At 69.1% G+C, this 53765-nt stretch carries 67 protein-coding genes (2 of these 67 only partly in view); 31 read left to right on the top strand and 36 right to left on the bottom strand.

All coding sequences use genetic code 11. The annotated features are described in order from the left end of the window. Positions 1-75 carry the beginning of a translational GTPase TypA gene (typA, locus tag ACN27E_RS24590; RefSeq protein WP_422745501.1) on the bottom strand. 1827 nt of this gene lie to the left of the window's left edge, so 75 of the gene's 1902 nt are visible here — the first part of the coding sequence; it begins with the start codon at positions 73-75; its stop codon lies off the left edge, out of view. Positions 76-200: 125 nt separating this feature from the next. On the opposite strand from typA, the gene ACN27E_RS24585 reads away from it, so the two are divergent. Beyond that, a complete protein-coding gene (locus tag ACN27E_RS24585) occupies positions 201-368 on the top strand; it encodes a hypothetical protein (RefSeq protein WP_422745499.1) in 168 nt (55 codons plus the stop codon). A gap of 87 nt (positions 369-455) precedes the next feature. Next, positions 456-728, top strand: coding sequence for a hypothetical protein (locus ACN27E_RS24580; protein WP_422745498.1), 273 nt, complete (start codon positions 456-458; stop codon positions 726-728). Here the strand turns inward: ACN27E_RS24580 and ACN27E_RS24575 are convergent. Further along, positions 725-1117, bottom strand: coding sequence for a (deoxy)nucleoside triphosphate pyrophosphohydrolase (locus ACN27E_RS24575; RefSeq protein ID WP_422745497.1), 393 nt, complete (start codon positions 1115-1117; stop codon positions 725-727). The two genes, ACN27E_RS24580 and ACN27E_RS24575, sit on opposite strands and share 4 nt — an antisense overlap. 27 nt (positions 1118-1144) lie before the next feature. Here ACN27E_RS24575 and ACN27E_RS24570 point away from each other — a divergent pair, with 27 nt between their 5' ends. Next, positions 1145-1429, top strand: a complete 285-nt coding sequence (locus ACN27E_RS24570; protein WP_422745496.1) for a 4a-hydroxytetrahydrobiopterin dehydratase — start codon at positions 1145-1147, stop codon at positions 1427-1429. Here ACN27E_RS24570 and ACN27E_RS24565 read toward each other — a convergent pair. After that, positions 1374-2567, bottom strand: a complete 1194-nt coding sequence (locus ACN27E_RS24565; RefSeq protein WP_422750095.1) for a mannosyltransferase — start codon at positions 2565-2567, stop codon at positions 1374-1376. The genes ACN27E_RS24570 and ACN27E_RS24565 overlap by 56 nt on opposite strands. Before the next feature lie 169 nt (positions 2568-2736). Between ACN27E_RS24565 and ACN27E_RS24560 the strand changes: the two genes are divergently transcribed. Beyond that, positions 2737-3231: a hypothetical protein gene (locus tag ACN27E_RS24560; RefSeq protein ID WP_422745494.1), complete on the top strand. Its 495-nt coding sequence runs from the start codon at positions 2737-2739 to the stop codon at positions 3229-3231. 31 nt (positions 3232-3262) lie between these two features. Next, positions 3263-4231 (top strand): hypothetical protein, encoded by a 969-nt coding sequence (locus ACN27E_RS24555; RefSeq protein ID WP_422745492.1) that lies wholly within the window; start codon positions 3263-3265, stop codon positions 4229-4231. Between the two features lie 80 nt (positions 4232-4311). On the opposite strand, the gene ACN27E_RS24550 is transcribed toward ACN27E_RS24555, so the two are convergent. Both ACN27E_RS24550 and ACN27E_RS24545 read right to left on the bottom strand, forming a co-directional pair. Beyond that, positions 4312-4458 carry a DUF1059 domain-containing protein gene (locus ACN27E_RS24550; protein WP_193047648.1) on the bottom strand — a complete coding sequence of 49 codons (147 nt, stop codon included), beginning with the start codon at positions 4456-4458 and terminating at the stop codon, positions 4312-4314. 48 nt (positions 4459-4506) lie between these two features. Then, positions 4507-5085 (bottom strand): HhH-GPD-type base excision DNA repair protein, encoded by a 579-nt coding sequence (locus tag ACN27E_RS24545; RefSeq protein ID WP_422745490.1) that lies wholly within the window; start codon positions 5083-5085, stop codon positions 4507-4509. Between the two features lie 40 nt (positions 5086-5125). On the opposite strand from ACN27E_RS24545, the gene ACN27E_RS24540 reads away from it, so the two are divergent. From ACN27E_RS24540 to ACN27E_RS24510, 7 genes are all read left to right on the top strand, one after another. Beyond that, positions 5126-6313: a sensor histidine kinase gene (locus tag ACN27E_RS24540; protein ID WP_422745488.1), complete on the top strand. Its 1188-nt coding sequence runs from the start codon at positions 5126-5128 to the stop codon at positions 6311-6313. Positions 6314-6340: 27 nt separating this feature from the next. Next, the gene (locus ACN27E_RS24535; RefSeq protein WP_422750093.1) at positions 6341-7126 is read left to right on the top strand and encodes a LytR/AlgR family response regulator transcription factor; all 786 of its coding nucleotides are present in this window, start codon (positions 6341-6343) and stop codon (positions 7124-7126) included. Next, positions 7119-7493 (top strand): hypothetical protein, encoded by a 375-nt coding sequence (locus ACN27E_RS24530; RefSeq protein WP_422745487.1) that lies wholly within the window; start codon positions 7119-7121, stop codon positions 7491-7493. The genes ACN27E_RS24535 and ACN27E_RS24530 overlap by 8 nt, the downstream gene beginning before the upstream one ends. Then, the gene (locus tag ACN27E_RS24525) at positions 7490-9229 is read left to right on the top strand and encodes a cation acetate symporter (RefSeq protein WP_422745485.1); all 1740 of its coding nucleotides are present in this window, start codon (positions 7490-7492) and stop codon (positions 9227-9229) included. The genes ACN27E_RS24530 and ACN27E_RS24525 overlap by 4 nt, the downstream gene beginning before the upstream one ends. Positions 9230-9475: 246 nt before the next feature. Beyond that, positions 9476-9805, top strand: a complete 330-nt coding sequence (locus tag ACN27E_RS24520; RefSeq protein ID WP_422750091.1) for a DUF485 domain-containing protein — start codon at positions 9476-9478, stop codon at positions 9803-9805. Next, positions 9802-11442 (top strand): solute symporter family protein, encoded by a 1641-nt coding sequence (locus ACN27E_RS24515; RefSeq protein ID WP_422745483.1) that lies wholly within the window; start codon positions 9802-9804, stop codon positions 11440-11442. The genes ACN27E_RS24520 and ACN27E_RS24515 overlap by 4 nt, the downstream gene beginning before the upstream one ends. 111 nt (positions 11443-11553) lie before the next feature. Next, a complete protein-coding gene (locus ACN27E_RS24510) occupies positions 11554-12738 on the top strand; it encodes an MFS transporter (RefSeq protein WP_422745481.1) in 1185 nt (394 codons plus the stop codon). Here the strand turns inward: ACN27E_RS24510 and ACN27E_RS24505 are convergent. Further along, a complete protein-coding gene (locus ACN27E_RS24505; protein WP_422750090.1) occupies positions 12719-13942 on the bottom strand; it encodes a sulfotransferase family protein in 1224 nt (407 codons plus the stop codon). The genes ACN27E_RS24510 and ACN27E_RS24505 overlap by 20 nt on opposite strands. A 52-nt stretch (positions 13943-13994) precedes the next feature. Here ACN27E_RS24505 and ACN27E_RS24500 point away from each other — a divergent pair, with 52 nt between their 5' ends. The 4 genes from ACN27E_RS24500 to ACN27E_RS24485 are packed head-to-tail and all read left to right on the top strand — an operon-like array spanning position 13995 to position 17847. After that, a complete protein-coding gene (locus ACN27E_RS24500) occupies positions 13995-14582 on the top strand; it encodes a TetR/AcrR family transcriptional regulator (protein ID WP_422745480.1) in 588 nt (195 codons plus the stop codon). Then, positions 14579-15682 (top strand): DUF1214 domain-containing protein, encoded by a 1104-nt coding sequence (locus ACN27E_RS24495; RefSeq protein WP_422745479.1) that lies wholly within the window; start codon positions 14579-14581, stop codon positions 15680-15682. Before ACN27E_RS24500 ends, ACN27E_RS24495 begins: the two co-directional genes overlap by 4 nt. 49 nt (positions 15683-15731) lie before the next feature. Then, the gene (locus tag ACN27E_RS24490; RefSeq protein WP_422745477.1) at positions 15732-17033 is read left to right on the top strand and encodes an acyltransferase family protein; all 1302 of its coding nucleotides are present in this window, start codon (positions 15732-15734) and stop codon (positions 17031-17033) included. A gap of 52 nt (positions 17034-17085) precedes the next feature. Next, positions 17086-17847 carry a MerR family transcriptional regulator gene (locus ACN27E_RS24485; RefSeq protein WP_422750088.1) on the top strand — a complete coding sequence of 254 codons (762 nt, stop codon included), beginning with the start codon at positions 17086-17088 and terminating at the stop codon, positions 17845-17847. Positions 17848-17861: 14 nt separating this feature from the next. Here ACN27E_RS24485 and ACN27E_RS24480 read toward each other — a convergent pair whose 3' ends face one another. Both ACN27E_RS24480 and ACN27E_RS24475 read right to left on the bottom strand, forming a co-directional pair. Continuing rightward, a complete protein-coding gene (locus ACN27E_RS24480; RefSeq protein WP_422745475.1) occupies positions 17862-18029 on the bottom strand; it encodes a DUF5302 domain-containing protein in 168 nt (55 codons plus the stop codon). 41 nt (positions 18030-18070) lie between these two features. Continuing rightward, on the bottom strand, positions 18071-18514 hold the full coding sequence (locus tag ACN27E_RS24475; protein ID WP_422745473.1) for a PPOX class F420-dependent oxidoreductase: 444 nt from the start codon (positions 18512-18514) through the stop codon (positions 18071-18073). Positions 18515-18557: 43 nt separating this feature from the next. On the opposite strand from ACN27E_RS24475, the gene ACN27E_RS24470 reads away from it, so the two are divergent. The 3 genes from ACN27E_RS24470 to ACN27E_RS24460 are packed head-to-tail and all read left to right on the top strand — an operon-like array spanning position 18558 to position 20787. Continuing rightward, positions 18558-19382 carry a class I SAM-dependent methyltransferase gene (locus tag ACN27E_RS24470; protein WP_422745471.1) on the top strand — a complete coding sequence of 275 codons (825 nt, stop codon included), beginning with the start codon at positions 18558-18560 and terminating at the stop codon, positions 19380-19382. After that, complete coding sequence (locus ACN27E_RS24465) at positions 19379-19918, top strand: DUF1697 domain-containing protein (protein ID WP_422745470.1); 540 nt, start codon at positions 19379-19381, stop codon at positions 19916-19918. Before ACN27E_RS24470 ends, ACN27E_RS24465 begins: the two co-directional genes overlap by 4 nt. Next, positions 19915-20787 (top strand): class I SAM-dependent methyltransferase, encoded by an 873-nt coding sequence (locus tag ACN27E_RS24460; RefSeq protein WP_422745468.1) that lies wholly within the window; start codon positions 19915-19917, stop codon positions 20785-20787. Before ACN27E_RS24465 ends, ACN27E_RS24460 begins: the two co-directional genes overlap by 4 nt. Here ACN27E_RS24460 and ACN27E_RS24455 read toward each other — a convergent pair. Then, positions 20763-21128 carry a GntR family transcriptional regulator gene (locus ACN27E_RS24455; protein WP_422745467.1) on the bottom strand — a complete coding sequence of 122 codons (366 nt, stop codon included), beginning with the start codon at positions 21126-21128 and terminating at the stop codon, positions 20763-20765. The two genes, ACN27E_RS24460 and ACN27E_RS24455, sit on opposite strands and share 25 nt — an antisense overlap. Positions 21129-21174: 46 nt before the next feature. Here ACN27E_RS24455 and ACN27E_RS24450 point away from each other — a divergent pair, with 46 nt between their 5' ends. Then, positions 21175-21888: an NAD-dependent deacylase gene (locus tag ACN27E_RS24450; RefSeq protein WP_422745465.1), complete on the top strand. Its 714-nt coding sequence runs from the start codon at positions 21175-21177 to the stop codon at positions 21886-21888. On the opposite strand, the gene ACN27E_RS24445 is transcribed toward ACN27E_RS24450, so the two are convergent. Beyond that, positions 21885-22469: a class I SAM-dependent methyltransferase gene (locus ACN27E_RS24445; protein WP_422750086.1), complete on the bottom strand. Its 585-nt coding sequence runs from the start codon at positions 22467-22469 to the stop codon at positions 21885-21887. The two genes, ACN27E_RS24450 and ACN27E_RS24445, sit on opposite strands and share 4 nt — an antisense overlap. Positions 22470-22543: 74 nt before the next feature. Here ACN27E_RS24445 and ACN27E_RS24440 point away from each other — a divergent pair, with 74 nt between their 5' ends. Together ACN27E_RS24440 and ACN27E_RS24435 are read left to right on the top strand one after the other, a co-directional pair. Beyond that, positions 22544-23071 (top strand): DoxX family protein, encoded by a 528-nt coding sequence (locus ACN27E_RS24440; protein WP_422745463.1) that lies wholly within the window; start codon positions 22544-22546, stop codon positions 23069-23071. Between the two features lie 83 nt (positions 23072-23154). Next, positions 23155-23286 carry a hypothetical protein gene (locus tag ACN27E_RS24435; RefSeq protein WP_422750196.1) on the top strand — a complete coding sequence of 44 codons (132 nt, stop codon included), beginning with the start codon at positions 23155-23157 and terminating at the stop codon, positions 23284-23286. 57 nt (positions 23287-23343) lie between these two features. On the opposite strand, the gene ACN27E_RS24430 is transcribed toward ACN27E_RS24435, so the two are convergent. Genes ACN27E_RS24430 through ACN27E_RS24420 form a run of 3 tightly spaced genes read right to left on the bottom strand, consistent with a single transcriptional unit; the run spans position 23344 to position 26257 of the window. Then, the gene (locus ACN27E_RS24430; protein WP_422745462.1) at positions 23344-24339 is read right to left on the bottom strand and encodes an NAD(P)H-dependent flavin oxidoreductase; all 996 of its coding nucleotides are present in this window, start codon (positions 24337-24339) and stop codon (positions 23344-23346) included. Positions 24340-24344: 5 nt separating this feature from the next. Further along, positions 24345-25109 carry a 3-hydroxyacyl-CoA dehydrogenase gene (locus tag ACN27E_RS24425; RefSeq protein ID WP_422745460.1) on the bottom strand — a complete coding sequence of 255 codons (765 nt, stop codon included), beginning with the start codon at positions 25107-25109 and terminating at the stop codon, positions 24345-24347. A gap of 56 nt (positions 25110-25165) precedes the next feature. Further along, positions 25166-26257: a CaiB/BaiF CoA transferase family protein gene (locus ACN27E_RS24420; RefSeq protein ID WP_422745459.1), complete on the bottom strand. Its 1092-nt coding sequence runs from the start codon at positions 26255-26257 to the stop codon at positions 25166-25168. 98 nt (positions 26258-26355) lie between these two features. Between ACN27E_RS24420 and ACN27E_RS24415 the strand changes: the two genes are divergently transcribed. Together ACN27E_RS24415 and tet(V) are read left to right on the top strand one after the other, a co-directional pair. Further along, positions 26356-27147: an enoyl-CoA hydratase gene (locus tag ACN27E_RS24415; protein WP_422745457.1), complete on the top strand. Its 792-nt coding sequence runs from the start codon at positions 26356-26358 to the stop codon at positions 27145-27147. A gap of 49 nt (positions 27148-27196) precedes the next feature. Next, positions 27197-28474 (top strand): tetracycline efflux MFS transporter Tet(V), encoded by a 1278-nt coding sequence (gene tet(V) / locus ACN27E_RS24410; protein ID WP_422745456.1) that lies wholly within the window; start codon positions 27197-27199, stop codon positions 28472-28474. Here the strand turns inward: tet(V) and ACN27E_RS24405 are convergent. The 9 genes from ACN27E_RS24405 to ACN27E_RS24365 all read right to left on the bottom strand — a co-directional run bounded on the left by ACN27E_RS24405 (position 28471) and on the right by ACN27E_RS24365 (position 35061). Further along, positions 28471-28941, bottom strand: a complete 471-nt coding sequence (locus ACN27E_RS24405) for a winged helix-turn-helix transcriptional regulator (RefSeq protein ID WP_422745454.1) — start codon at positions 28939-28941, stop codon at positions 28471-28473. The genes tet(V) and ACN27E_RS24405 overlap by 4 nt on opposite strands. Positions 28942-28968: 27 nt before the next feature. Next, positions 28969-29376 (bottom strand): nuclear transport factor 2 family protein, encoded by a 408-nt coding sequence (locus ACN27E_RS24400; protein WP_422745452.1) that lies wholly within the window; start codon positions 29374-29376, stop codon positions 28969-28971. Continuing rightward, positions 29373-30047 (bottom strand): SDR family oxidoreductase, encoded by a 675-nt coding sequence (locus ACN27E_RS24395; protein WP_422745451.1) that lies wholly within the window; start codon positions 30045-30047, stop codon positions 29373-29375. Before ACN27E_RS24395 ends, ACN27E_RS24400 begins: the two co-directional genes overlap by 4 nt. 22 nt (positions 30048-30069) lie before the next feature. Next, positions 30070-30918, bottom strand: coding sequence for an MBL fold metallo-hydrolase (locus ACN27E_RS24390; RefSeq protein ID WP_422745450.1), 849 nt, complete (start codon positions 30916-30918; stop codon positions 30070-30072). After that, on the bottom strand, positions 30915-31481 hold the full coding sequence (locus tag ACN27E_RS24385) for a hypothetical protein (protein ID WP_422745448.1): 567 nt from the start codon (positions 31479-31481) through the stop codon (positions 30915-30917). Before ACN27E_RS24385 ends, ACN27E_RS24390 begins: the two co-directional genes overlap by 4 nt. An 86-nt stretch (positions 31482-31567) precedes the next feature. Continuing rightward, entirely contained in the window at positions 31568-32470 is a 903-nt protein-coding gene (locus ACN27E_RS24380) for an alpha/beta hydrolase (protein ID WP_422745446.1), read from the bottom strand. A gap of 91 nt (positions 32471-32561) precedes the next feature. Next, positions 32562-33326, bottom strand: a complete 765-nt coding sequence (locus ACN27E_RS24375) for a lysostaphin resistance A-like protein (protein ID WP_422745445.1) — start codon at positions 33324-33326, stop codon at positions 32562-32564. Next, positions 33323-34471 (bottom strand): NAD(P)H-binding protein, encoded by a 1149-nt coding sequence (locus tag ACN27E_RS24370; protein ID WP_422745444.1) that lies wholly within the window; start codon positions 34469-34471, stop codon positions 33323-33325. The genes ACN27E_RS24375 and ACN27E_RS24370 overlap by 4 nt, the downstream gene beginning before the upstream one ends. 77 nt (positions 34472-34548) lie before the next feature. Further along, positions 34549-35061 carry a gamma carbonic anhydrase family protein gene (locus ACN27E_RS24365; RefSeq protein WP_422745442.1) on the bottom strand — a complete coding sequence of 171 codons (513 nt, stop codon included), beginning with the start codon at positions 35059-35061 and terminating at the stop codon, positions 34549-34551. A gap of 210 nt (positions 35062-35271) precedes the next feature. Between ACN27E_RS24365 and ACN27E_RS24360 the strand changes: the two genes are divergently transcribed. Next, entirely contained in the window at positions 35272-36009 is a 738-nt protein-coding gene (locus tag ACN27E_RS24360) for a fasciclin domain-containing protein (RefSeq protein ID WP_422745440.1), read from the top strand. Between the two features lie 95 nt (positions 36010-36104). On the opposite strand, the gene ACN27E_RS24355 is transcribed toward ACN27E_RS24360, so the two are convergent. From ACN27E_RS24355 to ACN27E_RS24345, 3 genes are read right to left on the bottom strand one after another with little or no spacing between them, the layout of a single operon-like run. Next, the gene (locus ACN27E_RS24355) at positions 36105-37247 is read right to left on the bottom strand and encodes an acyl-CoA dehydrogenase family protein (protein ID WP_422745438.1); all 1143 of its coding nucleotides are present in this window, start codon (positions 37245-37247) and stop codon (positions 36105-36107) included. A gap of 22 nt (positions 37248-37269) precedes the next feature. Then, positions 37270-38064: a crotonase/enoyl-CoA hydratase family protein gene (locus ACN27E_RS24350; protein ID WP_422745436.1), complete on the bottom strand. Its 795-nt coding sequence runs from the start codon at positions 38062-38064 to the stop codon at positions 37270-37272. Further along, positions 38061-39206, bottom strand: a complete 1146-nt coding sequence (locus ACN27E_RS24345) for a thiolase family protein (RefSeq protein WP_422745434.1) — start codon at positions 39204-39206, stop codon at positions 38061-38063. The genes ACN27E_RS24350 and ACN27E_RS24345 overlap by 4 nt, the downstream gene beginning before the upstream one ends. Before the next feature lie 171 nt (positions 39207-39377). On the opposite strand from ACN27E_RS24345, the gene ACN27E_RS24340 reads away from it, so the two are divergent. Beyond that, positions 39378-40163, top strand: coding sequence for a FadR/GntR family transcriptional regulator (locus ACN27E_RS24340; RefSeq protein WP_422745432.1), 786 nt, complete (start codon positions 39378-39380; stop codon positions 40161-40163). Here the strand turns inward: ACN27E_RS24340 and ACN27E_RS24335 are convergent. The 8 genes from ACN27E_RS24335 to ACN27E_RS24300 form a co-directional block, all read right to left on the bottom strand. Continuing rightward, positions 40153-41907, bottom strand: coding sequence for a DUF3556 domain-containing protein (locus ACN27E_RS24335; protein ID WP_422745430.1), 1755 nt, complete (start codon positions 41905-41907; stop codon positions 40153-40155). The two genes, ACN27E_RS24340 and ACN27E_RS24335, sit on opposite strands and share 11 nt — an antisense overlap. 48 nt (positions 41908-41955) lie before the next feature. Then, on the bottom strand, positions 41956-42471 hold the full coding sequence (locus ACN27E_RS24330; RefSeq protein ID WP_422745429.1) for a DoxX family protein: 516 nt from the start codon (positions 42469-42471) through the stop codon (positions 41956-41958). A 22-nt stretch (positions 42472-42493) separates the two neighbouring features. Next, positions 42494-43714, bottom strand: coding sequence for a WS/DGAT domain-containing protein (locus ACN27E_RS24325; protein WP_422745427.1), 1221 nt, complete (start codon positions 43712-43714; stop codon positions 42494-42496). A 53-nt stretch (positions 43715-43767) separates the two neighbouring features. After that, on the bottom strand, positions 43768-44682 hold the full coding sequence (locus tag ACN27E_RS24320) for an alpha/beta fold hydrolase (RefSeq protein ID WP_422745426.1): 915 nt from the start codon (positions 44680-44682) through the stop codon (positions 43768-43770). Continuing rightward, entirely contained in the window at positions 44679-45227 is a 549-nt protein-coding gene (locus ACN27E_RS24315; protein ID WP_422745424.1) for a hypothetical protein, read from the bottom strand. The genes ACN27E_RS24320 and ACN27E_RS24315 overlap by 4 nt, the downstream gene beginning before the upstream one ends. Then, positions 45224-45826, bottom strand: coding sequence for an Mce protein (locus tag ACN27E_RS24310; protein WP_422745422.1), 603 nt, complete (start codon positions 45824-45826; stop codon positions 45224-45226). The genes ACN27E_RS24315 and ACN27E_RS24310 overlap by 4 nt, the downstream gene beginning before the upstream one ends. A 90-nt stretch (positions 45827-45916) precedes the next feature. Next, positions 45917-46390 carry a VOC family protein gene (locus tag ACN27E_RS24305; RefSeq protein ID WP_422750084.1) on the bottom strand — a complete coding sequence of 158 codons (474 nt, stop codon included), beginning with the start codon at positions 46388-46390 and terminating at the stop codon, positions 45917-45919. Positions 46391-46450: 60 nt separating this feature from the next. Continuing rightward, on the bottom strand, positions 46451-47065 hold the full coding sequence (locus ACN27E_RS24300) for a TetR/AcrR family transcriptional regulator (RefSeq protein ID WP_422745421.1): 615 nt from the start codon (positions 47063-47065) through the stop codon (positions 46451-46453). Positions 47066-47157: 92 nt separating this feature from the next. On the opposite strand from ACN27E_RS24300, the gene ACN27E_RS24295 reads away from it, so the two are divergent. The 3 genes from ACN27E_RS24295 to ACN27E_RS24285 all read left to right on the top strand — a co-directional run bounded on the left by ACN27E_RS24295 (position 47158) and on the right by ACN27E_RS24285 (position 51492). Beyond that, the gene (locus ACN27E_RS24295) at positions 47158-48033 is read left to right on the top strand and encodes an alpha/beta fold hydrolase (RefSeq protein WP_422745419.1); all 876 of its coding nucleotides are present in this window, start codon (positions 47158-47160) and stop codon (positions 48031-48033) included. After that, a complete protein-coding gene (locus ACN27E_RS24290; protein ID WP_422745418.1) occupies positions 48030-50984 on the top strand; it encodes an aminotransferase in 2955 nt (984 codons plus the stop codon). Before ACN27E_RS24295 ends, ACN27E_RS24290 begins: the two co-directional genes overlap by 4 nt. Positions 50985-51060: 76 nt before the next feature. Beyond that, positions 51061-51492, top strand: a complete 432-nt coding sequence (locus tag ACN27E_RS24285; protein WP_422745416.1) for a hypothetical protein — start codon at positions 51061-51063, stop codon at positions 51490-51492. Here ACN27E_RS24285 and ACN27E_RS24280 read toward each other — a convergent pair. Both ACN27E_RS24280 and ACN27E_RS24275 read right to left on the bottom strand, forming a co-directional pair. Continuing rightward, positions 51475-51801, bottom strand: coding sequence for a hypothetical protein (locus tag ACN27E_RS24280; protein WP_422745414.1), 327 nt, complete (start codon positions 51799-51801; stop codon positions 51475-51477). The genes ACN27E_RS24285 and ACN27E_RS24280 overlap by 18 nt on opposite strands. 2 nt (positions 51802-51803) lie before the next feature. Continuing rightward, on the bottom strand, positions 51804-52460 hold the full coding sequence (locus tag ACN27E_RS24275) for a DJ-1/PfpI family protein (RefSeq protein ID WP_422745412.1): 657 nt from the start codon (positions 52458-52460) through the stop codon (positions 51804-51806). Between the two features lie 115 nt (positions 52461-52575). Between ACN27E_RS24275 and ACN27E_RS24270 the strand changes: the two genes are divergently transcribed. Further along, a complete protein-coding gene (locus ACN27E_RS24270; RefSeq protein ID WP_422745411.1) occupies positions 52576-53361 on the top strand; it encodes an adenylate/guanylate cyclase domain-containing protein in 786 nt (261 codons plus the stop codon). Here the strand turns inward: ACN27E_RS24270 and ACN27E_RS24265 are convergent. Continuing rightward, complete coding sequence (locus ACN27E_RS24265; RefSeq protein WP_422745409.1) at positions 53358-53531, bottom strand: hypothetical protein; 174 nt, start codon at positions 53529-53531, stop codon at positions 53358-53360. The genes ACN27E_RS24270 and ACN27E_RS24265 overlap by 4 nt on opposite strands. A 41-nt stretch (positions 53532-53572) precedes the next feature. Here ACN27E_RS24265 and ACN27E_RS24260 point away from each other — a divergent pair, with 41 nt between their 5' ends. Further along, on the top strand, positions 53573-53765 hold the 5' end (the start) of the coding sequence (locus tag ACN27E_RS24260) for a guanylate cyclase (RefSeq protein ID WP_422750083.1). 485 nt of this gene lie beyond the right edge of the window; only the first 193 of its 678 coding nucleotides appear in the window; it begins with the start codon at positions 53573-53575; the stop codon falls past the right edge of the window.

Genomic DNA, 53765 nt, shown 5'->3' with positions numbered 1-53765 from the left:
GTCGACCAGGGTCGTCTTGCCGTGATCGACGTGGGCCACGATGGCCACGTTGCGAAAGTCAGTCTGAGAATCCACGTAACCAAGTGTGGCAGTGGGGTTGACCGATCGCGAAATGCAGCAATCCAGGTCACATCCGGGCTCGGCCGCCGGCATGGCACAGTGGGACAGCCCGCCCCACGACCCCGGAACCTCGCTGCCACGTGAAAACCACCGACTACGCCAAGATCAAGGCGAAGAAGAAGTGCTGCCGCAGCAAGCCTCGCTGCAAGCGCTGTCCCCTCGTGCTGCACAAGGTGCAGAAGGCCGAACACCTGGGCATCCGCGGTAAGGAACTGGACAAGATCTTCAAGCAAGCGCGCAAGAGCTGAACGGCGCGAACTCCCGACACGCACACTGTGCGGGCGTACCGTTGGTGTTATCCGTCGGATCTTCTCGGTGTGGGAGGTGACGGGATCATGACGGTCTACCAGGCGCTCACCATCGCCCTGATCATCGTGCTGGCCTCGGCCGCGACGGCTGCGATCTATCTCGGACTGATGAATTGGATCGGGGCCGCCTATGTCGTGCGGTGCTCGACCTGTCATCACCTGACGGTGGCCTCGTCCAACCAGGCTCAGCCGTCCTGTCCGCACTGCCGCCATCCCGCGCTGATGCACCCGCTCTACTCGGCGCATCATCCGCGCGGCGCGGGCGGGGTACGCGTGGTCGGCGACCGGCTGAAGTATTAGCGCTGTCGCAATGCCCGCTGCAGGGCGGGTATCCACGCGCGATCGGCCGGGACCCACGGCAGGGCGGCGAGTTCGGCCGCGGAGACCCATCTGAGGTCGCGGTGGTCGATCGGCCGCACCTCGCCACCGGTGCGCTGCACCAGATAGGCGCGCAGCACCATGGATTCGGTGAGCGCCACATCCGCACCGAGGCGGTCTCCGACGATCACGTCGATCCCCAACTCCTCGCGCAGCTCGCGCGCCAGCGCCTCGGCGTCGGACTCCCCGGCAGCCGCCTTTCCGCCGGGCAGCTCCCAAAACCCGGCCAGTTCGGCGGGTCGGGCGCGCTGGGCCACCAGCAGCGCCGAATCCTCGATCAGCGCACCGGCCACCACGATCCGGACAGACATCGCTCGCGACGGTATACCGTCGAGACCATGGCTGTGCTGACCGACGAACAGGTGGACACCGCGCTGTCGGATCTGGCCGGGTGGGAGCGCGCGGACGGGGCGCTGCGCCGCTCGATCGATTTCCCGGCTTTCCTCGACGGCATCGACGCCGTCCGCCGGGTGGCCGAACACGCCGAACGCAAGGACCACCATCCGGATATCGACATCCGCTGGCGCACCGTGACTTTCGCGCTCGTCACGCACTCCGAGGGCGGAATCACCGGCAAGGATGTGGAGATGGCGCACGACATCGACGAGATCGTCGGCCGGTAGCCGCGATCCATCCGAGCGTCAGCAGCGTCGCGGCGACGTAGACCAGGCCGGCCCAGGCGAGATACCACGGGCGGCTGATCTGCCAGATCGTCGGCTGAGCGAAGCTCAGCAGCCAGGGGACGCCGACGACGGTGAGCGCCAGCCAGGTCCACCGCACCGTCCCCGCGCCCGGCTGATCGCGTAGCTGCCCGTGCCACAGCCAGATCATCAGGGGCAGCAGCCACACCCAGTGGTGGGTCCAGGAGATCGGCGAGAGCAGCAGTCCGAACAGTTGCACGATGAGGATGGCGCCGAGCCGGTCGGCGGCCCCACCGATTGCGCGCCACGCCAGGATCGCGAGCACGGCCGTCACGAGGATGCCGACGACGACCACGGGCCCGTACCCCGCGTCGTGTCCGAGCAGACGCGAGATACCGCCGCGCCAGGACTGATTGAACGAGGTGCCGATCGGCCCGACCCGGCCGGCGTCGCCGAGCAGTTCGGTGAAGTACCGGCGCGTCTGATCACCCACCACGAGAAACGACACGCCGATGGTGGCAAGAAACGTCACGGCGGAGAACACCGCGGCACCCCAGCGCCGGGCACCGACGAAGTACAGCCCCGACACCGCGGGCGTCAGCTTCACTCCCGCCGCCAGGCCGACCAGCAGACCCGACAGCCACCACCGCGAGGACAGCACCGCCCCCAGCACGGCCACCACCAGCAGCACGTTCACCTGGCCGTAGTCGAACGTGCTGCGTAGTGGTTCGAGCCAGATGCCCAGGGCGGTCCACAGCATCGCGACGCGGCGATCGCCGGGCCCACTCAGCAGCCGCTGACTCAGGCGCACCACGCCGTAGAGCGCCGCGACGATGCCCACCTGCCAGCAGAACGCCAACACACCGAACGGCACCAGCGCGAGCGGATAGAACACCACGGCGGCGAATGGCGGATAGGTGAACGGCAGCGGGAAGTCGGGCGTCTGGTCGGCGTAGACGAAGTCGTACAGCGTCCCCGGCTGGTCGATCGCGGCGGCGCCGCCGACGTAGACGTGCAGGTCCACGAAGTTCGCGCCGTTGGGCACCAGGTACGTCCACGCCAACCGACCCGCGACGCTCACCGCGAGCAGCAACGGCGCGATCGCGCCGAGACGGCGCACGAAGCCAGGTGAGGTGTCGATGCCGCCCGACTCTACTGAGCCACCGCCCGGGATCACCGCCGTCACTCACTTCCGTAACGACTCCATAAATGCCACAGCTGTCACTTGAGTAACAGCAGTAACTGCGTAGCTTCGGGCGTAGACGTGCCCTCAACGGATTGGGAGATCCATGAAACTCAGCAGGAAAATGCTCGCGACCAGCATGATCGCCGCAGCGGGAGCAGTTCCGCTCGCCGTGGCGCTCAGCACCACCGCCGCGGCGCAGCCCGCACCGACCCCGGCCATTCCGGCCATCCCGTTCCTGGACCAGCTCAGCAACGCGCCGGCGCTGCTGCAGAACCTGGCCAGCGCGCTCAGCCCGGCCGGAGCCGCGACCGGCGTCAGCCCCGCGGCGGCGCCCGCGGCACCCGCACCGGGGGCCACCGCCTCCATCACCCTGCCGCAGTCGCCGGCGTTGACCTCGCCGCTCACCTCGCCGGTCGGCAGCCCGTCGACGCTGCCCGGCATGCCGGGGGCCGCGGCCGCCAACCCGCTCGCCGCACTGATGCCGGCGGGCTCGGCGCTGACCAATCTGCTGCCCGCGGCGACGCCGGCTGCACCGGCAGCACCGGCGGCCCCGGGGGCACCCATCGGGCCGCTCTTCCCGGTCTCGGCCCTGCCCTGATCATCGCTTTCTGACCAATTCGAGGAGTGACATGTCCCCGGCTCGGACGATGTTGAGGACCACGGTCGCCGCAGGTGCATCGGCCGCACTGCTGTTCTGCAGTGCGCCGGTGCACGCCCAACCGGCACCACCGCTGCCGATCGACGCGGCGCAGGCGCCGGGGCTTCCGGCCATGGAGAGCCTCGGGCCGGTCGTGCAGCAGGCGGCGGCCGACCCGACCAATGCGGCATCGATGTTGATGGCAGCGGCGGCGGCGTTCGTCGGTGACACGGCGGCGCCGACGTCGTCGCGCGATATGGCCTCGGCCGTCAACTCGTTCGTCGCTGATCCGGCGGCGCACGTTCCGGTGCCGGGCTCCGGTCCGGGTTTGGTGGAGCATCTGCCGGCGGGAGTGAATCCGGCCTATGCGGTCGGGCCGGTACCCGAGGGCGCCGTCACTCCCCCGGCCCCGCTCCCCGCCCCGGTGCCGGCGCCTGCTCCGGACGCCGCGCCGGCTCCGGCGGCGGCGCCGGTGGCGGTGCAGGCGGCTCCCGCTCCGGCGCCGGCTCCCGGTGCGGCCACCGTGCCCGGACCGCCCGGGTTCGGTCCGGACACTCCGCCGACGCAGGACTTCATGTATCCCTCGATCAGCAACGGCTGCCTGAAAGACGGCGGAAACGTTCTCGCCACGGCGATCTCGGTGGCCGGCCCGGCGAAGATCCCGCTGCCGGGTCCGGGACCGGGTCAGACCGCCTACGTGTTCACCGCGGTCGGCACCCCCGGCCCCGCGGCCGAGCAGAAGCTGCCGCTGAACGTGACCTGGGTGAACCTGACGACCGGCAAGTCGGGTAGCGCGGCTCTCAAACCGCGGTCGGACATCAACCCCGAGGGTCCGACGACGCTGACCGCGATCGTCGACACCGGATCCGGCAGCATCATGTCGACCATCTTCGGGCAGGTGACCACCACCGAAAAGCAGTGCCAGTTCATGCCGACCATCGGATCGACGGTCGTGCCCTGACCTGAAACGGAGAAATCCCCGGTCGCCCTCAGGCGGCCGGGGATTTCTTCGTCGGTGGGTACCTCAGGTCGTGGATTACCTCAGTAGGCCATGAAGAGGATCGCGTCGCGGTCGTAGTCGCGGCCGGGGTGCGCCTCGGACAGATGCGCCTGCGCCTTCTCGACCAGGTCTTCCTCGTCCTTGCCGGTGATCGCCTCGCCGCAGGGGCAGTTCAGATGAGTCTTCATGTGTTCACCATATGCACCGGCCGACATGTGAGCCAGGGATCGGCCGGTTCAGGATTTCGCGGCCTTCGCGGCGGCCTTCATCTGTTTCTTGAACGAGCGCACCTTGTCCAGCGATCCGGCGTCGGTCACATCGGCCACCGAGCGGTACGAGCCCTCGGTGCCGTAGTCCCCGGCCGCGGCGCGCCACCCCGAGGGCGTCACGCCGTACTGCTTGCCCAGCAGCGCGAGGAAGATCTTGGCCTTCTGCTCGCCGAAGCCCGGCAGCGCCTTGAGCCGCCGAAACACCTCGGCCCCGTCGGGATCGCCGGCGGTCCACAGCGCCGCGGCGTCCCCGTCATAGCGGTCGACGACGGTCTGGGCCAGCGCCTGGATACGCTTGGCCATCGACCCCGGAAAGCGGTGCACCGCAGGGGTTCTGGCGCACAACTCGGTAAACGCCTCCGGATCGCACTCGGCGATCTCGCGGGCATCCACCCCGCCCATGCGGTCGGCGATCTTCTTGGGCCCGCCGAAGGCGACCTCCATCGGGATCTGCTGGTCGAGCAGCATGCCGACCAGCAGCGCGAACGGATTGGCCTCCAGCAGCGCATCGGCCGCCGGATCCTGGACAAGCTGCAGTTTCGCCACGTCAGCCAGTTTAAAGTGGCCGCAAAAACCACGAGGTGTGATGTCGGGCGAGCTGGCGATAGTTCTGGCGGCCGTGCTGCTCTGCGCGGTGGCCGCCGCGGTGATCGTCGTGCGCACCCGCCGGGTCGTCTCGACCCCGACCGAACGCGCGGTGCACGCAGCGCTGCACACCGCATCGCTGGCCGCCCGGGCGCTGCGCCGGGGCCTCGACGCGGCCTCCGCCGAGTCCGCAGCCCCGTTCCTGCGCACCCTCACCGGCACTGAGGGCATCGCGCTGTTCGGCACCGACGGCCGGCTGCTCGCCCGGGACCCCCGCGGGGACCTGATCTGGGAGACAGCGCTTCCCGAGCTCGCGACCGCGACCGCGCAGGAATCGATCGCCGGGGAGCGCCGCGTGCTCAAACGCAACGCGGGCTCGTCCCTGATCGCCCAGCCGCTGCAGGCCGACAACGGTGATCTGCTCGGCGTGCTGGTTGCGGTCACCGCGCGCTCACCCGGGCCGGGCCTGCTCGGCGCCGTCGGCGAGGTGACCCGCTATGCGGCAAGCCAACTCGAGCTGGCCGAGCTCGACGCGTCGCGGGCCCGCCTGGACCGGGCCGAGGTGCTGGCGCTGCGCGCCCAGATCAGCCCGCACTTCATCTACAACGCGTTGAACACCATCGCCTCGTTCGTCCGCACCGACCCGGACCGGGCCCGCGAGCTGGTCCTGGAATTCGCCGATTTCACCCGGTACTCGTTCCGCACCGCCGGTCAGTACACGACGCTGGCCGAGGAGCTGCGCAACATCGACCGTTATCTGACCCTCGAACGGGCCCGCTTCGGCGCGTCGCTGTCGGTGCGTCTGCAGGTCGCCCCCGAGGTGCTCAACGTCGTCGTGCCGTTTCTGGCCCTGCAGCCCCTGGTGGAGAACGCGGTGCGGCACGGCTTCGCCGGCCGGGGTGGCGGCACTGTGGAGATCATCGCGCGCGACGAGGGATCCGACTGCGTCATCACCGTCGAGGACGACGGTGTCGGGATGGACCCCGACGCGTTGCGCGCCGGCCCAGATGACCCGGAGGACGCCGGGGCCCACGTCGGGCTGACCAATGTCGATCATCGCCTGCGCGCGGCGTTCGGCAACGACTACGGTCTGGTGGTCGAGACGGCGATCGGCGCGGGCACCAAGGTCCTCATGCGGGTGCCGAAGTTCCGGTCGGGCGTTCGGGCCAGCGGAGGTGCAGTGCGGTGAGGGTCTTCGGATGAAGGCGCAGTGACCGTGTCAGGCGTCGCGCTGTCGGTGCTGGCCGTCGACGATGAGGCGCCCGCCCTCGACGAGCTCGCCTATCTGCTCGGCCGACACGCCGGTGTGGGCGAGGTCGTGCAGGTCGGCGATGCCACGGCGGCACTGCGGGAACTCAACCGCAGACCCTTCGACGCGATCTTCCTCGACATCAACATGCCCGGATTGTCCGGTCTGGAACTGGCCGGCATCCTGGCGAACTTCGCGCACCGGCCCGCGGTGGTGTTCGTGACCGCACACGACGACAAGGCGGTCGCGGCGTTCGACGTCGGCGCGGTGGACTATCTGCTCAAACCGATCCGGCAGGACCGGCTCGACGAGGCCGTGCGCCGGGTGGCGACCGCGCGCGCCGCGGAGCCTCCGGTTGCCGACGATCCCGAATCCGACGTCATTCCCGCCGAACTCGGCGGCATCACCCATCTGGTGCCGCGCGACACGATCGGCTGGGTGGAGGCCGAGGGCGACTACGCCCGGCTGCACTCCGCATCGGGTTCGCATCTGGTGCGAATTCCGCTGAGCGCCTTGGAGACCCGCTGGCGCGACCACGGCTTTCAGCGCATCCACCGGTCCTACCTGGTGTCGCTGCGCCTGGTGACGGGGCTGCGGACCGGTGACGGCGCCGTGCTGGTGCGGCTGCGGGCGAACGGGGCGTCGCCCGCCGCCGAACTCCCGGTCAGCCGGCGCCAGGCCCGCGAACTGCGCGACCGGTTGGTGCGCGATCCGATGCGCCACCTCAAACCCGCCGGTGCGGGCGATGAGTGACACCGAGCGACCACACCGCGAACGCATCGTGCTGGCCCACCGGCGCGGCGCGCGGATGGTGCGCACGCGGATCGAGGTGCAGGAGCAGACCCAGGTGGGCGACGCGCTGGTCCGCGGCCTGGTGCGCGCCCAGTTGGGTCTGGCACTGCGACTGACCGCGGTCGTGCTCGGCGCCGTCGCGGCGATCCTGGTGCTCGATGCGGCCTTCCCCGACCTGGCGGCGCTGACCGTGCTGGGCGTGCGGCTGAACTGGGCGGTGCTCGCCGTACTGGTCTACCTCCTGCTCTACGGCGTGGGACGGATCTACGTTCGCCTGGCCGAGCAGGCCGAACGTGACTTCGTCCGCGTCGTCGACGGGGAACCGTGACCGGCTCGCCGCTGACCGCGGCGGCGCTGTTGGCCGCCGCCGTCGCCACCGTGGCGATCGGCGCCTACGGTGTACGGCTGTCCCGCACCACCTCCGACTTCCTGGTCGCCTCCAGGACCGTCGGACCACACTGGAACGCCGCGGCGATTTCGGGCGAATACCTGTCCGCCGCCTCGTTTCTGGGCGTCGCCGGCCTGATCGCCAAATACGGCGCCGACGCGCTCTGGTACCCGGTCGGCTTCACCGCCGGTTACCTGGGCCTGCTGTTGTTCGTGGCGGCGCCGCTGCGGCGGTCCGGCGCCTACACCGTGCCCGACTTCGCCGAGTTCCGGCTCGGCTCGGCGCTGTTGCGCAAGGTGGCGATGGTGGTGGTCATCGTGGTGTGTGTGGTGTATCTGGTACCGCAGTACCAGGGCGCGGGACTGGCGCTCAAAACGCTGCTCGGGATGCCGGTCTGGAGCGGGCCGCTGCTCGTCGGCGTCATCGTGATCGCCAACGTGGTCGCGGGCGGCATGCGGTCGATCACCTTCGTGCAGGCGTTCCAGTACTGGCTCAAGCTCACCGCCGTCGCCGTACCGGCGCTCGCGCTGGTGGGTCTGTTCGCCACCGACCGCGGTGAGCTCGGCGGCCCCCTGCCCCCGATGGTGCACCAGCAGACCACGGTGACCATCGAGACCGATGTCGTGGTGCAGGTCGCCCAACCGGCCGGCATCACGGTGTCCGGCCTGCTGGACGGTTCCCCGGTCACCGAGTCGCCGATCGCGACATCGGGCGACCATCGCCTCGGCGCGGGCAGCACGATGACGCTGGCCGCCGGCGCGACCACCCCGGTGCTCGCCGGCACCCCGACGACCGGGCGGGAGTGGATCACCTCCGGCACCGGGCTGGGCGGCGGACATCCGATGTATCAGGTGCTCTCGATCATCGTCGCCACCTTCCTCGGCACGATGGGCCTACCGCACGTGCTGGTGCGCTTCTACACCAACCGCGACGGGCGGGCGGCGCGCCGCACGGCGCTGGCCGTCATCGCTCTGCTCGCGTTGTTCTATCTCTTCCCCACCCTGCTCGGCGTCTTCTCGCGGCTGTACGTACCGCAACTGCTGATCACCGGTTCGGCCGACGCCGCCGTCCTGCTGGCACCCGGTGCGGCCATCGGCGGACTGTCCGGCCAGCTGCTGGCCGCCCTCGTCGCCGCCGGAGCGATCGCCGCCTTTCTGGCGACCTCATCGGGTCTGCTGGTGAGCATCGCCGGGGCGCTGGCCACCGATGTACTGCGCGGGCGCGTGCGCGACTTCCGCCTGGCGGCAGTGGTCGGTGGGCTGATCCCGATGCCCCTGTCGCTGATCACCTCCGGTCTCGAATTGTCGCGCAGCGTGGGGCTGGCGTTCGCGGTGGCCGCGTCCACCCTGTGCCCGCTGCTGGTGCTCGGCATCTGGTGGCGTGGGCTCACCGCCACCGGGGCCGCGTGTGGACTGATCGTCGGGGGCGGCGCCTCCGGCCTGGCGGTGGCCCTGGCCATCGGTGACGTGGTCGACGAGGGCGCACTCGGCGGCTGGCCGGCGGTCATGGTCGGCTATCCCGCGGCCATCACGGTGCCGATCGCATTCGTCACCATGATCCTGGTCAGCCGATTCACCCGGGCCCGCGCACCGGCCGACGTCGCCAGCGTCTTCGCCCGCATGCATGTGCCCGAACGGCTGGGGATGGGCATCGAGCGCGTCCCTAGAGGCGGATGAGCGCTTGCGCGAAGACCCAGCGGCACGGATGAGCGCTTGCGCGAAGACCCAGTGGCACGGATAACGGCCACCGTTCGTCGCCGTCGATCGACCGTTCACCGCACACCCCACGGGCTTCGCCGTAGCGGTCGCCGACACGCCCTCTTTGTGATGCACATCTCACCTAGCGTCACTGTGCGAACCGGTTCACAGACGACGTCAGGAGTCACGGTGCCCGAAACCGATCTGCCCCATCGCGAGGCCGACATGCCCAGCGGCGACCGGTACCTCGCCATGCAGGCCAGCCCCGAATTCCAAGAATTGCGAGCCAAGCTGCGGGGCTTCGTGTTCCCGATGAGTGCGGCGTTCCTCGTCTGGTACGCCACCTATGTGCTGCTCGGCGCGTTCGCCCACGACTTCATGGCCATCACGGTGTGGGGAAACATCAACGTCGGCCTGATCATCGGCCTCGGCCAGTTCCTGACCACCTTCCTCATCACCGCGCTGTACGTGCGCTTCGCGAACCGGGAGATCGACCCCCGGGCGGCGGCCATCCGTGCTGAGCTGGAGACCGGACCGCAGGGGCCGGGCGCATGACAATCCTCGCCGCCGAGGCCGTCGGCAACCCCGTCGCGAATATGTCCATTTTCGCGCTGTTCGTCCTGGTCACCCTGTTCATCGTGATCCGGGCCAGCAAGAAGAACGCCACCGCCGCGGAATTCTTCACCGCCGGACGTGCCTTCACCGGTCCGCAGAACGGCATCGCCATCTCCGGCGACTACCTGTCGGCGGCCAGCTTCCTGGGCATCGCCGGCGCGATCGCCGTGTACGGCTACGACGGGTTCCTGTACTCGATCGGCTTCCTGGTCGCCTGGCTGGTGGCCCTGCTGTTGGTCGCCGAACTGCTGCGCAACACCGGCAAGTTCACCATGGCCGATGTGCTGAGCTTCCGGCTCAAACAGCGGCCGGTCCGGGTCGCCGCAGCCACCAGCACCATGGCGGTGTCGCTGTTCTACCTGCTGGCGCAGATGGCCGGCGCCGGTGTGTTGGTCGCGTTGCTGATGAACATCCAGAGCGACATCGGGCAATCGATCGTGATCGCCGTCGTCGGGGTGCTGATGATCGTCTACGTGCTGGTCGGCGGCATGAAGGGCACCACCTGGGTGCAGATCATCAAGGCGGTGCTGCTGATCGGTGGGGCGGGCGTGATGACGGTGCTGGTGCTGGTGAAATACGGCCTGAACCTGTCCGAGATGCTCGGCGCCGCCCAGCAGATGGTCAGTGGCAGCGCCGACGCCAAGGTGGCCTCCCGCGACGTGCTGGCCCCCGGCGCCCAGTACGGCGCATCGCTGACCACTCAGATCAACTTCATCTCGCTGGCCCTGGCTTTGGTGCTCGGCACCGCCGGACTGCCGCATGTGTTGATGCGCTTCTACACCGTGCCGACCGCGAAGGAGGCCCGCCGCAGCGTCGTCTGGGCGATCGCCCTCATCGGCGCCTTCTACCTGTTCACCCTGGTGCTCGGCTACGGGGCGGCCGCGATGGTCGGTCCCGACCGGATCCTCGCCGCCCCGGGCGGGGTGAACTCCGCGGCACCGCTGCTCGCGTTCGAGCTCGGCGGCGTCATCCTGCTCGGCATCATCTCGGCGGTGGCCTTCGCGACCATCCTGGCCGTGGTGGCTGGACTGACGATCACCGCATCGGCGTCGTTCGCCCACGACATCTACGCCAGCGTGCTGCGCAGCGGCCACGGGAAGCGGGAGGTGACCGAGAGCGAGCAGGTCCGGGTCTCGCGGATCACCGCGATCGTGCTCGGCGTCCTGGCGATCGCGTTGGGCATCCTGGCCCGCGAGCAGAACGTCGCCTTCCTGGTGGCGCTGGCGTTCGCCGTCGCCGCGTCGGCGAACCTGCCGACCATCCTGTACTCGCTGTACTGGCGGCGGTTCAACACCCGCGGCGCACTGTGGAGCATGTATGGCGGCCTGATCTCGACCATCGTGCTGATCGTGTTCTCCCCCGCGGTGTCGGGCACGGCGACATCGATGATCAAGGGCGCCGACTTCTCCTGGTTCCCGCTGGCCAACCCGGGCATCGTGTCGATCCCGCTGGCGTTCCTGCTCGGCATCGTCGGCACCCTGACCTCGCCCGGAGACCGGGGCGAGGACATGCGCAATGCGGAGATGGAGGTGCGGTCGCTGACCGGTGTGGGCGCGGAGAAGGCGGTCTCGCACTAGACCAGGATCACTGTCGGTCGAGGAAGCCCGCGGCGGCACGCCGGCGTTGCACCACTGGTGACGCCGACTCGCCGCGGGACCGCCCTCGCTGACCGCCTACCGTCTGACGCTGTGCCCGTACGCCCGAGCCGTTTCGCCTTCCCACTTCTGGCCTACGCCTTCGCGGCGATGATGCTGGGCACGACGATGCCGACCCCGCTGTACGCCCTGTACGCCGACCGGATGCACTTCGCGGTCCTGACCACCACGGTGGTCTTCGCGACCTACGCCGCCGGTGTGCTCCTCGCACTGCTGGTGTTCGGGCGCTGGTCGGACGCCGTCGGGCGGCGCCCCGTGCTGCTGGCCGGCGTGGGGTTCGCGATCGCCAGCGCCGTGGTGTTCCTGGCGGCCGATTCGGTGCCGGTCCTGCTGGTGGGCCGGTTGCTCTCGGGCCTGTCGGCCGGCGTGTTCACCGGCACCGCCACCGCGGCGGTCATCGAGGCGGCTCCGCCGCACTGGAAGGCCAGGGCGGCCGCGGTCGCCACCGTGGTGAACATCGGCGGTCTCGGCGCGGGACCGCTGCTGGCGGGTCTGCTCGCGCAGTATGCGCTGGCCCCACTGCACCTGGTGTTCATCGTGCACATCGTGATGTCGGTGCTGGCCGCGGCCGCCGTGCTCGTCGCCCCGGAGACCTCCGAACGCACCGGAACCCTGGGCCTGCAGCGGTTGTCGGTGCCGCCGGAGGTGCGCTCGGTGTTCGTCGTCGCCGGGCTGGCCGCGTTCGCCGGGTTCACCGTCACCGGGTTGTTCGCCGCGGTGGCACCGTCGTTTCTCAGCGAGGTCGTGGGCATCGAGAACCACGCCGCGGCGGGGGCGATCGTCTTCACCATCTTCGCGGCCTCGGCGGTCTCACAGATCTTCGCGGGCCGCATCGAACCGCGGCGCGCGGTCGCGGTCGGCTGCGCGATCCTAATTGCCGGTATGGCGGTTCTCGCGGTGGCGCTGCACTTTTCGTCGCTGCCCGGACTGATCGCCGCGGCGATCGTCGCGGGCGTCGGTCAGGGCATCAGCTTCAGCCGCGGCCTGGCGGCCGTCGCCGAGCGCACCCCGGCGCAGCGCAGAGCGGAGGTCAGTTCCACCTACTTCGTCGTCGCCTATGTGGCGATCTCGCTCCCGGTGGTCGGCGAGGGCCTGGCCGCGCAGGCCTGGGGTCTGCGCACCGCCGGGGTGAGCTTCGCCATCGCGGTCGGCGTACTCGCGGTGATCTGTCTGGTGGCGATCCTGCGGCAGGAGAGAGCTAACCCAGGAACCGACTGACGTAGGGCGCGAAGCGCATTCGCAGCTGCGCCTCGTCGAGGCCGAACATCTCACACGACGTCTGGACCCGGCCCAGCCGGCCGCGGTGGTGGCTGGCGAGGTAGCCGTCCATGGCCGATCGGCTCTGTGGGGTGAGTGGTTCGCCGGCCAGGTCGTAGATGCGCCGGGCGACAGCGGGTTCGTCGGCCATGAACTCGTCGAACCTCACGTCGGTGGATCGCTCGGGCCCCACGGTGTCCCGGTCCTCGACCAGGCGGTTCAGCATCAACTCCAGGCGGTCGATCCACGAGGCCGCGATCTGCTCGACGGGCACCGGGCTGCGGTGCATCCGCGCCGAGTAGGTGATCATCGCGAGCATCGAGGTCGCCACCGGCACCGGGTCGCGGTGGGTGAACACCACGACCGCGTCTGCGAACACCTCGGCCAGCACCGGGATCTGCTCGAGATGCTGCGGGGATTTGAGCAGCCACCGCCGGCCGCCGCGCAGGAACTGCAAGGCCTTGAGTTGCACGGCGAGATGGGCGTAGTGCGGGCGCTGGTCGTGGGTCAGATAGTGCTCGCGCCACCGCGGAACATCGGCGAGCGTCTCGAACAGCATGGTCGAGAAGTCGTTGGCGAGCAGCTGAATCTCTTCGTGCACATGGTCGGCGGTCATCTCGTGCATCAGGCGGAAGTGCGGCATCACGATGTCCATCACCGTGACCGCGGTGTCCATCCTGACGCGCCGCGGGTCCGGTTCGACGCCCGCCTCGGCGGGCAGCGGGAACGGTTCGACGGCCTCCCAGTAGGGCAGCGTCCGGAAGGTCGGTGCGGCGGCGAGCAGGTTGTGCAGATGCGTGGTGCCGGTCCGCGGCAAACCGGCGATCACCACGGGTGCGGTGAGTTGCACGTCGTGGATCTCGGGATGCCGGGTCAGCAGGTCGGTGAGCAACAGCCGGTTCTTCAGCAGCTGCAGGAGCTGGGCGTGGAAATTGACCACACCGGCCGGGTGCAGATCCTCGATGTCACGCAGGGCGGACAGGTAGACCTCGAGTCGCTCGCGGTAGTCCTGGTCGCCGAAGTCGTCGAGGCCGGTCTCGGCCCGGGCCCTGGCGTGCAGCGCGTCCGCGTCCAGTGGACAGTCCGCGGCCATGGTGGCCATGACGGCGCGGATCTGTTCGGCCTCCGGGCTGAAGCGGGGTTTTGCGAGGTCGTCGAGCGTCACGACGGTGGCTGTGGCGTCGGTCACAGCGACATATGTTACTTTGAGTTTCGTAATGGCGACAGACTTCGGGCGACCTCGCGATCCCCGCATCGAATCGGCGGTACTCACTGCCGCGGTCGACCTGCTTGCCGGGACCGGGTACGCCGAGCTGACGGTGGACGCCATCGCCAAACGGGCCGGCACCAGCAAGCCGGCCATCTACCGGCGCTGGCCGTCGAAGGCGCATCTGGTCCACGAGGCCGTCTTCCCCATCGACCACACCACCGAGCTTCCTGACACCGGCACGCTGGCCGGCGATGTGCGCGAGATGCTGCGCCGCACGCTCGCCGTGCTGACCACCCCGGCCGCCCGGGCCGCCCTGCCCGGTCTGATCGCCGAGATGGCCACCGATCTCAGCCTGCATGCCGCGCTGCTGGTGCGTTTCAACGACATCCTGGCCCGCGATATGGCCGAACGGCTGGCCGGTGCGGCCGCTCGCGGCGAGGTGCGGCCCGGTGTGACCGCCACCGATCTGATCGATGCGCTCGCCGGCATCACCTTGCTCGCCCTCCTCACCCGCGGTAGCGACGCCGGCCGCGCCCTCGACGAGTCCTGGATCGACCGCACCACCGACCTCATCACGAAAGGCATCGGCGCATGACCCACGAATCGACCGCCGCGTGGCGCGAGTTGCTCGACACCCTCGGCGGTTTGGACACCTCCTTCCTGACCGGCGACCGCGCGGTGACCGACGACCGGCACATCGCCGACGGCTACCGGATGCTGGCCACCACGCTCGGCGTCGCCTTCGACACCTATCTGTTCGCCGAACCCAGCCGGCCGATCTTCGTCGCGGTGAACACCCCGTTCCGCCGCGACCGGCGCTGGGGCGGCGACAACACCGACGCCTACTACTTCATGTGCCCGGTCGACGAGAACCGCCGCTACCGGATCAGCGGCAATCGCGGTGACAGCGTCTACTTCTCGGTGACCGCCTACAACGAACCGTCACCCGGCGCCTGGTCGGACCGCATCGTCGCGATCGTGCGCGACGACGAGCTCGACGTGGACGCCGACGGCGAGTTCACCTTCGACCTCGGCCCACTGCCGGGCGCCGCGGTCCTGATGACCCGCGACTACCAGGCCGACCCGCTCACCGGCCGTCCGGTCGAGTGGCGCATCGAGGCGCTCGACGAACCGGACCCGATCCGCCACGGCGACGCCGAAACCGCTGCGGCGCTGCGCGCGAGCGCGGCGTGGTTGCGCACCATGTTCGCCATCCTGCCGCTCGCCGTCGGGGTGCGCAGCGAGGACGCACATTCCCTCGGCCACGAGACCGCCCACGCGGCAAACGAATTCGCCGAGCCCTACCAGGTGCCGGATGCGAACTTCGGCTGGTCGGCGCGCGACGCCTGCTACTCCTACGGCAGCTTCGTCCTCGCCGACGACGAAGCCCTGGTGATCACCCACCGCCCGCCGCCCTGCCGGTTCTGGAATCTGGTGGTGTGGAATCAGTTCATGGCCGGCCCGTGCGTGACGGACGCCCGCACGTCGGTCAACGGCCACAGCGCGGTGCCCAACGCCGACGGTTCGGTGACCGTGGTGCTGTCCAACCAACCGACCGCGCATCCCAACGCCCTCACCACCGTCGGCTATCCGCGCGGCAACCTCGCATTCCGGTGGTTCCTGGCCGACGAGGTGCCCGCCCGCCCGCAGGTCGAACTCGTGACGAGGGCCGACGCACCGGTGCGTGTGCAATAGCGTGGTTCTACTCATGACCGGTCCCCGCAGGCCGATCTAACGTGGCCGCATGGCTTCTGCGACCCGGGTGGCGACCCGGATCTTCCCCACCCCGTCCGATGTCGCGGCGGGCACCCCGCACACCCGCGACCGCGCGATCGACGTCATCCGCATCGTCGCGCTGCTGGCGGTGGTGCTCGGGCACACGCTGATGGCGACGAGCACGCTGCGCGACGAGGTGTTCATCTGGGACAACCTGCTCGCCGAGGTGCCCGCGTTCCAGGCGCTGACGTGGATCTTCCAGATCATGCCGCTGTTCTTCTTCGCCGGTGTCGCGGCCTGTCTGGACTCCTGGCGACCCGGAATCAGTTGGGGCGGTTGGCTGCTGCGCCGGTGCACACGGCTCTACCGGCCGGTGTTCTCCTACCTGGCCTGCTGGGCGGTGGCCCTCACCACCCTGCGCCTAATCCTGCCTGTGCACGTCTACGAACCGATCGCCGGCATCTCGGTGCAGCTGCTGTGGTTCCTGGGCGCGTATGTCCTCGTGCTGGCCGCGGTGCCACTGCTGAGCCTGCTGACCACCCGCGCCCGCGCGCTCGGCGCGGTCGCCGCGCTCTACGGCGCCATCGCGCTCGTCGACGTCGTGCGGCTGACCGTCGACGGGGTCGCGGCGCTGGGCTATCTCAACACCGTGGTGTGGCTGATCCCCGGCGTGCTCGGGGTGGCCTACCGGCGCGGCCTGCTCACCCCGCGGGCCGGGGTGATCCTCGGCATCGCGATGTTGATCGTCAACATCGCCCTGATGCGGCTCGGACCCTACGAGCTGAGCCTGGTCGGGGTCGAGACCCAGCAGCTCAAGAACATGTCGCCGCCGTCGCTGCTGCTGGCCGGTCACGCAATCATGATGTGCGCGTTCGCGATCGCGGCCGCCCCGGCGATCGCGCGATGGGCGCGGCGGCCCCGGGTGTGGTGGTTGACGGCGATCGGCAACTCCGGCGCGATGACGCTCTACCTGTGGCACATGCCGGTGCTGCTCGGGATGCACCTGGTCTTCGACTACCTCGGCTTCCCCCGCTTCGACCCGTCCGCACCGGATTTCGTCGTGCTGTCGATCGTGCAGGTGCTGGTGATGGCGACGCTCGTCGGCGTGGCGTTCGTGGTGCTGCGCCCTCTCGAGAACAGCCCGCTGCCCGGCTGGGACGGCGGCACGGTGGCCGGCCCCGGACTGCGCAGCGCCGCGGTCGGTGTTCTGTTGTGTGTGGCGGGCGCGGCCACCCTGGCCTGCGTCGGGTGGGGTCTCAAGGACCTCGGCCTGTGGTGCGTGGCGATCATGCTCGTCGCGCTGGTGACCGCCCGCAGGCTGGCCACTTGACCCTCACGCGACGTGAGGCTGCAGTCTGATCGACGTGACGCAGGAGATGCCGGTGGACGAGCTCACCGTGGGCGACGTGGCGCGGCGATTCGGTATCACGGTCCGCACGCTGCACCACTACGACCACATCGGGTTGCTGACGCCGAGCCGCCGCGCCGCCTCGGGTTACCGCGTGTACACCTCGGCCGACGTGGCACGCCTGTCGCAGGTGATCGTGTATCGCCGGCTCGGGCTGTCGCTCGACGAGATCGCCCGCCTGCTCGACGAGGGCGACGAGGTCAGCCATCTGTTGCGGCAGCGCGAACGCGTCACGGCCCGGCTCGACGAGATGACCGACCTCGTCGCGGCAATCGATCAGGCATTGGAGAAAGCGATGACGAACACCCCCATGACCGACGACGAGATGCGCGAACTCTTCGGCGGCGGCTTCGACGACTATCAGGCCGAAGCCGAGCGCAAGTGGGGCGAGACCGCCGAGTGGAAGGAATCGCAGCGGCGGGCGAAGTCCTACGGCCGCGACGAGTGGACCCGGATCAAGGCCGAGGGGGAAGCGGTGGAGAAGGCGCTGGCCGACGCGTTCCGCGCCGGGCTGCCCGCCGACTCGGAGGCGGCGATGAACGCCGCCGAAGGACACCGGCTGCACGTGAATCGGTGGTTCTACGACTGCCCGCCGGCGTTTCACCGCAACCTCGGCGACATGTACGTCAGCGACCCGAGATACGTCGCCACCTACGACGAGACATTCGGTCTACCGGGCCTGGCGGCCTACTGTCGCGAGGCGATCCACGCCAACGCGCAGCGCTGCGGCCACTGAACGGGCCCGCGCCGTCAGCCGCTCTTGCGGCGGAACTCCCGGTGGCTGCCGGCCGGTCCATGCTGCTTGGGTTGTTTGCGGCCGCCGTCGCGGTGGTCGGTGCCGCCGGAGGTGTTGGCCTTCTTGCGTTCGAGCGCTTCCCGGAACCTGCGCTTGGTGTCGTCCTCCGGCTGCTCTGACATGCCGCCAGCCTAACGCCGAGTGTGCCGTGCCGGCGCCGGATTCACCGCACGCCCGGCGGCATGCCGTACAGGTGTGCGATCGGCAGGGTCAGCAGGACGCGGCGGTCGTCGACCATCGCGCGGCGGTAATCGTCCCAGTCGGGATGCTCACCGGCGATGTTGCGGTACAACGCAATCAGCGCCTCGACGGTGTCGTCGTCCGGCGCCGCGGCGGGCGGGGTGAGCACCGCGTCGCCCTCGGCGACCGCATATGCCCAGCCGTCGTCGGAGCTGACGTGCAGCGACGCGCGCGGATCACGGCGCAGGTTGCGGGTCTTGGCCCGCGGCTCGGTGACCGAGACCTGGATCGTCGCGGTGCGCGCGTCGAAGTGATAGGACACGTTGGACAGCTGCGGCCGGCCGTCGCGTTTGAGCGTCGCCAGCACCCCCAGCGAATTGCCGCCGATGAGGGCCAACAACTTGTCGTCGAACACCTGGCGTGCCATGGCACGAGCCTAGTACGGCGCGCAGTCCTTACCATCGGAAGCGATGAGTGCGATCGACGGCAACACCCTCGAGGGCGTCTCGGCGACGACCCTGTGGACGCTGCACAACCGGGCCAGCGAGGCCAAGCGCTCCGACGGCGTCATCCGCGATCCGTGGGCCGTCGCGCTGCTCGATGCGATCGACTACGACTATCTGAAGTTCGGCAGGCCCAATCAGTCCCACGCGTTGCGCGCCCGCGCCTTCGACGCCGCCACCGGCGTCTATCTCACCGCGCATCCGAAGGCCGCGGTCGTGGCGCTGGCCGAGGGTCTGCAGACCAGCCGGTGGCGGCTCGGTCACGCCGGTGTCGCCGACCAGGTGACCTGGTATTCGGTCGATCTGCCGCCGGTGATGGCTCTGCGCGAACAGCTGCTGCCGGCCGACGACCGGACCGTCGCGCTGGGCCAGTCGGCACTCGACCGCACCTGGATGGACCGTGTGGACGCCACCCACGGTGTGTTCATCACGGCCGAGGGTCTGCTGATGTACCTGGACCCCGACGACGTGCTGGGCCTGATCGCCGACTGCGCCGCCCGCTTCCCCGGCGGCCGGATGTTGTTCGATTCGATCCCGCCCTGGCTCAGCCGCCGAACCCTGAAAGGACTGAAACTCTCCGACCGCTACGTCGCTCCGCCGATGCCGTTCAGCCTCACCGCCGACGCCGCGGTGGCGCTCGCCGGGACGGTCCCCGGGGTCCGCGCCGCCTACGACGTGCCCATGCCGCGTGGCCGCGGTCTGTTCGACCTCCTGTTCCGGCCGCAGCTCGACCTCCTGCCCGTGCACCGCCGTGGCAGACCGAGCATCACATTGCTGGAGTTCGGGTCATGACGCGCTACGCCGCATTCCTGCGGGGCGTCAACGTCGGCGGGGTGACGCTGAAGATGGCCGACGTCGCCACGGCCCTGCAGGACGCCGGATTCGAGGCGGTCAAGACCATCCTCGCCAGCGGCAACGTCGTGCTGCAGAGCAGCGCCGGGACCGAGACGGTGCGCACGGCCGCCGAACGGGCGCTGCGCGAGCGCTTCGGCTACGAGGCGTGGGTGCTGGTGTACGACATCGATACCGTGGCGGCGATCTGCGCGGCCTATCCGTTCGAGTGGGAGGTCGAGGGCCACCACAGCTACGTCACCTTCGTCACCGACGACGCGGTGCTCGACGAACTCGCCGCGCTGGCCGCCGACGCACCCCCCGAGGAGAAGATCGAGCGCGGCCAGGGCGTCATCTACTGGCAGGTGCCCAAGAGCGGCACGCTCAAGACGACGATCGGCGCCACCATGGGCAAGAAGCGCTACAAGTCCTCGACCACCACCCGAAATCTGCGCACGCTGGACAAAGTGCTGCGTTCGGTAGATTCGCGCAGGTGACGGAAAGCCCGAACGCACCGCAGTCCGGCAAGGTCGACGGCAGCGCGCTGACCGGTGTGTCGGAGACCGCGTTGCTCACGCTGCTGGTCCGGGCGACCGAAGCGCGCCGCCCGGATGGCCTGATCGACGATCCGATGGCCATCCATCTCGTCGATGCGATCGACGTCGACTTCGCCAAGTTCGGGCCCAGCCGGCGCCAGGACATGGCGTTGCGCGCCAAGGGTTTCGACGCCCAGGCCCGCAAGTACCTGTGCACCCACCCCGGGGCCACTGTGGTGGCGCTGGCCGAAGGGCTGCAGACCAGCTTCTACCGGCTCGACGCCGCCGGTGTCGGCCACGACTTCCGCTGGCTCACCGTCGACCTGCCGCCGATCATCGCGCTGCGCGACGCGCTACTGCCCCACGACGACCGGATCACCACATGTGCACAGTCGGCGCTGGACTTCAGCTGGATGGACCGCGTCGACGACTCCGACGGCGTGTTCATCACCGCCGAGGGGCTGCTGATGTATCTGCAGCCCGCCGAGGCCACCAGTCTGATCACCGCGTGTGCGGCCCGGTTCCCGGGCGGGCGGATGATGTTCGACCTGCCGCCGTCCTGGTTCGCCTGGTGGGCGCGTAAAGGGATGCGGACGTCGCTGCGCTACAAGGTGCCGCCCATGCCGTTCAGCCTCAGCGTCGCCCAGGCGGCCGAGTTGGTGAACACCGTGCCCGGCGTGCGCGCGGTGCACGATCTGCCGCTGCCCGAGGGCCGCGGCCGGCTGCTCAACACCCTGGTGTGGACGGCTCAGCGGCTCCCGCTGTTCGATGCGGTGCGCCCGGTGTGGACGCTGCTGGAATTCGGTCAGCCGAACGCGGCTTCGACGTAGCGGATGGCCTCGTCCTTGGTCACGCCCAGCGCGCGGGCAGCGGTCACGAAGGTGTGGGCAGCGGTCGCCATCGCCGTATCGGCCGGATCACTGCGGGCGACGAATGTGCCGAAGCGGCCGCGCGTCTCCACGATGCCCGAGGTCTCCAATTCGCGGTAGGCCCGGGCCACGGTGTTGACCGCCAGGTCCAGCTGGCCGGCCAGGTCGCGCACCGTGGGCAGGCGGGTGCCGGGGGTCAACCGCCCGGCGCGGACCGCATCGATGATCTGCAACCGAAGCTGATCGAAGAGGGGCCGTGCCGCGTGCGTGTCGATCTGAACCCAATCCCCCAATTCGGCCACGTGCTCAGTATCACCCACCATCACCCAGTCCGACTACTTTGGTCATGTGCAGGTGACGGTGCTCAGCGGCGCCGGTATCTCCGCCGAGAGCGGCGTGCCGACGTTCCGCGATGTGGAAACAGGGCTGTGGGCCAAGGTCGACCCCTACGAGATCTCCAGCGTCGACGGCTGGCGGGCTCAGCCGGACAAGGTGTGGGCCTGGTATCTGTGGCGGCACTACATGATGAGCGCCGTCGCCCCCAACAACGGTCATCTGGCCGTGGCGGCCTGGCAGGACCACGCGGATGTCCACGTCGTCACCCAGAACGTGGACGACCTCCATGAGCGCGCCGGCAGTACGAAGGTCTACCACCTGCACGGCAGCCTGTTCGAGTTCCGTTGCGACGCTTGCGGTGCGCGCTTCGAGGGTGAGCTGCCCGAGATGCCCGAGCCGGTCGAGTCGGTGGAGCCGCCGCAGTGTCCGTGCGGCGGGCTGATCCGCCCGAACGTGGTGTGGTTCGGCGAGGCGCTGCCCGAGCGGGCCTGGCAGCATTCGGTGGCCGCCGTCACGGGCGCCGACGTGGTGATCGTCGTCGGTACGTCGTCGATCGTGTATCCGGCCGCCGGGTTGCCCGAGCTCGCGCTGGCCCGCGGCATCCCGGTGATCGAGGTCAATCCCGAACGTACGCCGCTGTCGGACGGCGCGACGCTCTCGCTGCGCGAGACGGCGGCCGGCGCGCTACCCACCCTGTTGCCGCGGTTGCCCGAGCTGCTGGGTTAGCCCGCGCGCACCGCGCGGCCGAGCGCCACCTCGGCCACCGGTGAGGGCAGCCAACGCGGGAAGACCCACTCGTGGCGGGACTGTTCGACCACGAATCCAGCTCTCGCTATGGCAGATTCGGTGTGCCGGTGGGTGTGGCAGTTGCCCAGCAGCCTGGGCCACACGGTCGCATCGGCAGCCCGCTGCACGCGCGCGCGTATGCCCGTGCCCGCCACGTGCTCCAGGTAGCGCAGCTGCCCGCCCGGCTTCAGCAGCGCAGAGAGCTCCCGCAGCACGGCGTCGGGGTCCTCGATCGAACACAGCACCAGGGCGCACACCACCGCGTCGAACGGCTCGTCGGTCCGGTACTGCTCGACGGTGTCTTCGATGACGGTCACCGGTACCGGAGCGTGGGCGGCCGCCGATCGGGCCAGCTCGGCGAGCCTGCGTTCGGGTTCGAGTGCGACCACCTCGGTGACCCCGGGCGGATAGTGGGCGAAGTTGGTTCCCGTGCCGGCGCCGATCTCGAGCACCCGCCCGGTCAGCCCGGCGAGGTTGTCATGCCGCAACCGGCGCACGGCCTCCGGTTCGTGGCCGGACATGACCGTCCACAGTCGTGCGAAGAACGGATTGTCCACCTCGATGAGTATCGTCCGTCGCGCCGGTCTGCTCAACCATGACCGCACTCAACATGGGCCCGCTGAACACGGGCCTGCTGATCCTGCGTCTCGGCGTCGGAGCCGCCGTGCTCCAGGCCGGACTGATCAAGGTGTTCGACTATCCGACCACGGTCGGCTACCTCGAGGCCGGCGGCTGGCGGGCGCCGGAATTGGCGGCGTTCATGGTGACCGCCGCCGAGACCCTCGGCGGGATCGGGTTGCTGCTGGGCGCCTTCACCCCGCTGGCCGCATGTGCCGTGACCGCCGCGATGCTCGACGCCTGGGCCGTGAACGTCTCGGGGGCGGCGTTCTACTCCGATCCGTTCAATGTGCCGTTCCTGCTGGCGGTGGGCGCGGCCGCGCTGCTGTTCAGCGGGCCCGGCGGCTACTCGGTGGATGCGCGCTGGGTGCCGCGGGTGGGCCGGCTGGCCGGCTCCGTGCGCGCTCTCACCGCGCTCTTAGCCGTCGCTGTGGTGGCGGCGGTGGTGACCTGGATCGCACTGAACGGCACCAACCCGATCCACGTCACGTCACCTACTGGCTAGGAACCTACCCAAAAGTAGGATTGCCACCATTTTCCGAATCGTGACTCAACGATTCCTTAATGGTGACTCCTACGCTCAGTGTCATGTGGATCGACGACACCAGTGCCGATGTCATCAAAGTCGACTTCGAGGCGCTCTACCACGGCGATTTTCTCGTCGAGGGCGACACCTCCGAGCAGGTCGACGACGCGGCTCCGCTCGCTCAAGCCGGCTGAACCCGCGCGCCGCAGGCGGCGCGCGGGTCATTCGTTGCCGTTTGCTGCCTGACCGCGTCAGACCGTGACGTTCGCCTGCTCCGACACCATGCCGGCCAGTCGACCCGTGATGATCTCCTCGGCCTCGTCGACCATCCTGGCCACCAGCTCACCGACCGTCGGAATGTCGTTGATCAGCCCCATCGAGGTGCCGACACTCCAGATACCGGCGTCCAGATCGCCGATCTCGTAGACCTTCACGCCGCGCTTGCCGGCGACCAGATCCTTGACGTCCTCGAACTGACCGCCCTTGTTGAGAATGTCGACCACCTCGCGCGACACCGCGTTGCTCGCCACGCGGGCGGTGTTGCGCAGCGGACGAAAGATCAGCTCGGTGTCGAGTTCGGTCCCGGCGACGATCGCCTCCTTGACCTTGTGGTGGATCGCCGACTCGGCGGTGCACATGAACCGCGAACCCATGTTGATGCCGTCGGCGCCCAGCGCCAGCGCCGCCACCAGACCGCGGGCGTCGGCGAATCCGCCGGAGGCGATCATCGGGATGTCGATCTTGGCCGACGCGGCCGGGATCAACACCAGACCGGGGATGTCGTCCTCACCCGGATGGCCCGCACACTCGAACCCGTCGATGCTGATGCCGTCGACACCCAGGCTCTGCGCCTTGACCGCGTGGCGCACCGACGTGCACTTGTGCAGCACCTTGATGCCGTTGTCGTGGAACATCGGTAGGTGCGGGGCCGGATTGGAGCCCGCGGTCTCCACGATCTTGATGTCGGCGTCGACGATGACCTGGCGGTACTCGTCGTAGGGCGGGGGGTTGATCGTCGGCAGGATCGTCAGATTGACGCCGAACGGCTTGTCCGTCAGATCCCGGCACCGGGCGATCTCGTCGGCGAGATCGGCCGGAGTGGGTTGCGTGAGTGCGGTGATGAAACCCAATGCGCCCGCATTGGCCACCGCCGCGACGAGCTCCGCGCGGCCCACCCACTGCATACCGCCCTGGACGATCGGGTGTTCGACACCGAAGGTCTCGGTGAACTTGGTCCGGATGCTCATGCCGGCTACCGCGGCGCCATGCGGATCGCGCCGTCGAGCCGGATCGTCTCGCCGTTGAGCATCGGGTTCTCCACGATGTGCACGGCCAGCGCGCCGTACTCGTCGGGGTCGCCGAGGCGGGCCGGGTGCGGCACCTGCTGGCCCAGCGATTTCTGCGCCTCTTCGGGCAGCGAGCCCAGCAGCGGGGTCTTGAACAGGCCGGGGGCGATGGTGCAGACGCGGATGAACTCGCGCGAGAGGTCGCGGGCGATCGGCAGGGTCATCCCGACCACGCCGCCCTTGGACGCCGAGTAGGCGGCCTGTCCGATCTGGCCCTCGAAGGCGGCGACCGATGCGGTGTTGATGATGACGCCGCGCTCGGGGCTGTTCTCCGGGCCGATCGGTTCGGTCTTGGCGATCCGCTCGGCGCTCAGCCGCAGCACGTTGAACGTGCCGACCAGGTTGACCTGGATGACCTTGGTGAACTCCTCGAGCGGGAAGGCGCCGTTCTTGGACAGCGTCTTGATGGCGTTGCCGATGCCGGCGCAGTTGACGTTGATCCGCAGCGGGCCCATCTCCTCGGCGGCGTCGAGCGCGGCGCTGACCTGCTCGGGATCGGTCACATTGGCCTGGACGAACCGTGCCCGGTCCCCCAGCTCCTTGACCGCGTCTTCACCCTTGAGGTCGATGACGACCACCGAGGCACCCCGGTCGAGCAGGCGCTTGGTGGTGGCCAGGCCCAGCCCGGAGGCTCCGCCGGTGACGACGGCGACGGCGTCTTTGATCTCCACTCGCACTTTCCTTTCCGGCCGGCGCACCCGCGCCCCGACCTACTGGTTGGTTGGGACTATACCCAGTCGCGCAGAACGTCCTCGGTGTCCGCCCCGGGCACCCCGGGCGGGGTGGGCGCCGCATTGGGCGTCCGGGAGAAGCGGGGCGCCGGAGCCGGGAACAGATACTCGCCCTCGCGGTAGAAGGTGTCGCGTTCGGTGTTGTGCGGTTCGTCCTGGACCTCGCCGAACGACAGCACCGGCGTGCAGCAGGCGTCGCTGCCGGCGAACACCCTCGTCCAGTGGTCGCGGTCGTGGGCGGCGAAGGCCTCGGTGAGGCGTTCGCGCAGTTCCGGCCAACGGGACATGTCGTTCTGGTCGGGCAGGCCGGCGTCGGTCAGGCCGAGCTTGGCGATGAGTTCGGCGTAGAACTGCGGTTCGATGGCGCCGACCGCGACATGGCGGCCGTCCGAACACGTGTAGGTGTCGTAGTACGGCGCGCCCGTGTCGAGCATGTTCTCCCCGCGGACATCGGTCCACATGCCCATGGCCCGGAACGCCCACATCATCTGCGCGAGCACGCTGGATCCGTCCACCATCGCGGCGTCGATCACCTGCCCCTTGCCGGAGCGTTCCCGCTCCCACAGGGCGGCGAGGATGCCGACGAGCAGGAACATCGACCCGCCGCCGAAGTCGCCCGCGAGGTTGAGCGGCGGGACCGGCCGCTCGCCGGCGCGACCCACGGCATGCAGGACACCATTGAGGGAGATGTAGTTGATGTCGTGGCCGGCCTGCTGACTGCGCGGGCCGGTCTGGCCCCAGCCGGTCATGCGGCCGTAGATCAGGCGGTCGTTGACCTTGGCACAGTCCTCCGGGCCCAGACCGAGCCGTTCGGTGACGCCGGGCCGGAAGCCCTCGATCAGCACGTCGGCCTTGGCGACCAGCTGCAGGACCAGGTCGCGACCTTCGTCGCTCTTGAGGTTGGCCGCGACCGAACGGCGGTTGCGCAGCAGCTGATCGCGTCCCTTGCTCGGGCTGCCGGAGCCCTTGCCGGGCCGCTCGATGCGAACGACGTCGGCGCCGAGGTCGCCGAGGATCATCGCTGCGTGCGGACCGGGACCGATGCCGGCCAGTTCGACGACGCGCAATCCATGCAGGGGTCCCGCCATTTCTACCGCTCCTTCGGAGTAGTTGACCGCGACATAGCTTACTTGTATAACCTTCTCGACCGGCCACGGGCATCAGCCGCGCATGGGAAGGTGAAGCCATGACGAGCATCGACGACCTGACCGTGGAACTCGACGACGGCGTCCTGGCCCTGACGTTGAACCGTCCGGACAGCCTCAATTCGCTGACGGCCGACATGCTCGACGGTCTCGCCGACGCGCTGCGAAAGGCGGGCGACGACCCGCAGGTCAGGGTGGTGCGGCTCGGTGGCGCGGGACGCGGGTTCAGTTCCGGCGCCGGAATCAGCGAGGCCGATCAGATGAAGAAGTCGGAGATCGGCGCGAATGCCGTACTCGACGCCGCCAACGCGGCGGTGCGCGCGATCGTGGCGCTCCCCAAGCCGGTGGTGGCCGTGGTGCACGGACCGGCCGCGGGCGTCGGAGCGTCGCTGGCACTGGCGTGTGATGTCGTGATCGCCTCGGAGCAGGCCTATTTCATGCTCGCCTTCACCAGGATCGGACTGATGCCCGACGGTGGTGCGTCGGCATTGGTCGCCGCGGCCGTGGGCCGGATCCGGGCGATGCGGATGGCGCTGCTGGCCGAGCGCATCCCGGCGGCCGAGGCCTACGCATGGGGGATGGTGACCGCGGTGCACCCCGCCGAAGCATTCGACGCCGAGGTGGACAAGGTGCTGGCGCAGCTGAAGGCGGGACCGGCCGTGGCGTTGGCCGAGACCAAGCAGGCCGTCAACGCGGCGACGCTGACCGAACTGGATTCAGCCATCGCGCGCGAGACCGAAGGTCAGTTGAAACTGCTGGCGTCGCACGACTTCCGGGAGGGCACCCGGGCTTTCCAGCAGCGGCGCACCGCGGAGTTCACCGACCAGCCCTGAGGCCGAAAATCGATGGACGCGTCCACGTCCGGTCCGCCACCATCGACGGGTGAGTACGCAGTACGACCTCGACACCGCCGCGCCCCGCGTCGGTCGATGGCGCGTGCTCGCACCGTTTTCCTCTCGGGAATACCGGCTGCTGATCGCCGCAGTCTCGTTGTCGATCTTCGCCGAAGGGATGTGGACGGTCGTGATGGCGCTTCAGGTCATCGCGCTGGACAACGACCCGGCGTCGCTGTCTCTGGTTGCGGCGTGTCTGGGCGGCGGGCTGGTGGCTTTCGTCCTGGTCGGCGGCATCGCCGCTGACCGCTTCGACCAGCGGGCCATCATCATCGCCGTCGAGGCGGTCAACCTCGCCGCGGTATCGGTCGTCGCAACACTAAGTCTCACTGGGGCGCTGCGCATCTGGCATCTGGCCGTCGCGGCGGCGGTGCTGGGTGTCGCCGCGGCGTTCTTCTTCCCCGCCTACAGCGCGATCCTGCCGCGGATTCTCGCACCGGAACACCTGCTGGCCGCCAACGGCGTGGAAGGTGTTGTGCGCCCGGTGTTCCAGCGCTCGGTGGGACCCGCGGTGGCCGGCGTCGTCATCGGCGCCACCGTCCCTTCGGTGGGCGCGGTGACCGTCGCGGTGCTCTTCGGACTGGCTCTGCTCCTGCTGGTGGCCACCCGGCCGGCGACCGCGTCCCAGCCCACCGCAGCGCACAATCACGTGCTGCGTGACCTGCGCGACGGTGTCCGATTCGTGGCGCACACCCCGTGGCTGCTGTGGACGCTGCTGTTCGCCAGCGTGTTCGTGCTGCTGGTCCTCGGCCCGCTGGAGGTGCTGTTGCCCTTCATCGCGCAGGAGCGCTTCGCTGACGGCGCGCGCGCCTACGGGTTCGTCCTGGCGTTCTTCGGGATCGGCAGTGCCCTCGGCGCCCTGGCGATTTCGTCGGCGCGAATGCCGCGGCGGTACCTGACGATGATGATGGCGATGTGGGGCGCCGGGTCGCTTCCGCTGGTGGTCGTCGGCGTCACGTCGTCGTTCCCGATGATGGCCGTCGCGACCTTCGTGGTCGGCGTGACCGATGGCGCCGGCATGGTGATCTGGGGGACGCTGCTCCAGCGTCGGGTGCCCACCGAGATGCTGGGCCGGGTGTCGAGCCTGGACTTCTTCGTCTCGCTGGCCTTCATGCCCCTGTCGTTCGCGATCGTGGGTCCGCTGTCGAAGGTGATATCGATGCAGACCATCTTCCTGGTGGCCGGCGTCGCGCCGGTGCTGCTCGCCGCGGTGGCGTTCACGGCCGCGCGGATGCCGCGTGACGAGATCGCCCACCCGTTGGGTTAGGCGCCGGAGCTGGGTTCGGCCTTACGGAAGCCCGGACCCACCACGGGGCGGAAGTTCTCGGCGGTGACGGGCTCGCCGCACGCCTCGCACACCAGCGCGTGACCCGAAGGATGCTCGCAGTCGTGCATGAAGATCACGGGCGGCCCGTCGGGGGCGAAGTACTTGTCCCCCCAAGCCATCAGGGCGTTGATCACCGGGAACAGGTCCTGCCCCATCGGGGTCAGCTGGTAGACGTTCCAGTCGTGGTTGGCGTCGTAGGTCTGGGTCTCGACGACGCCGATCTCGATCAACTTGGCCAGCCGGCTGGTGAGGACGTTGCGCGAGACATCCAGACGCCGAACCAGATCCGAGAAGCGTCTCGGTTTCATGAGCAGTTCGCGCACGACCAGCAGGGTCCAGCGCTCCCCCGCGACCTCCAGCGCGCGCGCAATCGAACAGTTCTGCGTCGCGTAGTCACTCTTGAGCACTCGGCGATTCTACGCTGGGCGGTTGCATCACAGGACTGCGGCGAGGCCGTACGTGCCGTCGTCGAGCTTCTGGATCTTGGAGCCCATGAGCTCCGAGAGCGCCATGCCTGCGCGGATGGGCCGCAGGAACACGGTCAGGTCCACGATTCTGCCCGCGTCATCGAGACGCAGCACCTGGGTGCCCTCGGCCTGCCTGCCGGCGATGTCCGCCTTGAAGACCAGCGCGACCGTGCCCTCGGCGTGCATCTCGTCGGTGAACCTGACGTTGGAGAAGCACGCCCGCAGGAGAGCGAGCAGCGGAGCCACCGTCGGGCGCCCGACGAACGGCGAATGCAGGACCGGACTGTGCAGCACCGCCTCAGGCGCCAACAAGTCGAAATATGCGTCATCGTCGGCGTTCTCGATCGCCTCGGCGAACGGATGCGCAACAGTCATCGGCTGCCCAGCGACGTCCGCACCTGGCGGGTGAGGTCGTCGGCCAGTACTTCTCGCGCGCCCGCGGCCACGCCGTCGATCGCGGCCGCGGCGACGTCACGCGGATCGTTCTTGGGGGCGTCGATGTGGGCGATCATGTCGGTGTCGATGAAGCCGACGTGCAGCGCAGTCACAGCGACGTTGCTCAATGCGAGTTCCTCCCGCACGCTGTCCGTTTGCGCCCACAGAGCCGCCTTGGCCGCACTATACGGCCCGAAGCCGGCCGGATGCGTCCACGACAGCACCGAGGCGATGTTCAGGATCGCGCCGGGGGCGTTGGCACGCAGCACCGGTGCGAATGCTCGCGTCACCGACAGCGTCCCGAAATAGTGGGTCTCCATCAGGTCCCGGATATCGCTCATCGAGCCCTCGAGAAGGGTTGCCGACGAGCTGTTTCCCGCATTGTTCACCAGCACCGTGACATCGGATGCCGCGGCGGCGGCGCGGGCCACCGATTCGGGATCGTTGATGTCGAGCTGCAGCGGAGTCACCCCCGCCGAGGTGATCTGCTCGGGGTTGCGCGCGGCGGCGTACACCTTGGCAGCCCCACGCCGGAGGAGTTCCTCGGCGAGGTGACGACCCAGTCCGCGGTTGGCTCCGGTCACCAAAGCGACGGATCCGTCGATGTTCATGTCGTGTCTTCCTGTCGAGGGTTCAGTGACGTTCGGGTTTGTGGCGTTTGATCGCGTTGTATGCGGAGTAGTGGAGTGTGGTGGGATTTCCGTGATGGGGATACTTGGCGTGCATCGCCTCGACGATGTCCTCCATGGACGACGCCTGCTGGAATGCAACAGTGAAATCCTCGATGTAGGAACGAGTCTCGGCCAGCACGCGACGACCGTCATCGTCGGCCTCGGGCTTCCTGTGTCCGGCGATCACCACCCGGGGATCGAGGCGTTGCAGTGTCCGAACGCTGTCGATCCATGCGGCCCATTCGGTAGGCCCGCTCAACCCCAGCATCTGGTGGATCTGGTTGTATGCGATGTCGCCGGCGACGACGGCTTCCAGGGCCGGTATGTGCAGGACCGCGCTGGGCGCGATGTCGCCCTGTCCGACGTCGATCACCCGCAACTGATGGCCTTCGAGGTCGATGACGTCGCCGTCGAGCGGCTCGGGCATCGTGGTGAGAACGCTCAGCTCGTCGCCGAAGAACTTGGTGCCCGTCTTCACCTCGGACTCGAGGTGTGTTCGCAGATGGCTCACCACGCCGGCGGTCGCGACGAACCGCGCCGCGGGAAAGCGCTCCATCAGTCGGCTGCCGCCGAAGCAGTGATCGCCGTGGCCATGGGTGACGAAGATCGTGGTGAGGGTCTTCCCTGTCGCCTCGATCATGTCTCCGAGGGCATCGACGTCGGCCCTGACGAACTGGCAGTCGACCAGGACGGCCTCGTCGTCGCCGGAGATCAGGGTGGACGTGATGGGTGAGAACGTCTGTCCCCCACCGATAGGACGCGTCGGACTGGTGAACACCTGCAGGCCGAGTGCGGTGGTCGTTGCGCTCATGCGGAGCCCTGCTCGGACCGCGCGAGCTCGAGGTAGTCCGCAGCCTGCGTGCGCTGCGTGTTCTCCCAGCGCTCTACCGCGACCCGACCCAGGCCGGGGGCGACGAAGTCCACGATGTTCGCCAGGTGCAACACCTCGCCCGCCGCACCCCACGTCCCGTCCTTGACCTCCTCGACGAACACCCAGAGGCGTAGCTCCGGGTGCTTCCATCGGCCGTTCTCGGCCTCGGTGAGCGCGGCGAGGATGTCGCGGTTGACGGCCGGGATGAACACGTCGTCGAGTTGGCCCTCGGGGATCCGGACCACGAATTTGTAGACCGGGCCACGCGGCGCCGTCGGCCCGACCGGGTTCCCGGCCACGTAGGTGTCGGTGCGGTGCACGAACATCCAGGCGATGGAGCTCGCCCGCTTGATACTGGCCTGGACCGCCGCCGGATCGTCGACGAGGTCCACGATCCGGCGGACCTCGTGTTTGACCAACAGGTCGCTGACCTGGCCGACGAACGTTCGTTCGGCCTCGGGCTCGAGGGCGCCGTCCTGGATGTAGAGGTCACACATGGGCATATCGATCTTCTCCTGTTTCTCTTTCTGTGGATTGTCGAATGCACTGACGTGCAACGCTTTCGGTCACGGCGTGGCCGCGTTTCTCGTCACGTGCCCGTCGGCGGATCGAGATGCGTGGTGAACCAGTCCAGTGCCGCTCGGCTGGTCTGCTCGAAATGCTCGCTGTAGGTGTCGAAATGCCCGCCGGGATGGATGACGAGTCGTTTGGGCTCGGGCGCGGCGTGAAAGATCTCCTGCTGCAGATGCGCAGGCGTGACCGTGTCGTCGGCGCCGACGATCATCAGCAACGGAGTCGGCGAGACATGGGGCACCCACCCGGCGGGCTCGAAGGTGAGCATGTGCTCCACCGAACGGAGAGTGACCTCGTTGACCCAGGTGGGGGCCAGCGCAGTGACGGCGCTGATGTACCGCGGGCTCACCGTCGGCGGCAGCGCGCACGGTTCACCGGGCTCGGTGGCGAACACCGCGATGCGCGCCGGCTCAGCCCCGTCGAGCCGGGCGCGCCGATCCGCGCCGAAAAGTGCTGCGAGGCGGTCCCTCTGGTCGGAGTCGAAGAGTTCCGGCCCGGTGCGGTGTCCGCTGACGTTCGGGATCTGGGCCACTACGCATCCCACGCGGTCGTCGTCGGCCGCCAGGACCATCGCGAGGCCGCCCGCGAAACTCGATCCCCAGACGCCGACCGGCACCCCCGGTTGCACGTCGGGCCCAGCGGCCGCGAAGGTGATCGCGTCGCGCCAGTCCGCGAGCTGGCGCAAGGGATCCACCTCCAGGCGGGGCAAGCCCTCGGAGGTGCCGAATCCACGGTGGTCGTAAACCAGAACGGCGAAGCCGCCGGCCGCGAAACAGGCGGCGTAGTGGTCGATCTGCTCTTTCACTCCAGAGAACCCGTGCGCCATCACAATCAGCGGACCGGGCCCGTCGGCCGGCGCGTGGAAATAGCCGCTGAGGACGGTCCCGTCCTCGACCTCGAACTCCACCTCGCGCCTCATCGTTCCGACCATAGACCGCCATAGTCCTATCATGCAACCATGACGGGGCGAGCGACAGCGTCCGACGACCGACTGTTCTAGGCCCGTCGGGTCAGACGCCGAAGATCGGGGGAAGCGCGAGCACCATGACCAGCCCCCAGAAGAAGTGGGTGAGCATGGGAGCGAGCACTCCGCCGGTCGCTCGGCGCTCCATCGCGCAGATCGTGCCGAGGATGACCGCGGCGAAGGCGAGCATCGGGTTCTGGGTGCTGACACCGGTGACGACGACGTAGATGGCGGTCGACACGACGAAGGCGAACCACCCGTTGTTGCGTTTGCCCAGTGAGGTGAACAGGGAGCCGCGGAAGAACAGTTCCTCGGCCAGGCCGTTGATCACCGTGATCGCCACGATCACCAGAAGTGAGCCCTGGTTGGCGTATTCGAGCACCCGGACGATGTAGTCGCGCACCGGCTCGATCTCACGGGCGACGAGTCCACCGACGACGAACGCGGCGCCCAGCACCACCCCGACGGCGGTACCGGTGATCACCGGCCGCTGGTTGCGCCCGCGGAAACAGATGCGCCCCAAGTGGACCGGACCCGAGACGAACGCGCCCAGGGTCCACCAGGCCGCCAGGGCGATGGTGAACCAGTAGAACGACGGATCACCGGGCGGCAGCCGCAGTGAGTAGCCCAGCAGCACGAACCCGACGACGACGAAGACGGCGACCAGGATGCGGCGACGGCGGATCGTGCCCGGACCCTCGTTGTGGGGTTCGGCGACCCCGGTGAGGATCCGGCGGGCCTCGGCCAGGAAGCCGCTGCGCTCGGTGCAGGGTTGCTCAGAAACGTCGGAAACGTCAGAAACGTCCGTCATGCCGGATGACCTTTCGGTATCAGGTTGACCAGGGTGTCCAGGCCGGTGCGCAGGGCGCCGGCGACGGGTCCGGGCACCGCACCGAGCAGCGCCAGCGCCGGTCGGGCGATCGGCGGGGTGACGGTACGGATGAGCCGCTTGATGCGCAGGGTATCGCCTCCGGCCCAGTCGGGGTCGGTCGCCGCCAGGTGGTGCACATCGGCGAGCCGGTCTACGGGCCGGGCCCGCGGCGACGCCAGGGACCGCTTGATCGCCTCGTCGATCGGCATCAGACCGCCTGGCGGATCGGGCACGATGTCGCGGATGCCGAGCTTCGACGCGGTCATCGGGTGGTCCAGGGATTCCACCAGGTCGCCGGCCAGCCCGCCCGGAACCGGCAGAATCAGGCCGGTGACGTGGGAGACCAGGCTGGTGTCGATGCCGCGCACCGGCAGCGGGGCCCGCCACCGGCCGGACAGGCACGCGTAGCGCAGCAACAGGTCGCCGTAGGTGGTGGTCTCGGGGCCCCGGATGTCGTATGAGCCGGCCGGGACGGCATCGGTGTCGGCGGCGGCGACGAGGTAGTGCAGGGCGTCGCGGATCGAGATCGGGTCGAGCGGGTTGGCCGCCCACTTGGGCATCGGGATCAGCCAGAACCGGTCGCCGACGTAGCGCAGCATCTCGAAGGACGTCGAACCGGCACCGATGACGATGGCCGCCCCGAGCCAGACCACGTCGGGGCCGCCGTCGACGGTCAGCGCCTCGGCCACCTCGGCGCGGCTGGCCAGGTGTTCGGACAGGGTGTCGTCGGTCGGGACGAAACCGCCGAGATAGACGATGCGTTTGACGCCGGCGTCCCGGGCGGCTTCGGCCACGTTCGCCGCGGCCCGATTGTCCGATTCGCGGAAGTCGGGTTGACCGATCGCATGCACCAGGTAGTAGATGACGTCGACGCGACCGGCGTCGGCCAGTGCCTGCTTGACCGATTCCGGCTCCGAGGCGTCCAATGCGACGCTCGTCACATCGCCGTACCAGCCGAACTTCTCGAGCCGTTGGACCGACCGGCTCGCCGCCACCACGTCGGCGCCCTCGTCGAGCAAGGCGGCGACCAGTCGGGATCCGACATATCCGGTGGCGCCGGTGACGAGCGCCCGCACGTTGTTCACCCTCGGTTGGTACCCGGGCGCGGCGGCGGGGAACCGTCGCGGTGTCGTTGAACGCGCCACACCGGGCGCCTACGCGCTCAGCGGTGGACGTCGACCAGGTGCTGGTAGAGCTGCGCGTTGGTGCGGTTGCCGTCGACCTCGGCGTCGGCCAGTTCGCGGCGGACCTTGCCGGGGACGCCGGCGACCAGCGATCGCTCCGGGATCTGCGCGCCCTGGGGGACGACGGCACCGGCGGCGACGAGCGACCCCCGCCCGATCCGGGCGCCGTTGAGGACGACGGCGCCCATGCCGATCAAGCAGTCGTCCTCGATGGTGCAGCCGTGCAGCACCGCGTTGTGCCCGACGCTGACGTTGGCGCCGATGGTCGCCGGGAATCCCGGGTCGACGTGGACGGTGACGCCGTCCTGGATGTTGCTGCCCGGGCCGATCTCGATGGGCTCGACCTCGGCGCGCAGGGTGGCGCCGTACCAGACACTGGCCTGCTCCCGCAGTGCCACCCGGCCGATGACTGCGGCGTTGGGGGCGACCCAGGCCGTCTCGTGCAGGTCGGGGGCGTGCTCACCGAGGGTGATGATCAGCGGCTCTGGCATGGCCGTCATCGTAGGCGGCGGCTCCGCGGGTCGGTGTGAGACAACCGGCGTGACAATGTCACCGCAGGTCAGCGCATCGACGGTGGGTATCGGCCGCGACCTCGACTTGGTCGGCGGCGTGCGGTGGCCTTAGCATCCGAAACGGCGCCGCACAGGTAGCCGGCCCGACGCCGCCCATCGCAGGCGTCCTGACGAGCTGAGGAGCCGACAGTGAATACCCGCTTCAAGACATTGGGAGCCGCAGTGGGCGTCGCCGCGTTCGCGGTGTCGCTGCCGCTGTCCGTCAATGCCTACGCGCAGCCGACGACCGAGCCGTCGTCCGTGGAGACCCCGCTGCCCAATCTCGAGGGGGACTGCGATCCCTTCCGGGCCGCCAACCCCACCTGGAAGACCTTCATCAATCAGCCCGTCAGCCAGGTGCTGGCCTCGATCCCGGAGATCAGCACGTTCAGCTCCGCGATCTCCGGCGGCCTCAACCCCGCGGTGAATGTCGCCGCGGTGCTCGACAACGGCCCCTACGTGGTGTTCGCCCCCACCAACGAGGCCTTCGCGAAGCTGCCCCCCGAACAGCTCGACGCGCTGAAGAACAACCCGGCCGCGCTGACCGATCTGGACTACTACCACGTGTTCCTCGGCCTGCTCGGGCCCGGTGACGTGAAGGGTCAGCGGCCCACCCAGCAGGGCGCCGAGATCAACGTCGTCGGCACCAACGGCGACATCAAGATCAACGACACCGCGAAGGTGATCTGCGGCGGCATCCCGGCCGAGAACGCGCGCATCTACCTGATCGACACGGTGCTCGACCCGGCCGATGCGCCGACGCCGACCACCCCGACGGCCACCTCGTCGACCACCACGACGTCGACCACGCCGACCACGGCGCCGGAGACGCCGCTGCCCGCCGAGGAGACCCCGGCCTCGGCACCGACACCGGCACCGGCTGGCTGATCTCTCGCGAGCAGACGCAAAAGCCCCCCAAATCCGTTGACTTGGGGGGCTTTTGCGGGGGGTACCTCCCGCTTGCGGGGGCCTGCTCGGCGCGATTACAGGCCCAGATCGCGGCCGATGATCTCCTTCATGATTTCGGTGGTGCCACCGAAGATCGTCTGGATGCGACCGTCGACGTAGTCGCGCGCCACGCGATACTCCAGCATGTAGCCGTAGCCGCCGTGCAGCTGCACGCACTGGTCGACGACCTTCTTGGCCACCTCGGTGGCCCACCACTTCGCCTTGGCCGCTTCCACGGCGGTCAGCTCCCCGTCGACCACGCCCTGCAGGCAGCGGTCGATGTAGCACTCGGTGACCTCGAGCTCGGTGTCCATCTCCGCGAGCAGGAACCGGTTGTGCTGGAAGCTGCCGATCGGCTGGCCGAACGCCTTGCGATCTTTCGCGTACTGCAGGGTCTGACGCCAGGTCTCCCGAGCACCGGCGATCGCCGAGATCGCGATCGACAGCCGCTCCGAGGGCAGATTGGTCATCAGGTGGTAGAAGCCGCGGCCCTCTTTGCCCAGCAGGTTCGCACTCGGCACCCGGACGTTCTCGAAGTGCAGCTCGGAGGTGTCCTGCGCGTGCAGCCCCATCTTGTCGAGCTTGCGGCCTCGGGTGAAGCCCGGCATGTCCCGCTCGACCACCAGCAGGGAGAAGCCTTTGTGGCCGGCATCGGGATCGGTTCGGGCGACGACCACCACGAGGTCGCTGTTGATGCCTGACGAGATGAACGTCTTGGAGCCGTTGATGATCCAGTCGTCCCCGTCGCGCACCGCCGAGGTGCGGATGCCCGCCAGGTCGCTGCCCGCGCCGGGCTCGGTCATGGCGATCGCGATGATCAGCTCACCGCTGGTGATGCCCGGCAACCAGCGCTGCTTCTGCTCGTCGTTGGCCAGATCCTTGAAGTACGGGCCGACGACGTCGTTGTGCAGGCTCAGCGCCGGGGCGGGGACACCGCTCTTGGCGATCTCCTCGTCGATGATGGCGTTGAACCGGAAATCGTCGGCACCGCCGCCGCCGAACTCCTCGGGCATGTTGAACCCGATGAGTCCGTGCTTACCCGCAGCCACGTACGCCGACCGGTCGACGAGGCGCTCGGCCTCCCACTTCTCGGCGTTGGGGACGAGCTCACTGTCGATGTAGCCCTTCACGGTGTCGCGGAAGGCCTCGTGCTCGGCGTCGTAGATCGTGCGCTTCATGGTGTTTCCCTTTTCATTCGGCTTATTGCGCCTTCCAGACCGGCTCACGCTTCTGCGCGAAGGCCAATGGCCCTTCCTTGGCGTCCTCGGAGGTGAAGACGATCGCGACCTCGCGCCGCGTGCGCTTCCATCCGGGTTCGTCATCGGTCACGACGCGGTCGTCGGCGCCGACGGCGACGCGCTTGCTGGCCTGCACGGCCAGCGGGGCATTGACCGTGATGCGCTCGGCGAGCGCGAGCGCGGCGTCCAATTCCGTGCCGTCCGGCACGACTTCGTTGATCAGACCCCACCTCAGGGCCTCCGCCGAGGTGATCGGCTCGCCGGTGAACATCATCTGCAGTGCGACCTTGCGCGGGATCTGGTCGACCAGGCGGAACACCCCGCCGGCTGCGGCGATCAGGCCCCGCTTCACCTCGGGCAGACCGAATTTCGCGCTCTCCCCCGCGACGACCAGGTCACTGGCCAGCGCGAGTTCGGTGCCTCCACCGAGCGCGGTACCGTTGACCGCGGCGATGGTCGGCTTGTCGATGAAATGGCGGACGTATCCGGCGAAACCCCACTTCGGCTGATCGGGGTGACCGATGTCCTCACCGCGCGAGAGGGCTTTGAGATCCGCTCCCGCACAGAAGGATCTGTCACCGGCCCCGGTGATCACGACCACCCGTACCTCGGGGTCCTGTTGCGCCGCTTCCAGGGCGTCGCCCAGCGCGATCGACACCGCCGAGTTGATGGCGTTGCGGGCCTCCGACCGGTTGATGGTGATGACCATGACGTTGCCCCGGCGTTCGACCAGGGCGCCGGGACTGTCCTGCGTCACAGCAGTTCCAGGATGGTGGCGTTGGCCTGACCGCCGCCTTCGCACATCGTCTGCAGGCCGTACTGGATTCCGTTGTCGCGCATGTGATGCAGCAGCGTGGTCATGATGCGGGCACCGGAGCCGCCGAGCGGGTGGCCGAGGGCGATCGCGCCGCCGTTGGGGTTGAGTTTCTTCTCGTCGGCGCCGATGTCCTTGAGCCAGGCCATCGGAACCGGCGCGAAGGCCTCGTTGACCTCGAACGCGCCGATCTGGTCGATGCTCAGCCCGGACCGCTTGAGCGCCTTCTGGGTGGCCGGGATGGGGGCGGTCAGCATGATCACCGGATCGGCACCGGCCAGCACCGCGGTGTGCACCTTGGCCAGCGGTTTGAGGCCGAGTTCCCTGGCCTTCTCGGCCGACATGAACAGCAGCGCCGCCGAGCCGTCGGAGATCTGGGAGGAGTTGCCGGCGTGGATGACGCCGTCCTCGCGGAACGCGGGCTTGAGCTGACCCATTTTCTCCAGGGTGGTGCCCCGACGGATGCCCTCGTCCTTCAGGACGGTGTTGCCGTCCTGATCTTTGATCGCCACGATCTGGTCGTCGAAGGCGCCGGAATCCTGCGCCGCCGCGGCCTTCTCGTGCGAGTTCAGGGAGAACTGATCGAGATCGGTGCGGCTGAAGCCCCACTGCTCGGCGATCATCTCCGCACCCACGCCCTGATTCGGGGTCTGCTGGTAGCGGTCCTTGAACCCACCCGGATACGGATTGCCCCCGTTGGCCAGCGAGGCGCCCATGGGGGTGCGTGACATCGACTCGACGCCACCGGCGACGACGACGTCGTAGTGGCCGGCCACCACGCCGGCGGCGGCGAAGTGCACCGACTGCTGGCTCGAGCCGCATTGGCGGTCGACCGTCACCCCGGGCACCGTCTCAGGCCAGCCGGCGGTGAGCAGCGCGGTGCGGCCGATGTCGAGGGCCTGCTCGCCGGCCTGCATCACGCAGCCCCAGATGACGTCGTCGACCAGGGCGGGGTCGACCCCGGCGCGCTGGACCAGACCGTTGAGGACCTGGGCGGACAGTTCGGCGGGGTGCACCCCCGACAGGCCTCCGTTGCGCTTGCCGACGGGCGAGCGCACGGCCTCCACGATGACGGCTTCAGCCATGACACTTCTCCTTCGAAGTCTCGGAACAGGCGGGTTCGACACGACGGTAGAGGACAAGGTTTACTAGGTCAACCTACTGGTTGGTAGAGCAGCGCGGCGGCTGCGGATCCGATCAGGTGGTTTACTGAGTTCTACAGCTGGCCGTCGGCCGGCGCGCACAGGGGAGGTCAGGTGGCTGGTACGACACCGCTGGCCCCGATGATCGGGGTGAGCGCCTCGACCGCCGCCGTGCGTTCACCCAAGACCGCCGAACTGGTGGCGGGCACGCTGCGCCGGATGGTCGTCGACGGTGCGCTCAAAGAGGGCGACTTTTTGCCCAACGAGGCCGAACTGATGGCGCACTTCGGTGTCAGCCGTCCGACGCTGCGCGAAGCCGTGCGGGTGCTGGAATCCGAGCGGCTGGTCGAGGTCCGCCGCGGATCGCGCACGGGCGCCCGGGTGCGCGTTCCCGGTCCGGAGATCGTCGCCCGCCCCGCCGGTCTGCTGCTCGAGCTGTCCGGCGCCACCATCGCCGATGTGATGACGGCACGTTCGGGCATCGAACCCATGGCCGTACGGCTGCTCACCGAGTCCGGCGACACCGCCGCCTTCGACGAGTTGGAGCGCGCACTGGCCGAGGACGTTGCCCAGGGCTGGGAGTCCGGCCGGCTGGCCGAGACCACCGGCGACTTCCACCGCCGCATGGTGGAACTGTCGGGTAACGCCACGCTGACCATCATCGCGGGCATGCTGCACGAGATCACGGTGCGCCACACCGCCTTCGCCATGAGCGAGAGCAGCCCGCTGTCCAAGGCCGGCTACGAGAAGCTGATGCGCTCCTACCGTCGCCTGCTGCAGCTGATGCGCTCGGGTGACGGCGCGGCGGCCGAGGCGCACTGGCGCAAACACCTCGACACCGCCCGCGGGTTGTTGCTGCAGGGGCTGGAGACGGTCAAGGTCCGCGACGTCATGGGCTGAGCGGTGTCGCACCGTCGCGCTGCCAGGTCACCTGTACCGGGATGTCGTCGGTCCAGGGCTGTCCGGTGACCATGTCGGACACCTTCACGTAACCGCGTTCGAACTCCCCGGTGGCGGCATCGACCAGGCGGTACTCCTGGCGTTGCCGGTGGATGGGTTGGGCGTCGAGCAGGATCACCCGCACCTCCCCCGGCTCGAAGTGACAGCGCCGCTGCATGGCTGCGATCAACTGTTCGTTGTGCATGTGGCCGTCGCCGAAGTTCCAGCCGACCGCGGTGCTGCAGAGCCGTTCACCCTCGGTGATCAGATAGTCGTCCTGGTTGCGCCCCGCCAGCGCGTGGTGCACCAGGGTCAGCAGAGCCTTGCCGTGGGAGTTGAAGCCGCGGAACGCGTATCCCTTGTAGAGGTAGATCATCGCCTGTTCGGGGCTGCCGTAGAACTTCTCCAGCTGCGAGGCGGGCATGCTGGCGATGGCCACCAGACCGCGCTCGATCTTCTCGTTGGCCGAGGGTTTGATGCACCACCACGAGGTGTCCCAGTTGCCCGCGTAGTAGCGCATCCCCGGCAGGAACGAGACCTTGCGCGGCACCAGGTTTCCGATCGCCACGGTGACGGCCAGCACGGCGAACAACAGCACCGGCAGCGGGGTGTCCAGCTGCGACAGGCCGAGTTCGGCATGCCCGACGAACAGCGTCACCACGCAGAACATCATGAACACGTTCCACTCCAGCGGCACCCCCATCGGGATCGCCGACAGGATGCCGAAGTGAAAGACCAGCATGACGAACGCGGCGATCGCCGTCGGCCAGCCGCCGTGGCTGAACAGCAGCACCAACGGCACCAGCATCTCGATCGCGGTGCTGAAATGTGCGATGACCCGCGAGACGCGACCGGGCCGCAGATCGTCGGGGAACTTCTCGAAGAACTTGCGCTTGAGCCACTTCGTCCGGATCAGTGGGTTGTTCGACATCATCGTCGAGATCACGAACGGGAAGTGCTTGTTGAGTTTCGAGGTCGCCGCCCCCATCCAGATCGCGACGCAGACCAGCTTGGCCGCCAGCAGCATGTCCACGCCGTAGCCGACGAACAGGAAGGCGACGGTGAACGACCCGTACACCTCACCGCGGGCGGCCAGGAAGATCACCTTGTCGCGCAGACCCAGCACCGCCAGGAGTCCGAGGATCGTCCAGATCTGCCAGAGGGGCAGGACGCCGATCACCGTTCCCAGCGCAGGGACCGGTCCGGTACCGGCGGAGAACAATCCGATCAGCAGCACCACGAGGAGCCCCGCGTACAGCGCGACGTCCAGCGGAGTGCGGGTGTCGCCCTTGGTCATCGGCACCCGACCGGGCCACGGGGGTAGCCGGACGGTGCCCGGGCGCAGCCAGTACAGAACCGATCCCATCGGGGGGAAGAACCGGTTGTTCAGTGGGCCGAATCCGCAGCCGAGGCCCACGACCTCGAACAGCATGGTGAAGAGCACGACCTTCTGGAACACGATCGGTTCGGTCCACCACTGCGCGACGTTGGTGAACCCGTCGACGCCGGGCGTGGCCAGCGCGAACAACCAGCCGCCGAGGATGTAGAGCAGGATCTTGGCGACGTAGAACAGGTGCATCACCACGGGGGTGCCGAATCCGACTTCGGCCCAGTGCTGGGCCATCGGCCGGATCTTCTCCGAACGCGTGCCCTTGCTCCACTCGGCGAAGTCGACGACGGGCATGTCGGGCTTGAGAAATCCCATGGACCAAAGACTAGAACGTGTTCTAGTCCGACGGAATGGGATCCCCCACTACGTTTTCGCCGGCGGGCGGTAGAAGATCGCCAGCTGGCCGATGCCGCCGGCGAGTCCGAGGACCAGTGCGATCACCAGGCCCCACCAGCCCTGCACCAGCTCCCACAGTCCGGTGCCACCGAACAGCAGGTGATCCAGGCTGAGCCGCCCGGGGCCGATCGCCGGAACCGCCACCGCGGCGGCGGCGAGCACGAGGTTGTACTCCCAGCCCTCCTTGACGATGAAGAAGCCGTTGGCCCGGTGCACGGTCCAGGCGGCGACCAGCATCAGCGCCACGAAGCCCGCGGCGGGCACCGGGGTGAACAGTCCCACGGCCAATCCGATGCCGGCGGCCATCTCGGTGCTCGCGGCCACCCTGGCGTGGAACATGCCGGGCTTCATGCCGATGCTGTCGAACCAGCCGGCGGTTCCGGGGATGCGCCCACCGCCGAAGAACTTGTTGTAGCCGTGTGCGGCCATGGTCAGACCGAGCACCACGCGCAGGATCAGAACGCCGACATCGTAGGCAGTCATGCAACAGAATCTAGAACATCTGTCACGTCACCGGGTGACCCCGGTCCAGTGCCGCGGCCAGTCGCTCGGTGTAGGCGTCGACGTCTCCGACGGCCGATTGCGCGCCGTGCACGCTGATCGTGACGGTGTCGCCGATCCCGTGGACGCCGTGGGTCAGGCCCATCATCGGGGACAACGGCATCGAGTCGGTGGTGAGCACCACGGGGGCGCCGCCGAACCTCAGATCGGCGGGGCCGCGATGCACCGAGGACACCACGGTGTTGCCGATCACCCGGTCCGAGCGCACCTCCGGGTCGAACTGCGCCACGCCCCAGCGCAGCAGCGGGGCAGGCGTCGCCGCGAACGCGGCCCGGTCGGCGAGCAGCGCGGGGTGCGCGGCGCGGCGTCTGCGGTCGGCCAGGATGCCGGCGATGCGCTGGGCTCGCTCGCGCGGCGGCAGCGCGGGGAACAGCCCGACACTCACGTTGCCGAAGTGATTGCGGGACAACCGCTGGCCGCTCTTGGCCATCGGCACCTCGGCGCCGAGGTGGACGGGGTCGTCGCCGAGCTCCCGCAGCTGCCCGGCGAGCGCCTGCGCGATCGCGGTCAGGACGCCGGCGGTGACTGTCGGGCCGCTCAGCTGCGACCGGTCCCGCACCAGGGTGCGCAGGCTGCGTTTCCCGTCGGGACGGGTGTTGCTGCGCAGGGTGGGAAACGATTTACCCTGTGCGGCAACACCTCCGGTGGCCACGTCGCGAACGAGCCGTCGGTGCGCACGGGCCGCGCGCACCGCGCGCGACGGCAGCGCGAAAGCCTCCCACCGGGGCGTCGCCGGTACCACGGGCACCGGGGCGGTGCGCCCGAACAGCACTGCGGCCAACGCCGCCGCACGCACCCCGTCGGCCAGGGTGTGCGCCATCTGCACGACGACCACCGTCCCCGCACCCGCCACGCCGGGGATACCGATGATCGCCGGGAACACGTGCAGCCGCCACGTCACCGCCCGCGCATCGAGTTGGTCGTCGGCGAGCGCCTCCACCGCGCTCAGACAGTCACCCCAGTCGGCGCCGCCCAGGTCGTGCACCACCACGAGGCGTTCGTCGACACCGGCTCGGACCCACACCGGGTAGCCCACACCGCGGTCGCGCACGCGCAGTCGCAGCTCCGTACAGCCCCGGGCGCGGCCCAGCACCTCGCCGACGGCGCCGGCCAGGTCGGCGGGCACCCCGGCGAATCCATAGGTCAGGAACTGGTCGCTGGGCACCTTCGCCGACAGCCAGTACGTCTGCGCGTCGACCGCCGCGAGCCGGCCGTGGTTCAGCGGGGTGCGCCGATGAAGTCGACGATGTGCCTGCCGACGATGGCGGGCTGCTCGAGCTGCAGGAAATGCCCCGCACCGGAGACGGTGGCCACCGCGCTGCCGGCGGGCAGGATCGGCCCGACCCAGCGGGCGTAATCCGAGCCGGCGCAACCGTCGTCGAGGCCGTGCAGGTACAGGGTGGGACGGATCGGCGGGGACAGCCAGTGCTCGTGCAGCCGGGCATACCGCTCGGGCGGACGGGTGTTGCGCACCATGGCCCGGTAGTAGCCGAGAGCGGCGCGCCAGCGGGGTGGCGCGCCGATCGCCGCGTCGACATGGCGCACGTCCTCGGCGGCCGGATAACCCGGCGACCACTGCCGCCACAGCCGAGGCACCACCCACTTCGCCGACCGGTCCGGCAGCGCGGGAAGCTGGAAATACATGATGTACCAGCTGCGCAGCAGTTGCCGAGGTAACCGGGCGGCCAACTGCAGACCGTCGGGGACGCGGCCCAGCGGCCGGAATGCAGCAGCCGGCGGCACGGACATGATGACGACCTTGTCGAACGGGCTGTCCGGCATCGCGGCCAGCCCGGCGCCGGCGATGGCACCCCAGTCGTGCCCGATCAGCACGTCACGTCCGGTCGGTCCGGCGGCCCGCAGGACCTGCAGGGCGTCGTCCATCAGCGCCCCGACGTGGTAACTGCCGTCGGTGGGCACTCCCGACGGCACATAACCGCGCATGAACGGCGCCACGACCCGCCAGCCGGCCTGCACCAGAGCGGGCGCGAGTTTGCGCCAGCCGTAGGCGGTGTCGGGGAAGCCATGCAGGCACAGGGCCACCGGCGCGTCCGAGCCGTTCTCCGGTTCCCACACCAGCGCGCGCAACTGCACCGCCGGTGTGGTGACGTCGAGCCACCGCGGTTCGGTCATACCGGCTCGAATCCCGACATCAGCCACCGGTCGTCGACCTTGTCCAGCGTCACCCGCACACTCGACGGGGTGACGGTCGGAGCCTCGGCGCCCACGGCGACCGTCTGGTTGACGAACAGCAGGACCACGGCGTGGTCGGGTTCGGCGGACACCGACGCCGCCGCTGCCACCTCGGCGGCCGCGGCGATCCGCTTCGCCTTGGCCTCCGGCGCGATGACCGTGTCGACCGTCGTCCCGTACTGCTCTTTCCATGCGCCGCTGAGCCGTTCCCGGGCCTGCGACAGTTGCTCGTCGATGGTGTCGGGCTGGTAGGTCAGCATCGACACCGTGATGTCCCGGGCCGCCTGTACGGATTCGGTACGGGCCGCTTCCTCGCGTCCGGCCGCCACGTTCTGCCACAGCAGGTAACCGGCGGCCACCACGAGGATGAGCACCAGCGCCGGCAGCGCACCGCGGGCGAGCAGCCGACGGGGAGGCTGTGACGGTGCGGACGCGTCCGACTCCTGCGCGGTCACATCCTCGGCCGGCTTCGACGGCTCCGTCACTGCACGAACTCCACGTTGGACACCTTCGCCCCGTCATCGACCCGGGCGAGGGTCAACCGCATCCGCCACGCCTTGGGGGCCTGATCGGGAGCGCCTGCGTTCGAGGACTGCACCGTCACCGCCACCAGCACGCGGGCACCGTCGTCGGAGACCGATTCGATACCCGATTCGCCGAGGGTGCCCACGGATTTGGACCGGGCCTCCTTGACGACCTCCATGAACGGCTGGGACCGCCGCTGGAAGTCGTCGTAGAAGGTGCCGGTCGCGACGTCGAGGACCCGCTGTACGTCCGCCTCGGCGTGTTGCCAGTCGATGGTGGTCAGATTCTGGGCGGCCTCCCGGCCCACCTCGAGGTAGACCTGGCGCTGCTTGTCGGCCTGATGGTTCTCGTACGCCCGGTAGCCCTGCCAGCCCGTCAGCGCGGCCAGCGCCCCGATCAGCAGCACGGCGCCGGTGATCAGCCGGCGGCGCCGCGAACCGGCCGGGTCGCGATCGTCGTCGATGTCGTCGTGATCGTCGGCGTCGCCGGGATCGCGACTGACCTCACTTCCGTGGAAGGCGGCGGCATCGTCGGGGGCCATGGCGCTCCTCTCCGGCATGCGGGACCAACTCCTCACGGGATGTCGCCCAAACGTTACGTGGCGGGGCCGCACCGCCGCTCAGCGCCCATGCCGCCGGGAGCGGCGCCGTCACAGGCCGGCGACGGCCGCCTCCAGGTCGGCGATGACGATTCTGCGCATCGCGAGCATGGCCTTGGTCGCGGCGGCCGCCCGGGCGGGCACCGGATCGGCGAGCAGCTCCCCGAGCCGGTGCGGGACGATCTGCCAACTCAGGCCGAACCGGTCCTTGAGCCAGCCGCAGTGCGATTCCTCGCCGCCGGCGACCAGCCGGTCCCAGTAGTGGTCGACTTCGGCCTGGTCCCGGCAGTGCACGGTGAACGACACGGCCTCGGAGAACGGGAACTGCGGTCCGCCGTTGATACCGATGAATCGGGTCCCGTCCAGGACGAACGAACCGGAGACGACGTGGCCCGGTGCGCCCGGACCGGCCTCGGTGTAGCGCTGGAACCCTTCGACGGCGGAATTCGGGAAGACGGACGTGTAGAAGGCGGCCGCCTCCTCCAGATCGTCGTCGAACCAGAGCGACGGCGTGATCGATGGCATCTCGGGTCTCCTGTCCACGGTGCGGATGACACCGGGGCAGACCCGCGGGAGCGACGGATCTCATCGACCGTCCGTACTCGGGCGGCGGCCACCGACGGCCCGCAGCGCGAAGTCGAGGACCTGCGCCAGCGCCCGCTCGACGAGCATGGGGCGGGTCGGCGGGCTCGTCGCCATCACCCGCGAGACCAGTGCACTGATCGCGACGGCGTCGATGTCGGGTTCGGTGAGCGCGAAGCTTCCGTCGTCCCGGCCGCGGACCAGGATCTCCACCAGCGACCTCTCGCGCTCGGCGTGGGTGGCTTCGCGCACCTCGCGGTATCCCTTGGCCGCCCGCACCTCGTCGGAGTCGATCACCCGCATGTGCTGACGCAGTCGCGGATCGTGGGCCAGCGTGAGCATCTCGGCGATCCAGGCCTCGAGTTGGCGCTGCGGCTCCTCACCCTTGTCGAGGATCTGGTCGAGACGGCCGGTGAGGGCATCGCACTCCTGGCGCAGCATCTGCAGGAACAATTCGTCCTTGGACGCGAAGTGCCGGTAGAACGCCCGTGTCGAGACCTCCGCGCGGGCGAGGATCGCCGCGATGGGCACCGGGCCGACGTGCGGCTCGGACAGACAGTCGTACGCGGAGTCGATGATGCGTCCGCGCTCGTCGTCGGTCGGCGAAGGCGGATGCACGAGCGCAGATTGTAGGGACGCGGGCCATCGGCCGGAGGCGGAATTGTCGCCTCGGTAACGTGACAGCTCGGGGCCGACCGAGAGGAGCGTCTGTGACTGCGCCGAACTCCCCCCACAGCCAGCCGCATGTCGTGCAATTCCGGGGCGCCGAGGGGCTCACGCTGGTCGCCGACGAGTGGAACCGCGACCCAGGGCGGGCGGCGACCGACCGTCCGACCGTGCTGATGCTGCACGGCGGCGGACAGAACCGGCACTCGTGGAAGAGGACCGGCCAGATCCTCGCCGACGCCGGACTGCACGTCGTCGCGCTCGACAGCCGCGGCCACGGCGACAGCGACCGCTCCCCGCAGGCCAACTACTCCGTGGACATGCTCGGTGCGGACACGCTCGAGGTGCTCGACCAGATCGGTCGGCCGGTTGCGCTGATCGGGGCCAGCATGGGTGGGCTGACCGGCATCCTCGTCGCCGGGGCGGCCGGCCCCGGACGGGTCACCCAGCTGGTGCTCGTCGACGTGGTACCGCGCTACGAGAAGGACGGCAGCGCCCGGATCCGGGACTTCATGTTCAACCACGTGCACGGATTCGATTCGCTCGAGCAGGCTGCCGACGCGGTCGCCGAGTATCTGCCGCACCGACCCAGACCCCGCAGCCCCGAGGGACTGAAGAAGAATCTGCGTCAGCGGGATGGACGGTGGTACTGGCACTGGGACCCGGCGTTCCTGACCGCCCCCGGCGACGATCCGTTCGTCCGGGTGGAGAAGCTCGAGCAGATCGCGATCGACCTCACGATCCCGATCCTGCTGATCCGTGGGAAGCTCTCCGACGTGGTCAGCGAAGAGGGCGTCAGGGACTTCCTGCAGAAGGTGCCCAGAGCCGAGTTCGTCGAGCTGTCGGATGCCGGACACACCGCCGCCGGCGACGACAACGACGCGTTCACCGAAGTCGTCGTCGACTTCGTCAGCCGGTGACCGCCGAGCGCCGGGGCACCGGCTTCAACTTCTTCGAGTCACTCGAACTGCCCGCCCCCCAGGTCGCCGAGAGCACCGCCGAGTCGGTCGCCGCCGCCGCGTACGGTCTGCGCGCGAGCGCCAGATCGCTGGGCAGCCAACAGGATCAGAACTTCCTGTTGACCGCCGACGACGAGATCGCCGGTGTGCTGAAGTTCGCCAACCCGGTGTTCAGCGCCACCGAGATCGCCGCTCAGGACGCCGCCGCGGAACTGGTCGCACAGGCCGAGCCGGAGCTGCGCATCGCGGTCCCCCTGCCGAACGCCGACGGCGAGGCCTGCACACGTGTCGAGGGTGCGTTCGGATCGGACGGGGCCGGCGCCTATGTCCGGCTGCTGCGCTATCTGCCCGGCGGCACGATGATCGACGTCGAACGCCTCTCCCCCGCCGCCGTCGCCGGCCTGGGCGGGGTCGCCGGGCGGGTCAGCCGCGCGCTGCGACATTTCGATCACGACGGACTCGACCGCGCACTGCAATGGGATCTGCGCTACGGCCACCAGGTGGTGACCGCACTCGCCGACCACGTCGATGACCCGGCGCGGCGGGCCCGGTTGCGCGACGCCGCCGCGGCGGCCTGGACACACATCCAACGGGTGGCCGACGACCTCCCGCAGCAGGCGGTGCATCTCGACGTGACGGACGCCAACGTGGTGATCAGCCGCGGTCCTGACGGGAGTGTCCACCCCGACGGCGTCATCGACTTCGGCGACCTCACCCGCACCTGGGCGGTGTCGGAATTGGCGATCGCCGCCGCATCGGTACTCGGCCACCCCGGCACCGAACCCGAGTCGATACTGCCGGCGGTCGCGGCCTTCAACGCCGTACGCCCGCTATCGGACGCCGAGATCGAGGCACTGTGGCCACTGCTGGTGCTGCGAACGGCGGTGCTCATCGTCAGCGGCGCCCAGCAGGCCGCACTCGAACCCGACAATTCCTATCTGACCGAGCAGTCGGCCGGTGAGTGGCGGATGTTCGAGCAGGCGATCTCGGTGCCCGCCGAGGTGATGGCCGCCGCCGTCCGCGCCGAACTCGGCATACCCCTGCCGGCCGCCTCGGTGTCGTTCACCGCGCCGCTGATCGAGGCGAGCGGTTCGGTTGCGGTGCTGGATCTGTCGGTGACCTCCGAGGTCTACGACGGTGCGTTCGACGCCGCGGGACGACTGCCCGGTGATCTCGAGGACCGGCTGGCCCGGCGCGCGGTGGCCGACGGAGCCGACGTGGTGCTCACCCGCGTCGGCGATCCCCGTCTGCACCTGGCGTCCCGGCCGAGTCACCGCACCGCTGCGGTGGTACCCACCGGCGTCGAGCTGTGGCCGGCACGGCCGGTCGTGCTGGCCGCGCCGTGGGACGGCGAAGTCGTCGACGTCGGATCCGAGACTGTGACGCTGCGCGGGCATGAGCACGAGGTGACGCTGACCGGGATCCGTCCCCTGGCCGAGCCGGGTGACGTGCCCGCCGGCACACCCATGGCCGAAGCACAGGGCGGGCAGTGGGCGCACGTCGCCGTCCGAGAGGTCGGCGCCACCCCGGCCCCGCGGCTGGTGCGCCCGGAACTGGCGGCGGGCTGGTTGGCCACCGTCTGCGATCCGGCACCGCTGTTCGGTCTGCCTTCCTCCGAAACCGCCGCTACGCCAAGCGCTCTCATGGCCCGGCGGGATCGCAGCTTCGCCCGGGTGCAGGAGCACTACTACCGCAGGCCGCCGCAGATCGAGCGCGGCCGCCGACACTTCCTGATGTCGACGGCGGGTCGCTGCTATCTGGACATGGTCAACAATGTCACTGTCCTCGGCCATGCCCACCCACGCGTCGCCGACGCCGCGAACCGGCAGCTGCGCCGGCTGAACACGAACTCGCGGTTCAACTACGCCGCGGTGGTCGAATACAGCGAGCGCCTTGCCGCCACTCTGCCGGAACCGCTCGACACCGTGTTCCTGGTCAACTCCGGTTCGGAGGCCAGCGATCTGGCGATCCGCCTGGCACTGGCGGCGTCGGGCCGGCGGGACGTGATCGCCATGCGCGAGGCCTACCACGGCTGGACCTACGGCACCGACGCGGTGTCCACGTCCACCGCAGACAACCCCAACGCCCTGGCGACCCGACCCGACTGGGTGCATACGGTCGAGTCCCCCAACAGTTTTCGCGGCAAGTACCGCGGGAGCGAGGTTGCGTCCTACGCCGTCGAGGCGGTCGCTCAGATTCAGCAGTTGGTGGCCGACGGTAGACCGCCCGCGGGCTTCATCTGTGAATCGGTGTACGGCAACGCCGGCGGGATGGCGCTGCCCGACGGCTATCTCGAACAGGTCTATGCGGCCGTGCGCGCCGCTGGCGGCTACGCGATCGCCGACGAGGTGCAGGTCGGATACGGCCGTCTGGGTCACTGGTTCTGGGGTTTCCAGCAACAGGGTGTGGTCCCCGACATCGTCTCGATGGCCAAGTCCACCGGCAACGGGTATCCGCTCGGCGCGGTGGTCACGACCGGGGCGGTTGCCGACGCCTTCCGCTCGCAGGGTTACTTTTTCTCGTCGACCGGCGGCAGCCCGCTGTCATGCGCGATCGGCCTGACGGTACTCGACGTCCTCGAATCAGAAGATCTGCAGGGCAACGCTGTTCGCGTCGGGAGCCACCTCAAGGCGCGGCTCGAGGAGCTCGGCGAGCGGCATCCGATCGTGGGCACCGTCCACGGCGTCGGCCTGTACCTCGGTGTGGAGCTGGTGCGCGACCGGGACACCCTGGAGCCGGCCACCGCCGAGACGGCGGCCATCTGCGAGCGCATGCTCGACTACGGAGTGATCATCCAGCCGACCGGGGACCACTCGAACATCCTCAAGACCAAACCCCCGCTGTGCATCGACGTCGAGTCGGCCGACTTCTACGCCGACACGCTCGACCGCGTCCTCACCGAAGGCTGGTGAAGCTGGCCAGATCCCGGCGCACACTGGCGTTTTGCCGCGAGGCCGCCCAGGCCCGCGTGTCCTAGCCTCGACGGCGATGAACGCCGTCCTGCTCAGCGCCCACGTCCTCGCCGCCATCCTGGCCGTCGGCCCGATCGCGGTCGCCGCGAGCATGTTTCCCCGGTACGCCCGCGCGCTACCGGCCGGGGATGCCGCCGTCTCGGCGACTGCCGCGGTGCTGCACCGCATCTGCCGGGTGTATGCCGCCGTCGGGCTCGCGGTGCCCGTGCTGGGTTTCGCCACTGCGGCGTCGATGGGTGTGCTGACCGACGGGTGGGTATTGGTGTCCATTGCACTGACCGCGGCGGCGGCCGTCGTGCTGATCGCCTTCGTGCTGCCCGCACAGCAGTCGGTCCTGGCCGGCGCGACAGTCACCACGCTGGCCATGACCACCGGGGTCTTCAATCTGTTGTGGGTGGTCGTCACCGTGCTGATGATCGTGCGGCCGGGGTCAAGCACCGGGGTCTGAGTATCTCCGCACCCCCGAGACGGCCGAGCGGGGCAGCCGGCCGGCCCGGGAGTGTCCGGAGAGCTCGTCGCCGTGCACGACCACGTCGAATTCGAGGTTGAGCCGCATCGGCTTGGTGACCCGCTGACGCCAGCGCACCCGCTGTCCCGCGTCGTCCTCGGTCACCGTGATGTCGGTCAGCGCGACGGTCTCCGCGGAGCCCGTCGCGCTGCCCGCCAGACCGCCACCGCCGTCGGTGAAGCGGTAGTCGATCCGCAACGATCCGATGGGTGTCTTGATGCGGACATCCCAGTCACCGATGACGCTCACGCTCACACCGCTTTCGGCAGACGGCCGCTGTTCGACCACACGGTGCCGCGCCGCTCGTAGGCGAACATCTCCTCGACCGCGAGTGCGATGCGCGGCCCATAGCTGCGGTCGAGAAGATGCAACGCCAGATCGAGTCCGGACGTGACACCGCCGCTGGTGACCAGATCGCCGTCGTCGACGACCCGCGCCCGCACCGGGATCGCGCCGGTGGCCTCCAGGACGTCCACGCCCAGATGGTGGGTGTTGGCGTGGCGGCCGTCGATGAGCCCGGCCATGGCGAGGGCGAGGGCACCGCCGCACACGGTGGCCACGGTGACCTCCGGGTTGTCGAACGCCCGGCGCATCAGCTCCACAGCGGCGGTCTGGCCGAAGCGGGCCAAGAGCACCGGGATGGTTTCCACACCCTCGTCGGGATCGCCCTCGATCGGACCCACCGCGCCGGGCACGATGACGAATCCGGGCACGGACGGATCCAGCTCAGCGGTGGCGTGCAGCGTCAGACCGCGCGACCCGCTGACGACCGCGCGCGGTCCTTCGGCGGATACCAGCCGGACCTCGAGTTCCCCACCCAGTGCGTCGCTGCCGGCCACCAGGACCTCATAGGGCGCGATGACGTCGAGAGGGTCGAACCCGTCGAAGAGAACGATCTGTGCGTGCATCCCGCCATCGTCGGCGACCACCACGCCGGGCGGACAGGCCCGGCAGGGACAGCTTGCGCCGCGATCTTGCCAGGGGCGGGCGCCGCGCCCGCACCGCGCAGTCGATACTTGGGCCGTGACCGGAGCCGAGATCGCCGCCTATGTGCTGGCCGCCGTCGCACTGGCCGAGGCGGTGGGATTGGGCGTGCTGTGGGTGCTGCTGACCCGTAGCCGTCGGGAAGCCGACGAACTGCGCGGGCGCGTCGACACCCGCACCATGCTGCTGTCCGGTGGACGAGAAGCGGTCAAGAATCTCTGGGAGACGGCGAACCTGGTCCGCGAGAAAGGGTTCGGCGGCGCACTTCGCTCTTCGATCGAAGACCTGGCCGACTGGTTCGAGGTCGAGCGACCGGACTTGGCGCGGCTGGCGCCCGACGGCCGGCTGGCGATCATGTTCTCCGACATCGAGGATTCGACGACGCTGAACAACCGGATCGGCGACCGCGCGTGGGCCCGTTTGATCGGCCGGCACGCGCGGGTGGTGCAGCGCCTCGTCGAGGACAACGACGGACACGTCATCAAGAGTCAGGGCGACGGGTTCATGGTGGCCTTCGCCGCGCCGGAGCAGGCGGTGCGCTGTGGCCTGGCTCTGCAACGTTCCCTGCGCCGACGGCCCAACGGGATGCGCGTCCGGATCGGCATCCACGTGGGCAAGTCCGTGGTGCGCGGCGAAGACCTGTTCGGCCGCAATGTGGCGCTGGCCGCCCGGATCGCCGCGCAGGCCGAGGGCGGGGAGATTCTGATCAGCGAGTCGGTGCGCGACGCGGTGGCCGATCGTGACGGCATCGGCGTGGACGAGGGCCGCGAGGTGGAGCTCAAGGGGTTCAGGGGAACCCACCGCGTCTTCGCCGTGACCGGCTAGGTGGACTGGGTCCGCGCCCCGTCGGCCTCGGCGAGGCGCTGGTGCAGGCGCGTGCGGATGTCGTCTGGTGTGTAGGCGCGGCGGCGCCGTTGGTCACGCGCGACCAGCGCCCCACCGGCGACGACGCCGGCGACACCGGCCAGTCCGACCCACTTCCACACGCTGCGCATGATCAGAGTGTGCCTAAGCTGCGCAGGTGGACGCGAACACGGTGCCGCTGGCGCGGGCACTCGAGGAGACCCGCACCGGGGACGTGTGGCTGTTCCGCGGCGGGTCGGGGCCGGATCGGGCGATCCAGACGCTGACCAACGCCCCGGTCAACCACGTCGGGATGACCGTCGCGATCGACGACCTGCCGCCGCTGATCTGGCACGCGGAACTCGGCGACAAACTGCTGGATCTGT

The sequence above is a fragment of the Mycobacterium sp. WMMD1722 genome, assembly GCF_049315205.1.
GTDB lineage: Bacteria > Actinomycetota > Actinomycetes > Mycobacteriales > Mycobacteriaceae > Mycobacterium.
Note: the sequence above shows the minus strand (reverse complement) of the source record. Positions and strands in the feature narration are given on the sequence as shown.

Excerpts from the sequence above, each read along its gene's own strand:
- ACN27E_RS24445 (WP_422750086.1), bottom strand. The coding sequence starts at position 22,469 with ATGTCCGGCCACGAACCGGAGGCCGTGCGCCGGTTGCGGCATGACAAC.
- ACN27E_RS24400 (WP_422745452.1), bottom strand. The coding sequence starts at position 29,376 with ATGACTGTTGCGCATCCGTTCGCCGAGGCGATCGAGAACGCCGACGAT.
- ACN27E_RS24435 (WP_422750196.1), top strand. The coding sequence starts at position 23,155 with ATGTGGATCGACGACACCAGTGCCGATGTCATCAAAGTCGACTTCGAG.
- ACN27E_RS24355 (WP_422745438.1), bottom strand. The coding sequence starts at position 37,247 with ATGAAGCGCACGATCTACGACGCCGAGCACGAGGCCTTCCGCGACACC.
- ACN27E_RS24330 (WP_422745429.1), bottom strand. The coding sequence starts at position 42,471 with ATGACTGCCTACGATGTCGGCGTTCTGATCCTGCGCGTGGTGCTCGGT.
- ACN27E_RS24495 (WP_422745479.1), top strand. The coding sequence starts at position 14,579 with ATGACCCACGAATCGACCGCCGCGTGGCGCGAGTTGCTCGACACCCTC.
- ACN27E_RS24375 (WP_422745445.1), bottom strand. The coding sequence starts at position 33,326 with ATGACGGACGTTTCTGACGTTTCCGACGTTTCTGAGCAACCCTGCACC.
- ACN27E_RS24380 (WP_422745446.1), bottom strand. The coding sequence starts at position 32,470 with ATGAGGCGCGAGGTGGAGTTCGAGGTCGAGGACGGGACCGTCCTCAGC.
- ACN27E_RS24265 (WP_422745409.1), bottom strand. The coding sequence starts at position 53,531 with ATGCGCAGCGTGTGGAAGTGGGTCGGACTGGCCGGTGTCGCCGGCGTC.
- ACN27E_RS24275 (WP_422745412.1), bottom strand. The coding sequence starts at position 52,460 with ATGCACGCACAGATCGTTCTCTTCGACGGGTTCGACCCTCTCGACGTC.
- ACN27E_RS24320 (WP_422745426.1), bottom strand. The coding sequence starts at position 44,682 with ATGACCGAACCGCGGTGGCTCGACGTCACCACACCGGCGGTGCAGTTG.
- ACN27E_RS24305 (WP_422750084.1), bottom strand. The coding sequence starts at position 46,390 with ATGCCATCGATCACGCCGTCGCTCTGGTTCGACGACGATCTGGAGGAG.
- ACN27E_RS24365 (WP_422745442.1), bottom strand. The coding sequence starts at position 35,061 with ATGCCAGAGCCGCTGATCATCACCCTCGGTGAGCACGCCCCCGACCTG.
- ACN27E_RS24310 (WP_422745422.1), bottom strand. The coding sequence starts at position 45,826 with ATGCCGGAGAGGAGCGCCATGGCCCCCGACGATGCCGCCGCCTTCCAC.
- ACN27E_RS24285 (WP_422745416.1), top strand. The coding sequence starts at position 51,061 with ATGAACGCCGTCCTGCTCAGCGCCCACGTCCTCGCCGCCATCCTGGCC.
- ACN27E_RS24345 (WP_422745434.1), bottom strand. The coding sequence starts at position 39,206 with ATGGCTGAAGCCGTCATCGTGGAGGCCGTGCGCTCGCCCGTCGGCAAG.
- ACN27E_RS24385 (WP_422745448.1), bottom strand. The coding sequence starts at position 31,481 with ATGCCCATGTGTGACCTCTACATCCAGGACGGCGCCCTCGAGCCCGAG.
- ACN27E_RS24530 (WP_422745487.1), top strand. The coding sequence starts at position 7,119 with ATGAGTGACACCGAGCGACCACACCGCGAACGCATCGTGCTGGCCCAC.
- ACN27E_RS24575 (WP_422745497.1), bottom strand. The coding sequence starts at position 1,117 with ATGTCTGTCCGGATCGTGGTGGCCGGTGCGCTGATCGAGGATTCGGCG.
- ACN27E_RS24475 (WP_422745473.1), bottom strand. The coding sequence starts at position 18,514 with ATGGCACGCCAGGTGTTCGACGACAAGTTGTTGGCCCTCATCGGCGGC.
- ACN27E_RS24550 (WP_193047648.1), bottom strand. The coding sequence starts at position 4,458 with ATGAAGACTCATCTGAACTGCCCCTGCGGCGAGGCGATCACCGGCAAG.
- ACN27E_RS24560 (WP_422745494.1), top strand. The coding sequence starts at position 2,737 with ATGAAACTCAGCAGGAAAATGCTCGCGACCAGCATGATCGCCGCAGCG.
- ACN27E_RS24580 (WP_422745498.1), top strand. The coding sequence starts at position 456 with ATGACGGTCTACCAGGCGCTCACCATCGCCCTGATCATCGTGCTGGCC.
- ACN27E_RS24390 (WP_422745450.1), bottom strand. The coding sequence starts at position 30,918 with ATGAGCGCAACGACCACCGCACTCGGCCTGCAGGTGTTCACCAGTCCG.
- ACN27E_RS24480 (WP_422745475.1), bottom strand. The coding sequence starts at position 18,029 with ATGTCAGAGCAGCCGGAGGACGACACCAAGCGCAGGTTCCGGGAAGCG.
- ACN27E_RS24465 (WP_422745470.1), top strand. The coding sequence starts at position 19,379 with ATGACGCGCTACGCCGCATTCCTGCGGGGCGTCAACGTCGGCGGGGTG.
- ACN27E_RS24555 (WP_422745492.1), top strand. The coding sequence starts at position 3,263 with ATGTCCCCGGCTCGGACGATGTTGAGGACCACGGTCGCCGCAGGTGCA.
- ACN27E_RS24490 (WP_422745477.1), top strand. The coding sequence starts at position 15,732 with ATGGCTTCTGCGACCCGGGTGGCGACCCGGATCTTCCCCACCCCGTCC.
- ACN27E_RS24540 (WP_422745488.1), top strand. The coding sequence starts at position 5,126 with ATGTCGGGCGAGCTGGCGATAGTTCTGGCGGCCGTGCTGCTCTGCGCG.
- ACN27E_RS24335 (WP_422745430.1), bottom strand. The coding sequence starts at position 41,907 with ATGGGATTTCTCAAGCCCGACATGCCCGTCGTCGACTTCGCCGAGTGG.
- ACN27E_RS24415 (WP_422745457.1), top strand. The coding sequence starts at position 26,356 with ATGACGAGCATCGACGACCTGACCGTGGAACTCGACGACGGCGTCCTG.
- ACN27E_RS24570 (WP_422745496.1), top strand. The coding sequence starts at position 1,145 with ATGGCTGTGCTGACCGACGAACAGGTGGACACCGCGCTGTCGGATCTG.
- ACN27E_RS24500 (WP_422745480.1), top strand. The coding sequence starts at position 13,995 with ATGGCGACAGACTTCGGGCGACCTCGCGATCCCCGCATCGAATCGGCG.
- ACN27E_RS24395 (WP_422745451.1), bottom strand. The coding sequence starts at position 30,047 with ATGAACATCGACGGATCCGTCGCTTTGGTGACCGGAGCCAACCGCGGA.
- ACN27E_RS24515 (WP_422745483.1), top strand. The coding sequence starts at position 9,802 with ATGACAATCCTCGCCGCCGAGGCCGTCGGCAACCCCGTCGCGAATATG.
- ACN27E_RS24520 (WP_422750091.1), top strand. The coding sequence starts at position 9,476 with ATGCCCAGCGGCGACCGGTACCTCGCCATGCAGGCCAGCCCCGAATTC.
- ACN27E_RS24430 (WP_422745462.1), bottom strand. The coding sequence starts at position 24,339 with ATGAGCATCCGGACCAAGTTCACCGAGACCTTCGGTGTCGAACACCCG.
- ACN27E_RS24420 (WP_422745459.1), bottom strand. The coding sequence starts at position 26,257 with ATGGCGGGACCCCTGCATGGATTGCGCGTCGTCGAACTGGCCGGCATC.
- ACN27E_RS24470 (WP_422745471.1), top strand. The coding sequence starts at position 18,558 with ATGAGTGCGATCGACGGCAACACCCTCGAGGGCGTCTCGGCGACGACC.
- ACN27E_RS24440 (WP_422745463.1), top strand. The coding sequence starts at position 22,544 with ATGACCGCACTCAACATGGGCCCGCTGAACACGGGCCTGCTGATCCTG.